This is a genomic window from Frankia sp. R82 (assembly GCF_023716925.1).
Taxonomy (GTDB): domain Bacteria; phylum Actinomycetota; class Actinomycetes; order Frankiales; family Frankiaceae; genus Frankia.
On the sequence record NZ_JAMQQG010000284.1, the window covers coordinates 1 to 54,061 of the forward strand.

At 71.5% G+C, this 54,061-nt stretch carries 41 protein-coding genes and 2 pseudogenes; 8 read left to right on the forward strand and 35 right to left on the reverse strand.

The features are described 5' to 3' along the window. The 16 genes and pseudogenes from ND747_RS21295 to trpC form a co-directional block, all read right to left on the reverse strand. A pseudogene (locus ND747_RS21295) lies at positions 1 to 383 on the reverse strand (hypothetical protein); the annotation flags it as partial. 435 nt (positions 384 to 818) lie between these two features. Then, a complete protein-coding gene (locus tag ND747_RS21300; protein ID WP_251735734.1) occupies positions 819 to 1,916 on the reverse strand; it encodes an ABC transporter substrate-binding protein in 1,098 nt (365 codons plus the stop codon). Between the two features lie 971 nt (positions 1,917 to 2,887). Continuing rightward, complete coding sequence (locus ND747_RS21305) at positions 2,888 to 4,012, reverse strand: glycoside hydrolase family 6 protein (protein WP_251735736.1); 1,125 nt, start codon at positions 4,010 to 4,012, stop codon at positions 2,888 to 2,890. Positions 4,013 to 4,098: 86 nt separating this feature from the next. Continuing rightward, positions 4,099 to 5,703 (reverse strand): galactose oxidase early set domain-containing protein, encoded by a 1,605-nt coding sequence (locus ND747_RS21310; RefSeq protein ID WP_251735737.1) that lies wholly within the window; start codon positions 5,701 to 5,703, stop codon positions 4,099 to 4,101. Between the two features lie 260 nt (positions 5,704 to 5,963). Further along, positions 5,964 to 8,579 carry a glycosyltransferase family 2 protein gene (locus ND747_RS21315; RefSeq protein ID WP_251735739.1) on the reverse strand — a complete coding sequence of 872 codons (2,616 nt, stop codon included), beginning with the start codon at positions 8,577 to 8,579 and terminating at the stop codon, positions 5,964 to 5,966. After that, a complete protein-coding gene (locus ND747_RS21320; protein WP_251735740.1) occupies positions 8,569 to 9,366 on the reverse strand; it encodes a hypothetical protein in 798 nt (265 codons plus the stop codon). Before ND747_RS21320 ends, ND747_RS21315 begins: the two co-directional genes overlap by 11 nt. A gap of 307 nt (positions 9,367 to 9,673) precedes the next feature. After that, positions 9,674 to 10,558 (reverse strand): sulfite exporter TauE/SafE family protein, encoded by an 885-nt coding sequence (locus ND747_RS21325; protein WP_251735741.1) that lies wholly within the window; start codon positions 10,556 to 10,558, stop codon positions 9,674 to 9,676. A 289-nt stretch (positions 10,559 to 10,847) separates the two neighbouring features. Then, positions 10,848 to 11,303, reverse strand: a complete 456-nt coding sequence (locus ND747_RS21330) for a TerB family tellurite resistance protein (protein WP_251735742.1) — start codon at positions 11,301 to 11,303, stop codon at positions 10,848 to 10,850. A 162-nt stretch (positions 11,304 to 11,465) separates the two neighbouring features. Beyond that, the gene (locus ND747_RS21335) at positions 11,466 to 13,757 is read right to left on the reverse strand and encodes a hypothetical protein (protein WP_374216287.1); all 2,292 of its coding nucleotides are present in this window, start codon (positions 13,755 to 13,757) and stop codon (positions 11,466 to 11,468) included. Between the two features lie 21 nt (positions 13,758 to 13,778). Next, positions 13,779 to 14,375 (reverse strand): adenylate kinase, encoded by a 597-nt coding sequence (locus ND747_RS21340; RefSeq protein WP_251735791.1) that lies wholly within the window; start codon positions 14,373 to 14,375, stop codon positions 13,779 to 13,781. A 261-nt stretch (positions 14,376 to 14,636) separates the two neighbouring features. Then, positions 14,637 to 16,079, reverse strand: a complete 1,443-nt coding sequence (locus ND747_RS21345) for a glutamate synthase subunit beta (protein ID WP_251735743.1) — start codon at positions 16,077 to 16,079, stop codon at positions 14,637 to 14,639. 56 nt (positions 16,080 to 16,135) lie between these two features. After that, positions 16,136 to 20,755 carry a glutamate synthase large subunit gene (gene gltB, locus ND747_RS21350; protein WP_251735744.1) on the reverse strand — a complete coding sequence of 1,540 codons (4,620 nt, stop codon included), beginning with the start codon at positions 20,753 to 20,755 and terminating at the stop codon, positions 16,136 to 16,138. Positions 20,756 to 21,029: 274 nt separating this feature from the next. Then, the gene (gene lgt, locus ND747_RS21355) at positions 21,030 to 22,115 is read right to left on the reverse strand and encodes a prolipoprotein diacylglyceryl transferase (RefSeq protein WP_251735745.1); all 1,086 of its coding nucleotides are present in this window, start codon (positions 22,113 to 22,115) and stop codon (positions 21,030 to 21,032) included. A 106-nt stretch (positions 22,116 to 22,221) separates the two neighbouring features. Further along, positions 22,222 to 23,058 (reverse strand): tryptophan synthase subunit alpha, encoded by an 837-nt coding sequence (gene trpA / locus ND747_RS21360; RefSeq protein WP_251735793.1) that lies wholly within the window; start codon positions 23,056 to 23,058, stop codon positions 22,222 to 22,224. Positions 23,059 to 23,132: 74 nt separating this feature from the next. Next, on the reverse strand, positions 23,133 to 24,470 hold the full coding sequence (trpB, locus tag ND747_RS21365) for a tryptophan synthase subunit beta (protein WP_374216288.1): 1,338 nt from the start codon (positions 24,468 to 24,470) through the stop codon (positions 23,133 to 23,135). Between the two features lie 141 nt (positions 24,471 to 24,611). Beyond that, positions 24,612 to 25,415, reverse strand: a complete 804-nt coding sequence (gene trpC, locus ND747_RS21370) for an indole-3-glycerol phosphate synthase TrpC (RefSeq protein ID WP_251735796.1) — start codon at positions 25,413 to 25,415, stop codon at positions 24,612 to 24,614. Between the two features lie 287 nt (positions 25,416 to 25,702). Here trpC and ND747_RS21375 point away from each other — a divergent pair, with 287 nt between their 5' ends. Next, complete coding sequence (locus ND747_RS21375) at positions 25,703 to 26,050, forward strand: hypothetical protein (protein WP_251735746.1); 348 nt, start codon at positions 25,703 to 25,705, stop codon at positions 26,048 to 26,050. On the opposite strand, the gene ND747_RS21380 is transcribed toward ND747_RS21375, so the two are convergent. The 11 genes from ND747_RS21380 to hisD form a co-directional block, all read right to left on the reverse strand. Next, positions 26,051 to 26,722, reverse strand: coding sequence for a Trp biosynthesis-associated membrane protein (locus ND747_RS21380; protein ID WP_251735748.1), 672 nt, complete (start codon positions 26,720 to 26,722; stop codon positions 26,051 to 26,053). Next, entirely contained in the window at positions 26,719 to 28,284 is a 1,566-nt protein-coding gene (locus ND747_RS21385) for an anthranilate synthase component I (protein ID WP_251735750.1), read from the reverse strand. Before ND747_RS21385 ends, ND747_RS21380 begins: the two co-directional genes overlap by 4 nt. Continuing rightward, complete coding sequence (gene hisI, locus ND747_RS21390) at positions 28,281 to 28,682, reverse strand: phosphoribosyl-AMP cyclohydrolase (protein ID WP_251735751.1); 402 nt, start codon at positions 28,680 to 28,682, stop codon at positions 28,281 to 28,283. Before hisI ends, ND747_RS21385 begins: the two co-directional genes overlap by 4 nt. 4 nt (positions 28,683 to 28,686) lie before the next feature. Further along, positions 28,687 to 30,708 (reverse strand): ABC transporter ATP-binding protein, encoded by a 2,022-nt coding sequence (locus ND747_RS21395; protein ID WP_251735753.1) that lies wholly within the window; start codon positions 30,706 to 30,708, stop codon positions 28,687 to 28,689. Next, on the reverse strand, positions 30,705 to 32,744 hold the full coding sequence (locus ND747_RS21400; RefSeq protein WP_251735755.1) for an ABC transporter ATP-binding protein: 2,040 nt from the start codon (positions 32,742 to 32,744) through the stop codon (positions 30,705 to 30,707). Before ND747_RS21400 ends, ND747_RS21395 begins: the two co-directional genes overlap by 4 nt. A 10-nt stretch (positions 32,745 to 32,754) precedes the next feature. Further along, complete coding sequence (hisF, locus tag ND747_RS21405; protein ID WP_251735757.1) at positions 32,755 to 33,519, reverse strand: imidazole glycerol phosphate synthase subunit HisF; 765 nt, start codon at positions 33,517 to 33,519, stop codon at positions 32,755 to 32,757. Continuing rightward, positions 33,516 to 34,316, reverse strand: a complete 801-nt coding sequence (gene priA / locus ND747_RS21410) for a bifunctional 1-(5-phosphoribosyl)-5-((5-phosphoribosylamino)methylideneamino)imidazole-4-carboxamide isomerase/phosphoribosylanthranilate isomerase PriA (protein ID WP_251735759.1) — start codon at positions 34,314 to 34,316, stop codon at positions 33,516 to 33,518. Before priA ends, hisF begins: the two co-directional genes overlap by 4 nt. A gap of 89 nt (positions 34,317 to 34,405) precedes the next feature. Continuing rightward, on the reverse strand, positions 34,406 to 35,005 hold the full coding sequence (gene hisH / locus ND747_RS21415) for an imidazole glycerol phosphate synthase subunit HisH (protein ID WP_251735798.1): 600 nt from the start codon (positions 35,003 to 35,005) through the stop codon (positions 34,406 to 34,408). Positions 35,006 to 35,010: 5 nt separating this feature from the next. After that, positions 35,011 to 35,598, reverse strand: coding sequence for an imidazoleglycerol-phosphate dehydratase HisB (hisB, locus tag ND747_RS21420; protein WP_251735760.1), 588 nt, complete (start codon positions 35,596 to 35,598; stop codon positions 35,011 to 35,013). 67 nt (positions 35,599 to 35,665) lie between these two features. Further along, a complete protein-coding gene (locus ND747_RS21425; RefSeq protein ID WP_251735762.1) occupies positions 35,666 to 36,871 on the reverse strand; it encodes a histidinol-phosphate transaminase in 1,206 nt (401 codons plus the stop codon). After that, positions 36,868 to 38,163 carry a histidinol dehydrogenase gene (hisD, locus tag ND747_RS21430; protein ID WP_251735764.1) on the reverse strand — a complete coding sequence of 432 codons (1,296 nt, stop codon included), beginning with the start codon at positions 38,161 to 38,163 and terminating at the stop codon, positions 36,868 to 36,870. Before hisD ends, ND747_RS21425 begins: the two co-directional genes overlap by 4 nt. Positions 38,164 to 38,353: 190 nt before the next feature. On the opposite strand from hisD, the gene ND747_RS21435 reads away from it, so the two are divergent. The 3 genes from ND747_RS21435 (at position 38,354) to ND747_RS21445 (ending at position 42,529) form a co-directional block, all read left to right on the forward strand. Then, the gene (locus ND747_RS21435) at positions 38,354 to 40,183 is read left to right on the forward strand and encodes a bis-aminopropyl spermidine synthase family protein (RefSeq protein ID WP_251735800.1); all 1,830 of its coding nucleotides are present in this window, start codon (positions 38,354 to 38,356) and stop codon (positions 40,181 to 40,183) included. Positions 40,184 to 40,416: 233 nt separating this feature from the next. After that, positions 40,417 to 40,890 (forward strand): carboxymuconolactone decarboxylase family protein, encoded by a 474-nt coding sequence (locus tag ND747_RS21440; RefSeq protein ID WP_251735766.1) that lies wholly within the window; start codon positions 40,417 to 40,419, stop codon positions 40,888 to 40,890. A 451-nt stretch (positions 40,891 to 41,341) separates the two neighbouring features. Beyond that, positions 41,342 to 42,529, forward strand: coding sequence for a globin domain-containing protein (locus ND747_RS21445; protein WP_251735767.1), 1,188 nt, complete (start codon positions 41,342 to 41,344; stop codon positions 42,527 to 42,529). 132 nt (positions 42,530 to 42,661) lie between these two features. On the opposite strand, the gene ND747_RS21450 is transcribed toward ND747_RS21445, so the two are convergent. After that, positions 42,662 to 43,144 carry a toll/interleukin-1 receptor domain-containing protein gene (locus tag ND747_RS21450; protein ID WP_285900882.1) on the reverse strand — a complete coding sequence of 161 codons (483 nt, stop codon included), beginning with the start codon at positions 43,142 to 43,144 and terminating at the stop codon, positions 42,662 to 42,664. A 147-nt stretch (positions 43,145 to 43,291) separates the two neighbouring features. Continuing rightward, positions 43,292 to 44,350 carry an aldo/keto reductase gene (locus ND747_RS21455; RefSeq protein WP_251735771.1) on the reverse strand — a complete coding sequence of 353 codons (1,059 nt, stop codon included), beginning with the start codon at positions 44,348 to 44,350 and terminating at the stop codon, positions 43,292 to 43,294. A gap of 277 nt (positions 44,351 to 44,627) precedes the next feature. Between ND747_RS21455 and ND747_RS21460 the strand changes: the two are divergent. Next, a pseudogene (locus tag ND747_RS21460) lies at positions 44,628 to 45,287 on the forward strand (TetR/AcrR family transcriptional regulator); the annotation flags it as partial. Between the two features lie 158 nt (positions 45,288 to 45,445). Then, positions 45,446 to 46,159, forward strand: coding sequence for a VIT family protein (locus ND747_RS21465; RefSeq protein ID WP_251735773.1), 714 nt, complete (start codon positions 45,446 to 45,448; stop codon positions 46,157 to 46,159). Positions 46,160 to 46,302: 143 nt separating this feature from the next. On the opposite strand, the gene ND747_RS21470 is transcribed toward ND747_RS21465, so the two are convergent. The 3 genes from ND747_RS21470 to ND747_RS21480 are packed head-to-tail and all read right to left on the reverse strand — an operon-like array spanning position 46,303 to position 49,690. Then, a complete protein-coding gene (locus ND747_RS21470; protein WP_251735774.1) occupies positions 46,303 to 48,033 on the reverse strand; it encodes an OB-fold domain-containing protein in 1,731 nt (576 codons plus the stop codon). Between the two features lies 1 nt (position 48,034). After that, on the reverse strand, positions 48,035 to 49,237 hold the full coding sequence (locus ND747_RS21475; RefSeq protein ID WP_251735776.1) for a thiolase family protein: 1,203 nt from the start codon (positions 49,235 to 49,237) through the stop codon (positions 48,035 to 48,037). 57 nt (positions 49,238 to 49,294) lie between these two features. After that, positions 49,295 to 49,690, reverse strand: a complete 396-nt coding sequence (locus ND747_RS21480; RefSeq protein WP_251735778.1) for an OB-fold domain-containing protein — start codon at positions 49,688 to 49,690, stop codon at positions 49,295 to 49,297. 458 nt (positions 49,691 to 50,148) lie between these two features. Between ND747_RS21480 and ND747_RS21485 the strand changes: the two genes are divergently transcribed. Then, positions 50,149 to 51,348, forward strand: coding sequence for a cytochrome P450 (locus ND747_RS21485; RefSeq protein WP_251735780.1), 1,200 nt, complete (start codon positions 50,149 to 50,151; stop codon positions 51,346 to 51,348). Positions 51,349 to 51,701: 353 nt separating this feature from the next. Further along, entirely contained in the window at positions 51,702 to 52,388 is a 687-nt protein-coding gene (locus ND747_RS21490; RefSeq protein ID WP_251735781.1) for a TetR/AcrR family transcriptional regulator, read from the forward strand. 39 nt (positions 52,389 to 52,427) lie between these two features. Here the strand turns inward: ND747_RS21490 and ND747_RS21495 are convergent, their stop codons facing one another. The 3 genes from ND747_RS21495 to ND747_RS21505 all read right to left on the reverse strand — a co-directional run bounded on the left by ND747_RS21495 (position 52,428) and on the right by ND747_RS21505 (position 53,969). Further along, complete coding sequence (locus ND747_RS21495) at positions 52,428 to 53,066, reverse strand: TetR/AcrR family transcriptional regulator (RefSeq protein WP_251735783.1); 639 nt, start codon at positions 53,064 to 53,066, stop codon at positions 52,428 to 52,430. Between the two features lie 5 nt (positions 53,067 to 53,071). Continuing rightward, positions 53,072 to 53,470 (reverse strand): nuclear transport factor 2 family protein, encoded by a 399-nt coding sequence (locus ND747_RS21500; RefSeq protein WP_374216289.1) that lies wholly within the window; start codon positions 53,468 to 53,470, stop codon positions 53,072 to 53,074. Between the two features lie 103 nt (positions 53,471 to 53,573). Then, a complete protein-coding gene (locus ND747_RS21505) occupies positions 53,574 to 53,969 on the reverse strand; it encodes a nuclear transport factor 2 family protein (protein ID WP_251735787.1) in 396 nt (131 codons plus the stop codon). Between the last annotated feature and the right edge of the window lie 92 nt (positions 53,970 to 54,061).

Consider the following 54,061-nt stretch of genomic DNA (forward strand, 5'->3'; position numbering starts at 1 on the left):
CCGGACCCTGCGGACCCGGACGTCGCACCCCCCTGCCCCGCGGACAACCGCCCGGCCGCGGCGAGACCGTTCGTGCCCGTCACCGTGGGACGGGCCACACCCGCCTTCCGATCAGCACCGGCCGCCCCGGCGGCGTCAGACGCAGCGGCGGACGGTGGCACGCCGGACGCGGTGGGGCGACGATCGAGGACGTCGGGCTGTGCGGCGACCGTGCTCGTCCCCTCCGCGGAACGGGCCGGAGTACCCATGCTCTGCTGCAGCGCGAAACCGACCACCATCAGCAGCACGGCGCTGACGCACAGACCCACCCGGAACTGCCGTTGCCCACGGACGACGACCTGCACGCTGGCACGACGGTGACGGCGGATCGGGGTGTTCGACACACGACCTCCGGCTACCGCGGACACGGGCGTGCCACGCAACGACCCTGAACGACAGTGCCGCGGACGATGGCCAGCGGCCAGCCGACCGATCCGGGGCGGCACCCGGGGCGGCGGCCGACCCAGGAACAGACAAAAGGGTACCGAGCGCCGCATCTACGGAGGTTGACGGCGTCGCTCGGACACCCCGCCCGACCCATCCTTGAGAGCCGAGAGTGACATCGTTGGCCGAAGGAAGTCCTGCAGCGCCGTGAAGTTGAGCCAACAGCAAACCAGGCTGCATCATGTTGCGTGAGTGTCGGGATTCACCATCGAGCTACCCCGCATACGCCATCCGACCCGGCCCACGACCTGTCTGGCCGGCCCGCCGGCCCGCCGGCCCGAACACAGGCCACGCCGACCTGTCTGGACGGATCCGGACCGGATGGCGGTCGGCAGCTATTTGACGGCGTTCGCCGGGGTGGCGATGCCGTCAGGCGCAGCGGTCTGCAGGATCTGGGTCAGCTCGTCGGCAGTGGGCCTGTGGCCGAAGTAGGTCTGATAGAAGCTGCTGGTGACCGAGCGAAGGTCGACGTCGGAAAACAGCGGCGGGTTGAGGACCTTGGCCACCCACTGCAGGTTGACCGCCTGCTCCGGGGTGTACTGACCCCACGGGTAGAGGCCACGCGGGTGGATGTACAGCTTGTTGTTCTTGACCGCGTTCAGGTCGTTCCAGCCCGACAGCTTCGACAGCGCGTCCACGACCGAGGTGCCGGTGTTGGCGGCCAGGCCCTGATCACCGCCGGGGGTGGCGACGATCAGGTAGTCCGGGTTCCACTGGAGCACCTGCTCCATGGTGACCTTGACCCGGTTGCCCTTGATGTCCTTGGCCGCGTCCGTGCCGCCGGCCTTCTCGATCCACTGGTCGATCAGGGAGGCACCGCCCTGGACCGTGATGTCGCTGCCGCCGGTGTAGGCCTCGATGAAGAGCACCTTCGGCTTCGCCGTTGCGCCCGAAAGCTTCGAGGACAGGGCGGCGGAGACCTTTTCGTAGTACGCGTTGTAGGCCTTCGCCTTCGCTACGGCTGGGCCACCGTAGGTCGCACCGGCGACCGTCATCGACTTCGTGATGTCGTCCAGCTTGGTGAAGAACATGCTGACGGCCGGGACCCCGGCGTTCTTGAAGGGGGTCGCCGTGTCGCCGCCGCTGATCAGGGACACCACATCGGGCTTGCGCTGGAGCAGCTGCTCCATGTTCACCATGCCACCGTTGCGGAACAGCTGCGGAACCTTGGCGATACCCGGCTGCACGGTCTGCATGAAAGGAATGGTGCTGACGTTCTGCGGAATCGCAACCAGCTTGTCGCCGACCCCAAGCATCACGTCGGTCACGGTATGCGCCGGGAACTGCTCGGCAATTTTGTTGATGGTTGTCGGCACTGTCACCTGCGCACCGGAAAGGTCCGTGACCACGTGGTTGGCCGGCGTGGGGCTGGCCGATGGGCTGGCCGAGGTGCTGTCGTCACCCGAGCTGGAACAGCCAGCCAGGGCGATCATGCCCGTGAGACCTATCGCAACTGCAATGCGCCGCGGACGGCGTATCGAACGCACTGGTCGTCCCCCCTGAACCGAGCGATTCCCATCGCTCACGTCGAACCGATTGGTCGGCGAAAATTAGCAGCGGCCGAATCAGGGCGTCAAGGCGGATTCTTCGCACTCGAAGAAAGATGACGAAACGGTGAACGCCCTGTTTCGACGACATCGGCCAGGCGCAGGACGGAAGGCCGTGGGTGTAGGGGCGGGAGCCGCCACCCCGACCCACGCCGCCATTCACTGACGGTCTCCGGATGCCATGAAGGCGTGCATTGGGATGCGAATAATTCGGGCAAAACTTCCACTCGGCACCCGGGTGGCCACGGATCCGAGGGCGACCCCGAAGCCGAGTGGGCCTCTCGGCCAGAACGATCAAGTCGAGCCGCTTTGTGTCAGACAGGTTACCAACAGAAGTTCGAGATATCCGCATATGCGGTCAGTTACGGACGCTGCATCCGCAGATGCGTCGCACATAAGGATGGATTCCCGCGGATGCCGGTACGCCACCGCCCGCCACCCAACCTGCAAGACGACCGCGGTCACCCTATTTGATCGCTAAAAGAAACATCAATACTACGCTGCGTCAGGAGTGACGGAGGTCTGGCCGCCCGTTTCGGACCATCGGAGCAGAGATGGAGACGGGTACCGGGGCCCAGGCAGGCGCCGGAACCGGAACGCAGGGATGCCCGCCGGCCGCTGCCGCGGTGGAGATCGGGACGTTCTCGGGCTCACCCGGGCAGCCGTACACCCGCCGCGCGGCGTCCAGAAGTCTGGTCCCAGGGACGGAAACAACAGCTGCGCGGTGGGCCCACCGGCCAGCCGCAAAGAATTTTTCGGGCTTTTCAGGGATTCTTTCCGAAGCCATTGGAGGCCGTCGGAGGTCGCCCCGGTCCACCGTTTCCTGCAGAGGGGACGCCGCAGCCGAAGGTCGCGATTCAGCCGACGGCGTTCTGGACGAGCTCCGCGGCGGCCTGCGGCCACCACTCCCCCGCCTTCGGATTACCGCGGTTACATTCCCCGTCGCTGGCCCCGGGAGTTTTGATCCACAGAAAGGCATCGGCATGCGGAAAACCGGTGCTGGTGGTGGGCTTGGTACCGAGCCCACGACCAGGCGGGTTGCACCACGGGTCCGAGATGCCGGTTGCCGGGCCCCGACCGTTGCGGGACGTGTCGATAACGTAGTGAGCGCCGCCGAGCAGACGGGAAAGAACCTCGCCGCGGGCCGCCTCATCCGCGGTGGCGTAGTAGTTCGACACGTTCACCGCGAATCCGCGGGCGTGCGCCACGCCGGCCTGCGCCAGGCGGTGGGCCATCTCCACGGGGTCGGTCCAGCCGCAGTTCGCGCCGTCGAGGTAGACGCTGGTCGCCGGCAGGGCGCCATAGGCGTCGACCGCGTCACGCAGCAGGGCGTAGCGTTCCGCTGCCTTGCCGGCGTCGAGTTCGTTGATCTGGCCGAGCGCGTCGGGTTCGAGCACGATGACGGCCCGTGCGCCGCCGATGCCGGCCGCGACCTTCGCGGTGAACTGGCGGTACTCCGCGGCGTTGGGCAGGCCGCCCGCGGAGTACTGGCCCACATCCCGGTAGGGGATGGCGTACACCATGAACACGGCGGTGGCGCCGGCGGCCTGCGCGGCGGCGGCCCGGGCGTGTACCTCCCCGATGACGTCGCCGATCCAGTCGCCGACCGGGAAGGCGGTCGACGTCTGGACCAGCGGTGCGATCGTGCTCGCCTCGCCGGGGTGGGACCCGGCGCGCTGCGCTGCCTGGCTGCTCGGGTCGACCAGGAACGGCTCCTGCGGCGCCCGGGAGGACGCGCCGTCCCCGTCCGGAGTAGCCACGGTCGGCTCGTTGACGGTGTCGGCTCCGCCCTGCGGGCACCGGGTGGGGTCCGGGGCGGGTACCGCCGCGGCGGCGGACGCGCTGCCGGAGCGACCCGGGTCGCCGCTGTGGTCCTTTCCACCACCGAGATCGCAGGCAGCCAACACGGCGACAAGGGCCAGGACGATGCCGATCCGGCCGGCACGCTCGGCGGCCACGGGCAGCAACCTGGATGTCGGCACGACGGCGTCCTCTCTGCGGTTACTCGCATGACGGGCAGCGCCGGACAGGCCACCCCACAGCCCCCGGGGCCGGCGGGCCGGCGACGCTACTGAGCCACGTGCACCCAGGTTGCGACCGACGGAACGTTCGCTCCGTTGTCGACAAAGAGCATGTACCAGTCGCCCGGCAGGACGTTCGCGTTGTCCGGCACGCTCACCGTGACCGTACCGTCCACCTGGGAGGTGATCGGAAGGGCCACCGAACGTTGCTCGGTATCCGTCACGTGAGTGTAGGCTCCCGGCCGGATCAAACGGACTTTTCCGACTTTCTGTGACACGGACAGCGAGATTGAGGTACCCCGCGCGAGGGCGTTCGGCGCGGTACGGATGACCGGCCGCGTCCCGGCGTAGAGGTACGGCGGCGAGTAGACCTCGACTCTGGTCTCAAAGGTGTTGTCGTCGGTGAGCGGGTTCGAGCCGAACACCGCCACCCGACCGTCGGGCAGCAGGAGGTACTCGGAGTGGTAGTCCCGGCCGACGTGCGGGGCGGCCACCTGGCGGAAGGTGTTGCTCGTCGGGTTGTAGAGCTCCGCGCTCAGCATGTCCTTGGCCCGGTAGCGTCGCGACCCGCCCGAGACCAGCACTGTGTCGTCGGGCAGCACGACCGCGCCGGGATAGCGCTTGGGTGAGCTGAGGTCGGGGCCGCGCACCCAGGCGGGCTGCGGCGAGGTCAGGTCCACGATGGCGGTCCGGTCGGTGGCCACCTGGGTGTCGCCGACGCCACCACCGCCGATGAACATGATCTTCTGGTCCTGGGCCGGGGCAAGCAGGACCGTGCCGGCGGTCTCGTTGACCTCGGGCAGCGGCAGCCCGGGAACGGCCTGGAAGTTGTTGTTGGTGAGGTTCCACAGCCCGGACTGACGGGCCTCCAACGATGCTGGGCCGTAGCCGGCGTTCGCGCCGGAGAAGAACAGCCGGCCATCCGCGGTCAGCAGCAGCGACGGGTAGGTCGGGAACTCCTTGCGCAGCTCGGGATGCTCGAGCCAGCTGGCACTGCCGGCGTCGTAGGACTCGGTGTTGCCCGGGTCGATGTCGCCCTTCTCGTTGAGTCCCGAGACGGCGACGACCGCGCCGTTGGCCAGCGTGACCAGCGTCGGGTACCACCGGGCGTGCTGCAGGAAGCCGGTCTTGACGTAACGCTCGCTGATCGGGTCGAACAGGTAGGAGTCCTTGAGGCCCTGGTACTCCTTCTTCTTGCCGTCCGGCGCGTCCGCGGCGAGCACCTCGTAGGCCTTGGTGCCGCCGGCGATCAGCAGGTCGCCGTTGGGCAGGAACGCGTGCCCGGCGCAGAAGACGTCCCATGGGGTGGCGATCTTCTGGAAGGTGTTCGCGACCGGATCCCACAGGACGGTCTCGAACCGCTTGGCGTCGAAGTTCTTCTTGTCGTTGCCGGAGCCCGACATCAGCAGAACCTTGCCGGTGCGCAGCATCGCGGCGTGGATCGACCGCGAACCGCTGTCGGCGACGATGTCCCAGCGACCGTTGTCACGCATGTAGCCCGGCTGGTGGGAACGCCAGTCGTTGTACTGGTCGGACGCCCACGAGTTGACGTAGGGGAAGTTTCCGGCCAGCACCACCAGCACGATGATCCCGGCCTGCAGGATCCGGCGGCGGCGTCGGGACCTCGTCGGCGTTGCCACCACCGGTGCCATCCGCGGGTCGTCCAGGCTGGGCCGGCCTCCCACCGGCGCCGGCCGACGACCTGGCTCGGATCGGCGGCCCGACTCCGAACGGCGGGTCCGCTCCGAAGGGCGCTCCGAGTCGGACCGGTGGCCCGACTCGGAGCGTCGCGGGGCGGCCGGACGATCATCCCGAGCCGACGCCGGCGCGGCGCCGCCGATGGTCGGCAGGTCGGTGACGGTCGGCTCGTCGGGTTCCGGGCGCCCCGCGGGGCGACGCGGGCGGTCGGGCATCAGCCAATCTCCTCGAGCAGGCCGTCGAGGGACACCCGACGTCGGCGTGGGGTCAGTCGCATCGTCACGTCCTCGACGTAGACAGGCCGGTCACCGGCGGTGGCACCCACTCCGGCGAGCACCTCGCGGCGGCCGGTGATCACCGTCTCGTGTTCGGTGTAGACCGGCGGCGTGGCCGGGTGGGAGCGATGGTCCGGGTCGTCCCCGCCGGCGGCAGGCGCCTCCTCCGCGGCCACGGGCGCCCGGGACGGCTGGTCGTTCGGGCCAGGCAGCGTCCGGGTGACGACCGTGTCATCACGCTCGCCGTCCGAGTGACCGTCCGAGTGACCGGACCCGCCGCCGGCGGCGGGTCCGGTGGTCGTCGCACGGGCGAGGGCAGCAGCCACGCCGGCGGCCGACAGAAGCATGGTCGGGCCGTCGATCCCGAGCGCGCCCTGGGCGTCGGCACCCCTGGCCGAGCCGGTCGCCTGCCCCGGGCCGGCGCCGTCCGTGGAGCCGGCCTGCGCGGTGGCGCCGGCCAGTTCCCGGTCCTTGCCCCTACGGCTGTCCCGGTCCCGGTCGTCCTCCCGGTCGTCCTCCCGGTTGTTCTCCCGGCCCTTGCCGCCCTTGTCCGTGGTGCCGCCACGCCCGCCTGCACGGGGCGGCGTGCTCGGTGGGCGGGCACCGACGATGGTGACCGTGTCGCCGGTAAGGCCGTCGGGACCATCCAGGAGCTGCACCTCCTCGGTGACCGGATCCGCGAACGTGGCGGCCACCACGGCCGGCACCTCCTCGGTCACCGGATCGTCCGCCCCTGCACCGCCGGACCGGCGCGACGCGGGCGTACCAGCCGTGCCGAGCTCGCGTTCGGCATGGGGTCCCGCCTGCGGGAGGGCTGGCCACGCAGCCTCCGCTGCCCGCCGCGGTGCCGGCACGTGCGCGGCCGGCAGCGGATTGGGAGCCTTGGCCCGGCGCGGCGCGAGGATGGGTTCCAACCGCCACAGACCAATCGGCAGCAGGCAGGTCACCAGCGACAGCGACACCCACACCATGTTCGCCGGATACAGATGCCCGAGCGCCGCCGCGGCCGCGATCGACCCGGCCGACCAGACCGCCCAGAAGAGATGCTTGCGGAAGGTCAACAGACGGTCCGGGCTGGCCTGATCGCCCTTGGGAGTGACGACGAAACCCAGCTTGCGCCGGAACACCGCGCCGACGAACGCCGTCGAATAGAACGGCGTGCACAGCACGGACACGAAGATGCCGGACATTCCTGCGGAACCGGGTTCCTCGTGCGGGCTGGTGTTGAACCGACGCAGCCAGAAGTACAGCAGCAGCCGTGAGGCGAACACGTCGACGTAGAGCGCGAACCAGGCCGAGACGTGCACGACGACGCCGGTGGAGCCGAGCGCCATGTAGGTCGTCGTGAGCATCATGCCGAGAATCCAGGTCAGCGCGACCGTCGGGTAGTGCAGCATCAGCGTCGCGTAGTGCAGCCGCGGCCCCCAGGACAGCTTGCGCATCCGACCGGCAGCCTCGGTGACCAGGACCTCGTTGGCCCCCCGGGCCCACCGCAGCTGCTGACTGAAGAAGTCGGTCCAGGTGGCCGGCCCCTCTCCGACGGCGACGACGTCCGGCGTGTACACCGAGGTCCAGCGGTGCTTCGTCACCGGGTTGCGGGCACCGTGGACGGCGAAGGAAGTCGCGAGATCCTCGGTGATCGAGTCCTGGAAGCCGCCGATCTGCCGCCAGGTCTCGACCCGGTAGGCGTGGTTCGTACCGACGAACATTCCGCAGGCGAACCGGTTGGCCGCCCGCTGGACGACCGAGTGGAACATGTAGTTCTGCGCCTCGGCGCCCCGGGTGAGGTAGTGCCGGAAGTTTCCGTACACCTGCGGGCCGACCACGAACGCGACGTTGGGATCGCGGAAGTAGCCGAGCATGCGTTCGGCGAAGTTCGGCAGGGGAATGTGATCCGGGTCCACCGAGAGCACCACGTCATAGCCGTCGCCGTGGGCGTCCAACCACGAGTTGTGATTTCCGTGCTTTGTCTTCGCGCGGAACCGGCCGCGGCTGGTGTTGTAACGCTCCACGTCTTTGCGGGAGAAGTGGTTGATACCGATCTCCGCGCACATCGCGCGGACCGCCGGGTCATTGCCCTCATCCAACAGCCAGACGTCGATGATCGAGTCGTGCCGAATGTTCAGGGCCGCGATCAGGGTGTCCCGGACGACGTCGAGGGGTTCCTTGGAAGGCACGATCGTCGTCGTGAAGGCAACCCGCAGACCAGTCGGCGGTCGCACGGGAACCGGGTTGCGCATGATGAACGCCGACCAGCACAACGTGATCGAGTTGATCAGTCGAATACCCTCAGTGACTACGATCAGCCAGAACATCACTGCGTTGCCGACCTGGACCGCCGTCGGCAGATAACGGCCCTGCGGGTAGTGCTCGGGCTGGATCAGCCACACGAAGAACAGCGACGACAGGCCGACCGTGGCGATCAGCTGCGGCAGCACCTGGTAGAGGTGCCGACCGACCATGATCTTGCGGTAGGCGACGTGGTACTGGCCGCGGGTCGGCGGCTCCTGCAGCGGTCCGGCCAGCGTCGAGAACGACGCGTAGTCATAGGCCACGATGGCTCCTACCCGACCGGCCGTCGACCACGGGGCGTCCGGCGGGACCCGGCCGCGGTCGCGACCGCCCGAGCGCCAGGCAGCCAGCCGCAGCCCCGACCATGACGACGCCGCAGACCACCGCGACCCACAACCACAATGCGGGACCACTTGCCGTGACCGGTTCGTCCGTCTGGAAGGTGCCGATCCGTAGCCGGCCGATCGTGTGCTCGAGCGGGTCGGCAGCGTTCAACCGGCCAAGTGCCAGCGCAACGATCGCCAGCCCGCAGGCCAGCGGCCCGACGATCAGCCTGCGTCGACCAGTCCAGCCCACCAGCAGGCAGAGCACGATCGAGAGCACCGCGGCGGTGCCCACCAGGGCGCCGGTGGGCGCCAGCTCCCAACCGGACCGGGTGGCGACCAGCAGGTGCGCGCCCCGGTCCGACAGCGTTGCGCGAGCCCAGGTCCGCGGCACGGTGAACAGCGCAACCAGACCAGCAATCACACACAGCGTGAGAAGCCGATCGCTCCAGCCGCCCCCCGTCCTCGCGGCACCCCGGCGGCGGCCAACGCCGGCCCCGGTGTCCCTGGCGGCGCGCTCGCGCCGATCGCCCCCGACGTCCAGGTCGTCCCGGTCGCCCAGGCCGTCCAGGCCGGGATCTGCATCCCCGGCGACACGGTCGCCCGGGCCGCCCCGGGCCTCCCCGGCGCCAAGATTGTCCCGGGCCTCCCCCACACCCACAACGACCTCGGAGTTCAAAGCATCCAGGGCCGATCGATCGCCGCTGTCCGGCTCCTCGTGGACCACGAAACCCCTCCCGGCGGAACGGCCACGCGGGTACGACCACCATGGCCGATCCACATTGCCGCGCCGCAATACCGCGTCAGCCCTGACGCGACAGAACCGATATCCGCCCATGGGCCCACACCGGGCAGCACCCTGCTGACAGACGCACGACGACGCGATAATGTTGCGCCGCCCCCACAGGACTACCGTTACGTCAGCGTTCCCCAAGAACACTGCGTGTACAGATTATGCGTAGTCACCGAATAGCCCTCGGCCGGGTGGTGCCGCCACGTCATCCTGACAGCGACGTGAGGGTTGACAGCGGCACTCAGCCACGGACGAGAAGAACGATCGCAACGACAATGCCGAGCGTGATGACCGCGACACGCAACAGCGCAGGGTGCATCCGACGAGCGATACGCGCACCCAGCAACCCGCCGAGTAGCGAGGCGACTACAAGAATGCCGGCGTAGCCCCAGGCCACCTGGGCTGTGATCAGGAACACGACGACGCCGACGGTGTTCACGCCGAAAGCGAGCAGCGTCTTGAGGGCATTGGTGCGCTGGAGGTCGTCGCTTAGTAGTATGCCCAGCACTCCGAGCAGCAGGACGCCGAGTCCGGCCCCGAAATACGAGCCGTACACCCCCGCAACCAGCACTCCGCACCGGGTCGGCCAGGTCACCGTCGGCGGCGCACCCGTACTCATGTGCACAGGTCCAGACGTTGCACTGACATGTACGGGCGCAGCACCACCGACCGGAGCGCCGCCGGAGACGGGCGGGGGGCTGGCGGCCGGCGGAGAGCCGGTGGTCGCGGTCGCCCCGGCCCGGCGGCGGGCCACGCTCGCAGCCAGCCGGGTCTGCGCCGCCAGCAACAGGCAGGAGGCCAGTACCAGGTAGGGGACCACGGCCCGAAAGCTGGCGGACGGAGTGGCCAGCAGGACTACCGCCCCGATGACGCCGCCGAGCAGCGCCGGTGGGCCCAGGGCGCGCAGCCGGTCGATCTGGTCGGCGAGTTCGCGCCGGTAGCCGAGCGCTCCGCCGGCATAGCCGGTGAGCAGACCGACCGAGCAGGTGATGTTGGCTGTCAGCGCAGGCAGCCCGGTGGCCAGCAGCGCCGGAAAGGCGATGAGGGTGCCACCGCCGGCGATGGCGTTGACGGCGCCCGCGAGCAGCCCCGCCCCCGCGGTGAGCAGGGCCTCACCTGGTCCCACCTGATCTGCCTCCCTGCCGACCCGTCCGCGCTCTGGCTCTGGCTCTGGCTCTGGCTCTGGCTCTGGCTCTGGCTCTGGCTCTGGCTCTGGCTCTGGCCGAGCATCCAACCGGAGAATGCGGCAGGAAAGCCGATGTGACGCGGTCGGCACGGGCGAGGCTCCGCGGAACGCGGCGAGATCCGTCGGGGACGGGATGGGGACAAGGACGCGGGGCAGGCGGACAGGAGTGGGGCGGTCCGCGGGCTGCGACCCGCGGACGCGCCGAACGATCGTCGTCGAGCTGGCCCGGTTACAGGTCGAACTCCTCGGGGTTGATGCCGACGGCGAAGCAGGCCTCCCGCACGACGGCCTGCTCACTCTTGTCGAACGAGCCGTCCGCACCGCCGATGACGATGCCGATCTGGATGACCGCCCGGGCCTCGGCCGGCTTCTTCTTGGTTTTGCCGATGTCCTGCAGTACCGACACCTTGCCGAACTCGAAGTCGGCCTGCAGCTTGGTGACGTAGTCGTTGAACCGGCGTTGCAGGTCGTCCGCCGGGAAGTTGTTCAGCACGTCGTTGGAGATGATCAGGGACGCGACGCGCTGACGCTCGGCCGGATCGATGGTGCCGTCGGCTGCGGCGACCAACGCGCAGATCGCCATGCTCGCGTCCCGGAAGGCGCCGCTTTTCAGGTCGTTCTTCTTCGCGGTCAGCTGGCCCTGCATCGTTTGGGCCGACTGGCGAAGCTGGTTCCAGATGGGCACCTCGGCTCCCTTGCACGAGTATTTCCGGACAGCGGGCGTCCGAAAGGCTGGGTCGTCGGCATCGGACCGGCGACAGACGGCTTCAGCAGGGTGAACGCACGATCGGCCGGCCACGATCCCACCGAGGTCCGACCACCCCGGGCCGGTCGCGGTGTGGCCGGTTCACCGGCCGGTGCCGAACCCGGCATGGGTGGACAGGCCGTTGAGGCGATCGACGGCGGCCTGGGCCGACCCGATCGTCGAGAAATCGACGGCAATGTAGGTCGGGGCCCGGTCCTGCTCGGTGCGGCAGCGCTGGGCCCGTTTCCACAGTGCGTCCGCGGCGTTGGCGGTCAGCGCCGCGTGCCGGCTCGGCGCCGCCGCAGTGATCCAGTTGTTCATCAGCAGCAGATCCGCCCCGGCGGTACCGCGATTGCGCGGGCAGCCGACCAGGTCGGCGGGCTGCTTCGCATCGAACGGAGTGTCGGTCGCGTACCGGTAGAAGCCGCGCAGGAACGTGCCGGGCAGGTCCTGTTGCTCGGTGAACACGACGAGTCGACGACCGGAGTCGACCATCGTGCCCAGCGTGGGCCAGCGACCGTGCGGATCCTCCGGTGGCGTGGCGACCATCGCGGTGAGCCCGGCCGTGGCCACCGCCCCCGCGATCTCGCTGGCCGGTACCTCGTCGTCCTGGATGATCAGCGTGACCACCTCGGTCGGGTTACGGGTCATCCAGCCGCGGACCTGGCCCAGCGCCGCGGCGAAGTCCAGCGCGCCGAGCTGACACACGTCGTGGCACAGCCACACACCGGGCCGCTGCGAGACCGCCCCGCGGGTCAGCGGTTCCAGGGCAGCCCGGGTCGTCGGTGGCAGGGTCGCCAGGTAGGTGGCGACCTGCTCGGCGGGCGTCCAGTGGTGCACGTCCACCAGCAGGGTGCGCACCCCGAGATCCAGCTGGTGAACCAGGGTCGGGTCCTGGGACGGGCCGAGGAAGCGGTCCTCACTGTTGGCCATCGCGTTGTGGGTGGCCAGGTAGGTGACCTGATCGTAGCGCCGGTCACACAGCGACGGGCTGGACTCGCACAGCCGGCGGGACTCCGCCGCGGCGCCCGGGAAGGCCGTCCAGGTCACGCTCACCATCACCGGCACGGCGAGGGCCAGTGCGGTGGCAAGGCGCCGACGTCGCCCGGTCGCGCTCCAGCGGGCCGACAGCGACACCAGCAGCGACAGACCGCCGACGACCAGGCCCGCCACCAGCGTCCAGCCGACGACCCGCAGGTAGTCGCTCTCCACGGTCCGGTAGGCCTGCCGGGAGAAGTCGACGAGGACGGCGCTGGCCCCCGCGGGCAGCGGCGAGTGTGGCCCGGCGAGCGGTCGCAGCGGATTGGGCAGCGCGAGACGCAGTGCGACGCCGGCCCCGAGCAGACCCACCCCGGCGGCGACCACCGCTCCGGCGCCGGCGCGCGCCCGGGAGACGCCCTGACGCCCGGCGAGCACGACGATGCCGACCAGGGCCGCGACCACCAGCAGCACCAGGCCGACCGACAGCCACACCAGCAGATGGGTGAGGTCGTGCAGCCGGTCGATCGCGGTGATCGCCGGCTGGTCGCGCAGGTCCGACAGGCGCACGCCGAGGTCGAGAGTCGACCCGTGCAGCGCCTGGCGCAGCCGCGCGGTGGCCTGCTCGTCCCCCTGGAACAGCTGCGGGCCGAGCAGGGCGAGCGCGCCGGCGACGTCGCCGGCGCGCAGCAGTGCCCGCAGCTGCGGTTCGAGGCGGATGCGGGTGTCGCGGTCGACCCGGTCGAGCACGAGCGGCAGGACCCGGTCGGTGTCCTGAGCGGTCAGCTCGATCGCGGGCAGCGAGGTCGGGGGGCGTCCGGCGGCGACGTCGTTGATCGCGGCGAGCACGTCCTGAGTGAAGGCGGCCACGGACGTGACCCGGTAGGTGGTGCCGGAGCCGAGCTCACCGGCGATGTACCGGTTGGCCAGACCCGAGACGTTGTCGAAGATCGGGGCCAGGTCGACGGCGAGTTCGATGTCGTCCGCGTTGCCGCGCAGGTAATCGACGACCCGGGTGATCTGCTCGTCGGTCATCGCCTCGACGGTGGCCGGCGGCAGCACCGTGCGCAGGTTCGCGGTGATCAGTGAGCTGTCGATCGGAAGACCGGCAAGCAGGGCGCCCACCGCCGGGTCGGGCAGCACCTCGGTGTAGAGCCGGTCGTAGGCATCCGCCCGGTTCAGCGACTGGGAGTAGAACGCCGGGTTGAGCACCGTACGGCTGGCGGTCAGGATGATCACGAGCGGCACGGAGCCCAGCATCACCACCAGGACCAGCGCCAGGTACGCGAGCCGACCCCGGCCCGTGCGCCACCGACGCGTCACCGGCGGCCGGCCGCCACCGGACCGGCCCGGATCAGCGACCGGGCCCGCCCCACGGCGCGCTACCGGCTCGTGCTCGTCCGTCTCGCCGCCCACCGCCTCGAAGATATCGCGCGATCAGCTGCCCAGGTGAAGCTGCGGATGGGCGATCGCGGCCAGGGTCTGTCCGATCCGGGCGGCCACCTCGTCGGGGTCGCCCGCGCCCTCGATGGTGTGCAGCAGGCCGGCCTGCTGGTAGTAGCGGCGCAGCGGGGCGGTCTCCGCGGCGAAGACCGCCATGCGACGCCGTGCGGTGTCCTCGGCGTCGTCCAGACGGTCCTCGGTGTGGGCCCGACGACGGATGCGGGCCAGCACCTCGTCCACGTCCACGTCGAGGTCGATGACGGCGTCCAGCGGGCCGCAGCTCGCCGCGAGCATCCGGTCCAGTGCCTCCGCCTGCGGGTAGGTGCGCGGGAAGCCGTCGAACAGAAACCCCTCGGCGCAGTCGACACCGGCGGCGAGCCGGTCGGCGACCATGTCCAGCACGATCTCGTCGGGGACGAGCTCACCGGCTCGCACGTACCGCTCGGCCCGCTGCCCCAGGGGGGTGCCCGCGGAGATCTGCCGATCGAACAGCTGACCGGTGGAGATCGTCGGAATGCCGTGTCGGGCGCTGATCCGCGCACCCTGCGTTCCCTTGCCGGAGCCGGGGGGACCGAGCAGCACGAGCCTCATGCCCATGGACGGTACCGCCACCAGCGCCGATGCCCAGCGCTGATACCGGCCAATCGCGACAGATGCGGCGGGGAGCAAGCCACATCACACCCGTTTGTCACGGGACGCGCGATCGTGGCTCACTCCCCGGCCAGGCTCTGACCGCCCGGCGCCGCATCCGCCGCACGCGGTCCGGTCCGGACCCGTCCTGCTCTGCCTGGCTCTGCGGCGAGTGCGGGTGATCAGCGGCGGGTGCGGGTGATCAGCGGCGGGTGGGGGTGATCAGCGGCGGGTGGGGGTGATCGGGTCGGGCAGGTCGGTGCCGCCCATGAGCCGCCGGTCGACCGCCGCGGCCGCGGAACGTCCCTCGGAGATCGCCCAGACGATCAGTGACTGGCCACGGCCCATGTCGCCGGCGACGAACACGCCGGGCACCGAGGTCTCCCAACCCGCGTTGCGGGCCACGTTGCCCCGGGCGTCGAGCTCGACGCCGAGCTCCGCCAGCAGGCCGGTGCGCTGCGGGCCGGTGAAGCCCATCGCCAGCAGCACCAGCTCGCACGGCAGCTCGACGTCGGTGCCCTCGACCTTCTCGAACCGTCCCGAGGTGAAGCGCACCTCGTGCATCCGCAGCGCCCGCACGTTGCCCGCGTCATCGCCGAGGAAGCGTTCGGTGGACACGGCGAACACCCGCTCGCCACCCTCCTCGTGCGCGCTGGACACCCGGTAGAGGATCGGGAAGGACGGCCACGGGTTCGCCGGTGCGCGCAGCTCCGGCGGTCGCGGCATGATCTCCAGCTGGTGGACGGAGGCCGCGCCCTGGCGGTGCGAGGTGCCCAGGCAGTCGGCGCCGGTGTCCCCGCCGCCGATGATGACCACCCGCTTGCCCGCCGCCGTGATCGGCGGTTCGGCCAGGTCACCGGAGACAACCCGGTTCGCCGGCTCCAGGAACTCCATCGCCAGGTGGATCCCACCGAGCTCCCGGCCGGGAACGGGCAGGTCCCGGCCGATCGTCGACCCACCGGCGAGGATCACCGCCTCGTAGGACGAGCGCAGTTCGGCAGCCGAGATGTCCACCCCGACATCACACGAGGTGACGAACGAGGTGCCCTCGGCCTCCATCTGGGCAAGGCGGCGGTCCAGGACCGCCTTCTCCATCTTGAACTCGGGGATGCCGTAACGCAGCAGGCCGCCGACGCGGTCGGCCCGCTCGTAGACGACGACGTCATGCCCCGCCCGGGTGAGCTGCTGGGCGGCGGCGAGCCCGGCGGGCCCGGAGCCGACGACGGCGACCCGGCGCCCGGTGCGCACCGACGGCGGCACCGGGACGACGGTCCCGTCCGCCCAGGCCCGGTCGATGATGCTGACCTCGACCTGCTTGATCGTCACCGGATCATCGCCGATGCCCAGCACACAGGCCGCCTCACAGGGCGCCGGGCAGAGCCGACCGGTGAACTCGGGGAAGTTGTTCGTCGCGTGCAGCCGCTCGATCGCGTCCGGCCAGTCGCCGCGGCGGGCCAGGTCGTTCCACTCGGGGATGATGTTCCCCAGGGGGCAGCCGTTGTGACAGAACGGGATACCGCAGTCCATACAGCGGCCCGCCTGCGCGCGCAGGTCCTCCTCCGGAAACGGCTGGTAGACCTCTCGCCAGTCCTGGATGCGCAGGTCGACCGGGCGACGGGTCGGCAGCTCCCGGTGGTGCTTGAGAAAGCCGGTCGGGTCGGCCATGTCACTCCTGTCCGGTCGTGCGGGAATGGGACGGGCAGAGCTGGCGGTGGTGGCGGTCAGCCACGGCCGGCCGCCATGATCTCCTCTTCGGCGACCAGGCCCTGCTCCTCGGCGCGGCGGATCGCGGTGAGCACCCGCTTGTAGTCCCGCGGCATCACCTTGCGGAACGATCCCCGGACGTTCTCCCAGTCGGCATGGAGTCGGGCGGCCACCGTCGACCCGGTCTCCCGGCGGTGACGCACCAGCAGATCACGCACTGTCGCCTCGTCGTCGGCGTCGAGCTCCTCGACGTCGACCATCTCCCGGTTGATCCGGGCGTCCACCGGGTCGTGGAGGTAGGCGACGCCGCCGCTCATCCCGGCGGCGAAGTTGCGTCCGATCTGCCCGAGGACGAGCACGGTGCCACCCGTCATGTACTCGCAGCCATGATCGCCGACACCTTCGACGACCGCGGTGGCGCCGGAGTTACGCACGCAGAAACGCTCACCGACGATGCCGCGGAAGAAGGCCTCACCGGCGGTGGCGCCGTAGAGCAGCACGTTGCCGGCAACGATGTTGTCCTCGGCACGCAGCGGCGACTCCTTCGGCGGGAAGACGAAGATCTTGCCGCCGGACAGGCCCTTGCCGGTGTAGTCGTTGGCGTCGCCCTCGAGGGTCAGGGTCATCCCGCGCGGTGCGAACGCGCCGAAGCTCTGGCCGGCGGAGCCGGTGAACCGCAGCTGGATGGTGTCGTCCGGCAGGCCGGCGCCGCCGTAACGCCTGGTCACCTCGTAGCCGAGCATCGTGCCAACGGTGCGGTTGACGTTGCGGATCGGCATCTCCAGCCACACCGGCCGACCGTCGTCGAGCGCACCCTCGCACAGCTGGATGAGCGAGTTGTCCAGTGCCTTGTCCAGCCCGTGGTCCTGGCTGGAGGTGCAGTGCAGCGAGCCGCCGAAGGGCCGCTCGGGGGTGTGCAGCAGCGGGGTGATGTCGAGTCCGGAGGCCTTCCAGTGCTCGATCGCCGCGCGGGCGTCGAGCAGGTCGACCCGGCCGACGGCCTCCTGCAGGGTGCGGAAGCCCAGCGCCGCAAGATGGGCGCGGACCTCCTCGGCGATGTAGGTGAAGAACGCCTCCACGAACTCGGGCCGGCCGGTGAACCGGGCCCGCAGCTGCGGGTTCTGGGTGGCCACGCCCACCGGACAGGTGTCGAGATGGCAGACGCGCATCATCACGCAGCCGGCGACGACCAGCGGAGCGGTGGCGAACCCGAACTCCTCGGCGCCGAGCAGCGCGCCGACGATGACGTCGCGGCCGGTCTTGAGCTGGCCGTCGACCTGCACGACGATCCGGTCACGCAGGCCGTTGAGCAGCAGCGTCTGCTGGGTCTCGGCCAGCCCCAGCTCCCACGGGGCACCGGCGTGCTTGAGCGAGGTCAGCGGCGAGGCACCGGTGCCGCCGTCATGGCCGGAGATGAGCACCACGTCGGCATGCGCCTTGGACACCCCGGCCGCGACCGTGCCGACCCCGACCTCCGCGACCAGTTTCACGTGCACCCGGGCCTTCGGGTTCGCGTTCTTCAGGTCGTGGATGAGCTGGGCGAGGTCCTCGATCGAGTAGATGTCATGGTGCGGCGGGGGGGAGATCAGGCCGACGCCCGGGGTGGAGTGGCGGGTCTTCGCGATCCACGGGTAGACCTTGTGGCCGGGCAGCTGGCCGCCCTCCCCGGGCTTGGCGCCCTGGGCCATCTTGATCTGGATGTCGTCGGCGTTGGCCAGGTACTCGCTGGTCACCCCGAACCGGCCGGACGCGACCTGCTTGACGGCGCTGCGGCGCAGGTCGCCGTTGGCGTCGGGGACGAACCGCTCGGCATCCTCCCCGCCCTCGCCGGTGTTCGACTTGCCACCGAGACGGTTCATCGCGATGGCCAGGGTCTCGTGCGCCTCGGCGCTGATCGAACCGTAGGACATCGCGCCGGTCGCGAACCGCTTGACGATCTCCGAGACCGGCTCGACCTCCTCGATCGGCACCGGCGGACGAACCCCGGTGCGCAGCTCGAACAGGCCGCGCAGCGTCGCGTTCTCCCGGGACAGCCCGTCGATCTTGCCGGTGTACTCCTGGAACACGTCGTACTGACGGGTGCGGGTGGCGTGCTGCAGCAGGAAGACGGTCTCCGGGTTGAACAGATGCAGCTCGCCCTCGCGGCGCCACTGGTACTCGCCGCCAACCTCCAGCCCGCGGTGCGCAAGCTCGGAGGCGACCCGCGGGTGGGCGCGGTGGTGACGGGCGGCGACCTCGGCGGCGATGATCTCCAGGTCGACCCCGTCCAGCCGGGACGGGGTGCCGACGAAGTAGGTGTCGACGAACTCCTGGGCAAGCCCGATCGCCTCGAAGACCTGCGCACCGGTGTAGCTGGCGACGGTGGAGATGCCCATCTTGGACATCACCTTCAGCACGCCCTTACCCAGCGCCTTGATCAGGTTTTTCTCGGCCTGCTCGCGGGTGACGCCGGTGACCTCACCCTCGTCGATCAGGGTGCCGACCGACTCGAATGCCAGGTACGGGTTGACCGCGGCCGCGCCGTACCCGGTGAGCAGGGCGATGTGGTGGACCTCGCGGGCGTCGCCGCACTCGACGATCAGCCCGACCTTCGTCCGGGTGCGCTCCCGGATCAGATGGTGATGCACGGCCGCGGTGAGCAGCAACGACGGGATCGGCGCCTTGCGCTCATCGGAGTCACGGTCGGAGAGCACGACGATGCGCGCCCCGTCGGCGATGGCCTCGCTGACCCCGGCGCAGATCTCGGCCAGGCGGGCGGCGAGCGCCTCGCCGCCACCGTCGACGTCGTACAGACCGCGGACGGTGACGGAGGCGAAGCCGGGCATGTCACCGTCGTCGTTGATGCCGATGATCTTGGCGAGCTGGCCACTGCTGATCACCGGATAGGGCAGGTGCACCATCCGACATGACGCCGGGGACGGATCGAGCAGGTTGCCCTCCGGGCCGAGGGTGCGCCCGAGGCTGGTGACGAGCTCCTCCCGGATCGCGTCCAGCGGCGGGTTGGTGACCTGCGCGAACAGCTGGGTGAAGTAGTCGAACAGCAGCCGAGGACGGGTGGAGAGCACGGCCACCGGCGTGTCGGTGCCCATCGACCCGATCGGCTCGGCACCGCCACGAGCCATCGGCGCCACCAGGATGCGCAGCTCCTCCTCGGTGTAACCGAAGACCTGCTGGCGGCGTAGGACGGACGAGTGCCCGTAGACGACGAGCTCACGCTCGGGCAGGTCGTCGAGGGAGATCAGCCCCGCGTGCAGCCACTCCGCGTAGGGCGCGGCGGTGGCGAGCTCAGACTTGATCTCCTCGTCGTCGACGATCCGGCCCTGGGCGGTGTCGACGAGGAACATCCGGCCCGGCTGCAGCCGTCCCTTGCGGACCACCCGATGCGGCGGAATGTCGAGCACGCCGACCTCGGAGGCCATCACGACCAGCCCGTCGTCGGTCTGCCAGTACCGCCCCGGGCGCAGCCCGTTGCGGTCGAGAACGGCACCGATGACCGTGCCGTCGGTGAACGCGATCGCCGCCGGGCCGTCCCAGGGTTCCATCAGCGTCGAGTGGAACTCATAGAACGCCCGGCGCGCCGGATCCATCTCGGCGTGGTTCTCCCACGCCTCGGGAATCATCATCAGCACCGCGTGCGGCAGGCTGCGCCCGCCCAGATGCAGCAGCTCCAGGACCTCGTCGAAGCTCGCCGAGTCGCTCGCGCCGTCCGCGCAGATCGGGAACAGCCGCGCCAGGTCGCCAGAAATGAGGTTGCTTTCCAGCAGGGCTTCTCGGGCCCGCATCCAGTTCCGGTTGCCGCGGACGGTGTTGATCTCGCCGTTGTGGGCGACGAACCGGTACGGATGGGCCAGCGGCCAGCTCGGGAACGTGTTCGTCGAGAACCGGCTGTGCACCAGCGCGATGGCGCTGGCGAACCGCGGGTCGTCCAGGTCCGGGAAGTACGCCGAGAGCTGGTGGGTGGTCAGCATCCCCTTGTAGACGATCGTGCGCGACGACAGGGACGCAACGTACACACCCGTCTCGCGACGGATCCGCTTGCGCGCACAGAACGCCCGTCGCTCCAGCTCACCGACGTCGAACCGGCTCGCCGCTGCGCCGTCTGTGCCCGCCGCACCCTCGGTGGTCACACCGGACGGGCCAGCCGCACCGGCCATGGCGGCCGTGGCAGTCGCACCGGGCACGGCATCGCCGGGCAGAGCGACGAACAGCTGGCGCATACGTGGCTCCACCTCGCGGGCGGCATGCCCGACGATGTGACTGATCGTGGGCACCTCCCGCCAGCCGAGCACGCGCAGGCCCTCCTGGCGCACGATGCGGCTGATCACCCGCACCGCGTCGTCACGTTCCCCCGCCACCTGGGGCAGGAAGGCGATCCCGACCGCGTACCGACCTGGCGCCGGCAGGGCGAAATCCACCACGTCACGCAGGAACCGATCAGGGACCTGGACGAGAATGCCGGCCCCGTCGCCGGTATCCGGGTCGCTACCCGACGCGCCACGGTGATCAAGGTTGCGCAGGACGGTCAGGCCCTGGTCAACCAGCTCATGGCTACGACGACCGTGCACGTCGACTACGAAGCCGACCCCACAGGCGTCGTGTTCGAAAGTGGGGTCGTAAAGACCTTGCGCGCTCGGCATCCGGCGAAGTCCCGTCCGTCTTCAGGGGCTGAAGGTGAGGCGGACGACGCTGTCCGAAGGTGAACCACGGCACGACGGCGCTGGCCCAGCGACCCGTGTGTCTGCTCTCGAGTGTGCCATGCGCCGAGCCGACACGCCTTGATCATATATGTCCGGCAGGTCACAGCCGTATAACGTCACACAACCTGACACGGGCCGCGTATCTGGCGGTAGTGGATGGCCATCTTTCGGACATCTGGCACGATCCAGCTCCGGCCGAGCGGGGTCCGCAGGTTCAGTGCGGCGGCGCCTCAGCCGGGGCCTGCCCCGCCGATTCTCCCCTGCCCGGCGCCGGGCGGCCAGCCTGCGACCCGACGTCGACGCCGTCGCCGTACCCGGCGACGAGTCCCGGCTCGAGTCTGCGCCCCGGCTCGTTCCCAGGCGCGGCACTCTCGGCCTCGGTCTTCGCCTCGGCTGTGCCCTCGGGCTCGGCCCCGGCCTCGCTCGTGGCGTCGGCGTAGGCATCGGCGCCGCGGCGGGCTCGGTCGCGTACCAGGCCCAGCTCGCGCTGCTCCTCAGGTGACACGTCCAGGTCAACAGGTCGACGGGTGACCGCGAACGCGATGATGGCCCCGAGGCAGACCAGGGCGGACGTCCAGATGTTCACCCGAAGCCCGAGAATCTTGTCGGCGGTGTCGATACGCAGCATCTCGATCCACAGCCGGCCGAACGTGTACAGCGCCACGTACAGGGCGAACAGCCGGCCGCGGCCGAGGCGGTGCCGTCGGTCGACGACCAGCAGGATGCCGGCGACGACCAGGTTCCACAGGAACTCGTACAGAAACGTCGGCTGATAGGTGGCGACTGCCGGGTCGATCCGGTGCGCGGGATCGATGCGCACGGCCCAGGGCAGATCGGTGGCACGCCCGTACAGTTCCTGGTTGAACCAGTTACCCCAACGGCCGATGGCCTGCGCCAGGATGATCCCGGGCGCGGCGGCATCGGCGAACAGGGCGAGACTGACCCCCAGCCGACGCGCCGCGATCCACGCACCGAGCGCGCCGCCGGCGATCGCCCCCCAGATGCCGAGCCCGCCGTTCCAGATCTTCACCACGTCGCCGAGGTTGCCGTCGTGCCCGAAGTACGGATCAGGCGTACTGAGCACATGGTAGATCCGGGCGCCGACAATCCCGAAGGGCACCGCCCAGAAGGCGATCTCCCCCGCGATCTCGGGATCGACCCCGCGGGCACGCAACCGCCGGCCGGTGACGACCACGGCGACCACGATTCCAATGATGATCATCAGGGCATAGGCGCGCAACGGCACCGGCCCCAGATGCACCACACCACGGGACGGACTGGGAATAGCGGCGAACACCACGATGGTCAGGCTATCTCGACACCCTTACCGACCCGGCGCCAGCCACGCCCGTCGCACCACCCGCCCGTTTCGTCCGCCCCGCGCGTGGATACAGGGCCCATTCGGGTCAGGCGGTGACGGGGACGGCGCCCTGGCCGCCGCGCACGCCCAGGGCGAGGTCGGCGGCGAGGGCTTTGATGCCGCTGAGGGCGGACTCGGGGTCGTCGCCGCGGCGCTGTGCGTCGACGAGCACGCGGACCAGCGCCGATCCGACGATGACGCCGTCGGCGAAGGTGGCGACCTGGGCCGCCTGCGCGGCGGTGCCCACGCCGAGGCCGACGGCCACCGGCAGCGAGGTGACCTCCCGGACCCGCGCGACAAGCCCCTCAGCCTGAGCGCCCACCTGAGCCCGGGCGCCGGTGACACCCATCAGTGAGGCCGCGTAGACGAAGCCGCCGCTGATGTCGGCCACCCGGCGTAGACGCTCGGGCGACGAGCTGGGCGCGACCAGGAACACCGAATCCAGGCCATGCTCGGCGGTGGCGGCGAGCCACGGACCAGCTTCCTCCGGCGGCAGGTCCGGAGTGATCGCCCCGGCGCCGCCGGCGGCTGCGAGGTCGGCGGCGAAGGCAGCCACACCATGGCGCTCGATCGGATTCCAGTAGGTCATCACCAGCGTCGGGGCGCCGGTGTCGGCAACCGCTTCGACGGTGCGCAGCACGTCCTGGGTAGTGATCCCGCCGCGCAGGGCGGCATCGGCGGCCTCCTGGATCACCGGGCCGTCCATCGTCGGATCGGAGTAGGGCAGACCGACCTCGACAATGTCCACACCGGCAGCGACCATCGCGCGCATGGCAGCGATCGCACCGTCCACCGTGGGATAGCCGGCGGGCAGGTATCCCACCAGGGCCGCGCGCCCCTCGGCTCGAGCGGCCGTGAAACACGCGTCCAACCGGCTGTGCATGGTGCGTCCGTTCGCTTCGGGCCCGCGGGCCGGCTGTGGATGATTCGGCCCGACCCGGCCGGGGACCGCGGACATCAGCGCTGCTCGCCGACGTCAGTGGTGGTACCGGCAGTCCCTGCGGTGGCAGGCTCGTCGAGCAGGCCGAACCAGCGGGCCGCGGTGTCGACGTCCTTGTCTCCCCGACCGGAGCAGTTGACCAGCAGGGTTGCCTCCGGGCCCAGCTCGCGGGCCACCTCGATCGCGGCGGCGAAGGCGTGGGCGCTCTCGATCGCGACCAGGATGCCTTCCGTGCGGGCGACCAGAGCGAGGGCCTCCATGGCCGCGGTGTCATCGACCACCCGGTAGGTTGCCCGGCCGGTCTCGTGCAGCAGCGCGTGCTCGGGGCCGATGCCGGGGTAGTCCAGGCCGGCGGAGATGGAGTGGGAGACCTGGGTCTGGCCCCACTCGTCCTGCAGCAGGTACGTGCGCATGCCGTGCAGCACACCTGGCGCGCCGCCGGCGATCGCTGCCGCGTGGCGGCCGGTGGCCACGCCGTCGCCGCCGGCCTCGCAGCCGATCAGCGCGACGTCGGTGTCCGGAATGAACGGATGGAAGATGCCCATCGCGTTGGAACCGCCGCCGACACAGGCGACCACCGCGTCCGGCAACCGACCGGTGCGCTCGAGAACCTGCGCCCGGGCCTCCACGCCGATCACGCGCTGGAAGTCACGTACCAGCATCGGGAACGGATGCGGGCCCATCACCGAGCCGATGCAGTAATGGGTGTCCTCGACGGTGGCAACCCAGTCCCGCAGGGCCTCGTTGATGGCGTCCTTGAGGGTGCGGCTACCGGAGGCCACCGAGACGACCTCGGCGCCGAGCATGCGCATCCGGGCGACGTTGAGGGCCTGGCGACGGGTGTCCTCCTCGCCCATGTAGACGACGCAGTCCAGCCCGAGCAACGCACAGGCTGTGGCGGTGGCGACCCCGTGCTGGCCGGCGCCTGTCTCGGCGATGACTCTCGACTTGCCCATCCGCTTTGTCAGCAGGGCCTGGCCGAGCACGTTGTTGATTTTGTGGGAGCCGGTGTGGGCCAGGTCCTCCCGCTTGAGCAGGATGCGGGCACCACCGACATGGTCGGTGAGCCGGCGCGCGTCGGTGAGCGGGGTGGGCCGCCCGGCATAGGTGGCGAGCAGATCGTCGAGCTCGGCAGTGAACGCCTCGTCGATCCGGGCCTGCGCGTAGGCCTCGGTCAGCGCGTCGAGCGCGGCCATGAGCGCCTCGGGCACGAAGCGCCCGCCGAACCGGCCGAAGTGGCCCGACGCATCCGGAAACGCCTGCCAGTCGGCCGCGGCCTGCACACCCGTGGGACGCAGCGGCGCCGCTCCCGCGGCATCGGCGGAGGGGGCTGGGGCAGCGGTTCGAATGGCCACGGTGCGACTGTATCGGGCCCCGCCGACAGAACGCGTCCGGCCGCCGCGGCGGCCGGGTCCGACCCGACACGACGGTGTCCACCGGCGGCCGGGCGCAACATCAGTGGCCGACGCGGGAGCCGCCGCGACCGGCAGGAGACCTCAGCGCCCGACGCGGCCGGCCGGGTGGGCGCCGGCGGCGACCAGGTCGGCGACCGTCTGTCGGGGGTCGCCGGTGACGGCGGCCTCGCCGACCAGCACCGCGTCGGCCCCGGAGGCCGCATATGTGCGCAGGTCGTGGGGCCCGCGCACGCCGGACTCGGCCACCTTCAGCACCCCGGACGGGATCATCGGCGCCAACCGGGCGAAGGTGCTTCGGTCGATCTCGAGGGTGCGCAGGTCCCGGGCGTTCACGCCGACCAGGCGGGCGTCGGCGTCCAGCGCGCGGACGAGTTCGGCCTCGTCGTGCACCTCGACCAGCGCGGTCATCCCGAGGGACTCGATGCGCTCGCGCAGGCCGACCAGGCGAGGCTGGTCAAGCGCCGCGACGATCAACAGGACGATGTCCGCGCCGTGCGCGCGGGCCTCGAAGACCTGGTACGGCGAGACGACGAAGTCCTTGCGCAGCAGCGGGACGTCGACCGCACGGCGCACCGCGTCGAGATCCGCGAGCGAGCCGCCGAACCGGCGCTGCTCGGTGAGCACGCTGATGGCGGCGGCACCGCCCGCCTCGTAGTCCACCGCGAGAGCGGCTGGATCCGTGATCGCCGCCAGGCTGCCCTTGGACGGCGAACGACGCTTGACCTCGGCGATCACCGACACCGGTGAGTCATGGAAGACGGCCAGCGCGTCCCGGGGGTCCGGGACGCGCTCGACGCGCCGTTTGAGGTCGTCGAGGGAGGTCTGCTGTTCACGCACGGCAAGGTCTGACCGGACCCCGTCGAGGATGTCGTCGAGGACGCTCATCGACCCGTGCTCGCGGCTTTCGCGCTCATGCCGCCGATGGTAGGCCAGGTCACCGACGTGGGCCCCACGCACCCACACCTTGCTACGTGCCGCGACCATCCACCCCCACCTCCGAGGGCCGCCCTCGACCGCGGACGTCATCCACCCGGCCCGCTTCGGCGACCTGTCCAGCACGGCACGCCACGCCACCGGCGCGCCATGCTGGCCGACCACCCCGGCAATCCCGTATAGTCGAACACACGTTCGGAAACGAGGGAGAATGCATGAACGGATGCATGAACGGATGCATGAACGAATGTTTGGACGGATGCCTGGACGGATGTATAGACGGATGCCTGAACGCCCGCCAGGTCCTGGTCCCGCCACTGTCGGGTTGGTCGTCCGTCGGCGCACGGGTGCCTGAACGGCCCACGGTTGCGCCGGTCGGGCTGCCAGCCAGCGGCCGGGAGCAAGAGCCGCTCGAGCGGCTGCTCCGCTGCCTGGACCGGATGGATGCGCTGGTCACTCTGCTGGAGGCCGATCTACGTCGTCAGCAGGACCTGCTCGCCTCGCTCACGACTCCGGAGCGGGTGTCCGGGCCGCTGGGAGGCGGCGGGTGGGCAGGGCCGCCGGGTGGTCACGGCGGATCCCGGTGATCAGGTGGGGTCGTGGCCCCGCTCGATCGCGTCCCAGGCGTCGACCGGCCGGGCGTCGCGAGCCTGGTAGCGGCCCGACATCGCCGGCCATCGGCGTCCGCGCGCGGCGGCGAGCGCGCCGGCGGCGGTGAGCAGCAGGCCGCCGAACGCCGCCAGCCACGGTGCCGCTGTGCGGTGTACGGCGGTGATGTCCGCCGGGCCGCCGACGGACAGCTGGCGCACGCTGTCGGTGCGGCGCAGCGCGGGCGTCGGGTCGAGGCCGATCCGCAGCACCACATAGACGATGCCGATCCCGGCCACGATGGCCAGCAGACCCACAGCGGCGCGCCCGATACCGCGGGCGGCCACGATCGCCACGGTGGCAGCCAACCCGACCAGGGCGAGAGCGGTCGCTGCCGGGGCAAGTGTGGAGCCGGTCCAGTGGGTGGCCAGCGGCGCGGCCACGGCTGCACCGTCACTGGCGGTGTGCGGCGCGCCGACCCTGGCGGAGACCCAGGTCGCCGCCCCACACACGAGTACCAGTCCCGCGCCGAGCAGACAGCCGAGCACGGCCAGACCGCGTTCCCGCCGCCCGGCGCGGGCGGCGTCGCCCGCGCCCGGCGCAGAACCGGGCGACCCGGGGAGCCCGGGCGTCGCGTCGGGGGACGCGGGGCCCGAAGAGGAGGAGGTCATGCCGGCGGTCGGAGGGATTCGGCGACCTCGATAGCCCGCAGTACGGCGGCGGCCTTGGTGCGGCTCTCGAGATCTTCGGCATCGGGATCGGAGTCGGCGACGATTCCGGCACCGGCCTGGACGTAGGCGACGCCGTCGCGGATCACCGCGGTCCGGATCGCGATGGCGGTGTCCAGGTCGCCGCCGAAGTCCAGATAACCGACCACCCCGCCGTAGACGCCGCGGCGGGTCGGTTCCAGCTCGTCGATGACCTCCATCGCACGCACCTTCGGCGCCCCGGACAGCGTCCCGGCGGGGAACGTCGCGGCCAGCACGTCCACGGCACTGCGCTGTCCGGCCACCTCACCGATCACCGTGGAGACGATATGCATGATGTGGGAGAAGCGCTCGACCTCCGCGAACTCGACGACTCGCACCGAACCGGGCACACACACCCGGCCGAGGTCGTTGCGGACGAGGTCGACCAGCATCACGTGCTCGGCGCGTTCCTTCGGGTCGGCCAGCATCTCGGTGGCAAGCTCGGCGTCCTGTTCCGGCGTCGCGCCACGGGGGCGGGAGCCGGCGATCGGGTGCAGCAGGGCGCGGCGTCCGGTGACCTTCACATGCGCCTCCGGCGACGATCCGACGACGTCGTGGTCGCCGAAGCGCAGCAGGTACATGTACGGGCTTGGGTTGGTGGTGCGCAGCACCCGGTAGACGTCCAGCGGATCGGCGGTCGTGGCGCGCTCGAAGCGCTGCGAGACGACGATCTGGAAGCACTCCCCGGCGCGGATCTCCTCGATCGCGCGCTCGACCGCGCTCTGGTAGGCACCGGGCGGCGTGGCGGAGACGAAGTCCTTGACACCGGTGAGCGCACCGGTGGTCGTGGCCACCGTCGGCTCGCTCCACTTGGCCAGGTCGCTGGTCATCGTGTCCAGGCGCGCCACCGCCTCGTCGTAGAGGGCGTCGAGTTCGGCCGGGTCACGGGGGCTGACGGCAGCACGGCGGTCGGTTGCGGGGCGGCCTGGTCCGTCCGCGGCGGACGCGGTGAAGGCGTTGGCCACGAGCAGGCAGGACCCATCCCGGTGGTCCAGGACGGCGAGGTCGGTGACCAGCAGCATGCGCAGCTCGGGCAGGTGCAGGTCGTCCACGGCGTGCGACGGCAGCCGTTCGATCCGCCGGACGATGTCATAGCTGAGGTAGCCGACAAGCCCGCCCATCAGGGGTGGTGCGCCGTCGTCATGAGCGGCGCGCAGGCTGCTTTCCACCGCGCGCAGGATGTCCAGCGGGTCACCACCGGTCGGCACCCCCGGCGGTGGTGTGCCGTCCACCCACAGGGCCTTGCCGTCGCGCTCGGTGAGCGTCGCCGCCGCCCGTACGCCCACGAACGAATAGCGCGACCACTCGCCGCCGTGCTCGGCCGACTCCAGCAGAAACGTGCCCGGGCCGCCGGCGAGCTTGCGGTAGATGCCGACCGGGGTTTCGCCGTCGGCGAGCAGCCGACGGGTGACAGCGACGACCGGATGGCGGGCCGCGGCGGCGTGGAAGCCGGCCCGGTCGGGAACGATGCGGCCGGTGGTCATCGGCCGGCCTCGGAGTCCGGCCCGGAATCCGGGTTACCCACGCGGGCGGGCAGCGGGCCGCCGGCCTCAAAACAGGTGTGGGTGCCGGTGTGGCACGCCGGGCCGATCTGGTCGACCCGCACCAGCAGGGCGTCGCCATCGCAGTCGAGCGCGACCGAGCGGACCCACTGCTGGTGGCCCGACGTATCGCCCTTGACCCAGTACTCACCGCGGCTACGGCTCCAGTACGTGGCCCGCCCGGTGGTCAACGTCCGGTGCAGCGCCTCGTCGTCCATCCACCCGAGCATCAGCACCTCCCCGGTGTCGTACTGCTGGGCGATGGCCGGGAACAGGCCGGCACCGTCGCGGCGCAGGCGCCCGGCGATGTCAGGGTCGAGAGCGGAGGGACGTTCGGTCACAGCTTCATTCTGCTCCCCCACCGGCCGGGCGCGGGGCCGGCGTCCGGGGTGCCGCGGGCACGCGGCGCTGATCGGCGAGGGCCGCCGAGGCCGGGACCGCCAGCCTCGGTCGCGCGCCCGCAGGCCCGGTCGCCCCGATCCCCGCAGCCCAGGACTGGTGCAGCCGCTGGTAGATCCCGGGCACGCGGACCAGATCCCCGTGCCGCCCACGCTGGGCGATCCGGCCAGCGTCGACGACCAGTACCTCGTCCGCCGTCTCGGCCGTGGACAGCCGGTGGGCGATTGTCACCGACGTGCGGTGGCGCATCAGTTCGGCCAGGGCCTGGGCCAGACGCACCTCGGTCTCCGGGTCGACCGCGGAGGTGGCCTCGTCGAGGACGAGCAGGTCGGGGTCGGCCAGCCGGGCCCTGGCCAGCGCTACCAGCTGGCGTTCGCCGGCCGACAGCCGCGATCCGCTCTCCCCCACCCGGGTGGCGAGCCCGCCGGGCTGGGCGGCGAGCCAGTCGCCAAGGCCGAGCGCCTCGAACGCGGCGTGTACCGCGGTGTCATCGGCCTCCGGGCGGCCGTAGCGGACGTTGTCGGCGATCGTCAGATCGAACAGGAACCCCTCCTGCGGCACCAGCAGGACCCGGCGGCGCAGAGAGGCGAACCGCACCTGGTCGAGCGGTACCCCGCCGACCAGGACCTGCCCCACGCTTGGGTCCATCAGTCGGGTCAGCAGCTTGACCAGGGTTGTTTTGCCGGAGCCGGTCTCGCCGACCACGGCGATCCGGCTACCCGCGACGATCTCCAGATCAATGTCCCGCAGTACCTGCGGCCCGTCCGGGTAGGCGAACCCGACCCCGGTGAAGCGCACGCCCAGCGGTCCCGCCGGCAGATCACGCCCGGACGGTTCCGGGTATCCGCCGGCGGGGCCGGCGGGGCCGGCCAGGGCCGGATCGCGGACGTCGGTGGGCAGGTCGAGGACATCGAGCACGCGGCGCAGGCCCGCCAGCGCGTTCGCCGCGTCGTTGAGGATCTCGGTCATCGACTGGATCGGCATGATGAACAGGGTCATCAGGAACAGGAAGGCGACCAGTCGGCCGGTGCTGATCGACCCGTCGACGCCGAGCAGAACGCCGACGATGACGGCCGACGCGGTGGCTACGGCGGCCACCAGCTCGCTCAGCGAGAACACACCGGCGATCATTCGCTGGGCCGAGGTCTGGGCGGCGCGATGGCGATCGATCGAGGTGTCGATACGCCGGGCGGTCCGCTCCTGGACGCCGTAGGCCCGCACGACCGAGGCGCCGACGACAGCCTCGGCGACGGCGCCGAGCAGATCGCCGATGCGTTCCCGGACCTGGGCATACCGTCCGGCGAGGCGGCGCTGAGTGTGCCGGGTGAACAGAAACAGGGGGACGTAGAAGCCGTAGACCACCAGGGTGAGCGGCCAGGAGTAGATGACCATCAGCACGGTCGCGATCAGCATCTGTCCGGTCGAGACCAACAACATCACGCCGCCGAACTGCAGGAACTGCGACATCTGGTCGATGTCGCTGGTGACCCGGGAGGTCAACGAGCCACGGCGCTGCGCGGACTGGCTGAGCATCGACAGATCGTGGATGTGGCGGAACGCCCGGATCCGCAGGGCGGCAAGGGCCGTCTCGGACAGCCGGTACAGCCGCCGGTTCATCCGGTAGTTGGCCAGCGCGGTCAACATGATCACTATCGCGGCCACCCCGACGGCCGCGCCGACCAGAGCCAGGTCGACCTGGTCATCCGCAAGACCCCGGTCGAGGATCTGCTGGACTGTCACCGGAATGGCGACCTTGCCTGCGGTGGCGACCGCGGCGAGTGCCAGGGTACCCACCAGACCGCGGGTCAGGTCGGGGGCGAGTGCACGCAGTCGCCGCAGCGTCGTCGTCAGCAGATCCACGCGAGTTGGCTCGGCGCCGCCGAGTCCTGCACCGGACGGGTCGGGCGGTGCGGAACCGGGCGGTGCGGAACCGGGGGGTGCGGGGCTCGTCTGGATGGGCGTGGTCATCGCGCCGTCTCCGGCTCCTGGGTGGGCTCCGTTTTCCGGGTGGGCTCTGGAGCTCGTTCTGGCTCGGGGTCGGCGGTGTCGAGGGCGGCTGCCTGCGCGGCCAGTTCGTAGGCGGTGAGCAGGGCCGCATAGCGGGGCGAGGTGGCCAGCAGGTCCTCGTGGCGGCCATGGCCGATCACCTGTCCGCCCTCGAGGTGCACCACCTCGTCCGCCAGGGCGATCGTGGAGCGGCGCTGGGCGACGACTACCACCGTGGCGGCACCGGCGCGGGCCCGCAGATCCGCGAGGATCGCGGCCTCGACCCGTGGGTCGACGCTGGCGGTCGCGTCGTCGAGGACCAGCAGCCGGGGCTCGCGCAGCAGGGCCCGGGCCAGGCAGATCCGTTGGCGCTGGCCGCCGGACAGGCTGGTGCCCCGTTCGCCGACCATGGTGTCGAGTCCGTCCGGGAGCTTGGCGACAAACCGGTCGGCCTGGGCCCGGCGCAGTGCTGTCCACACCGCGTCGTCGGTGGCGGTCAGACCCAGCGTGATGTTGGCGCGCACGCTGTCGTCGAACAGGAACGCCTGCTGGGCCACGACGGCCACCGCCCGGCTCACCTCTCCGACGGCAAGGTCACGCAGATCGATCCCATCGAGCAGGACCTCACCGTGGTCTGGATCAACGAGCCGGGCGAGCAGGCCCACCAGGGTCGACTTGCCCGCGCCGGTCCGTCCGGTGATCGCGACGACGCTGCCCGGAGCCACCTCGACGCTCACCTGGTCCACCGTCGGTCGCTGATCCCGGGCCGACTGCGTCACCGCCGTGCCCCCGGTCACCGGTCCGTCGGGTGCGAGGACCGCGGGGTCGGGAGCGGAGGCCGTGCGCTCGGGGTCGCTGCCGGGGTAGGTGTAGGTGACGTCGCGCAGACCCAGCGCCGCGGGGCCGGTGCCGGTCAGGGTGCGGGGGCCATGGCGCTCGTCCGAGCGGGCCTGGGTCACCGCGTCCACCCGCTGACGGCCGACGACGGCGCGCGGCAGCTCGCCGAACACCCAGCCGAACGCGCGCAGCGGGAAGGCCAGCAGGGTGAACAGGTAGGCGACCCGGACGAGCTGACCGACGTCGATCGCCCCGGCCTGGATCCGCATGGCACCGACGAACAGCACGGCCAGGATGCCGAGGTTCGGCAGCGCCTCCATCAGCGGGTCGAACATGCCGCGCAGCCGCCCGGCGTTGATCATCGCGTCACGCAGCCGTTCGGCGCGGTCGGCGAAGCGGGCGGTCTCCTCCTCCTCGCGGCCGAGGGCCTTCACCACGAGCGCGCCGTCGAACGACTCGTGCGCCACCGCACTCACCTCGCCGCGCAGGGCCTGGGCGGCCGAGTACAACGGCGACGCCCGCCGGGCATACCAGATGTTGATCAGGCCGAAGGTGGGGAAGACCGCGAGCCCGATCAGGGCCAGCACGGGATCGGTGACGACGAGCAGCGCCAGTGCGGCCACCAGCATCGCCAGCGCCCCGACGGCGAACGGCAGCGGCATCAGCGGCGAGACCAGTGCTTCGACGTCCGCGTTGGCGTTGGACAGCAGGCTGCCGGTGGAATGGCTCTGATGCCAGGACAGCGGCAGCCGCAGGTACTGGCGGGTGACCTCGTGGCGGTAGCGGGCCTGCAGGCGGAACACCACCGCGCCGCCGGCGAGCCGGCGCAGGTACATGCCGAAGGCCCGCACGATGCCGACGGCGACGAACGCGACGCCGACCACCGCGAGCGCGGACCAGTCGGCGTGGCCCCGATCGATGGCCGGGAGCACGACCCGGTCCGTCGCCTCGCCGAGTACGAGCGAGCTCGCCACCCCACTCAGGGTGAACAGGCAGCCGCCGAACGTCGCCAGCGCGAACTGCCGGGGTTCCCGGACCGCGGCCCGCCACATCGTGGCCAGGCCCCGCGAGATGATCCCCGGACGTCTCCCGCCGCCGACATGGTCTCCGCCGCCGATATGGTCTCCGGTGTCGGTACGGTCTCCGGTGTCGGTACGGTCTCCGGTGTCGGACTCCGTCATCGGAATCCCGTCAGCGCACCGGGACGTCGGCGTCCCGCAGCGCGGTCTTCACCTGGCCGATGCGCAGCTGCCCGAAGTGGAACACGCTCGCGGCGAGCACGGCGTCCGCGCCCGCGGCCACCGCCGGGGCGAAATGCGCGAGGTCCCCGGCGCCGCCGCTGGCGATCACCGGGACGTCGACCTCGGCCCGCACGGCGGTGAGCAGCTCCAGGTCGTAGCCGTCGCGGGTGCCGTCAGCGTCCATCGAGTTGAGCAGGATCTCCCCCGAGCCGAGCTCCGTGACCTGCGCCGCCCACGCGACCGCGTCGATGCCGGTGCCGCGCCGTCCCCCGTGGGTGGTGACCTCGAAGCGGGGGCCGTCCGGGTCGGGGCAGCGGCGGGCGTCGATGGAGATCACGATGCACTGGTTGCCGAACCGGTGGGCGCATTCGCGGACGAGTTCCGGGCGGGCGACGGCCGCGGTGTTGATGCCGACCTTGTCCGCGCCGGCCCGCAGCAGCCGGTCGACGTCCTCGGCGGAGCGTACGCCGCCGCCGACGGTCAGCGGGATGAACACCTGCTCGGCGGTGCGCCGCACGATGTCGTAGGTGGTCGCCCGGTCCCCGGAGGAGGCGGTGATGTCGAGGAAGGTCAGCTCGTCGGCACCCTCGGCGTCGTAGAGGCGGGCCATCTCGACCGGGTCGCCGGCGTCGCGCAGATCGGTGAAGTTGACGCCCTTGACGACCCGCCCGCCGTCGACGTCCAGACAGGGAATGACCCGGACGGCGACACTCACCGGCCCGCCCCGCCGCCGCCGACCGAGCCGGCCGCGTCCTGGCCCAGGCTGCCCGTGGACCGGGTGGGACTGCCGGCGGCGAGGCTCGCGGTGAGGGCCAGCGCCTGCGGCAGGGTGAACGCGCCGGCGTACAGGGCCTTGCCGATGATGGCGCCCTCGACCCCGGGGATGGCGGCGATCTCGGTCAGGTCCTCCAGCTTCGACACGCCCCCGCTGGCCACCACGGGACGGTCCGTCGCAGCGGTCACCGAGCGCAGCAGTTCGACGTTCGGGCCGGTCAGCGTCCCGTCCCGGCGGACGTCGGTGAGGACGTAGCGGGCGCAGCCGTCGGCGTCGAGACGGGTGAGGACGTCGTAGAGCTCCCCGCCCTCGCGGGTCCAGCCACGGGCGGCGAGCGTGGTGCCGCGCACGTCCAGGCCGACGGCGATGCGGTCGCCGACCCGGGCGATCGCCCGGCGCACCCAGTCGGGGTTCTCCAGCGCCGCGGTGCCGATGTTCACCCGGGCCGCGCCGGTCGCCAGCGCCGCGTCGAGCGAGTCGTCGTCGCGGATGCCGCCGGAGACCTCCACGGCGACGTCGACGGAGCGCACGACCTTGGCGATCAGCTCCCGGTTGGACCCGCGGCCGAACGCAGCATCAAGATCGACAAGATGGATCCACTCGGCGCCGTCCCGCTGCCAGGTGAGCGCCGCCTCCAGCGGGTCGCCATAGGACGTCTCGGAGCCGGCCTCGCCCTGGACGAGACGCACGGCAAGACCGTCGGCCACATCGACGGCGGGCAGCAGAGTCAGAGCCATGCCGACACCCTACGGGCTGTCCGACCTGGACGGATCCGGCAGCGGGCCGCAGCTGTCCGGGCGGTGGGAAGCGCAACTCCGACCGGACGTCAGGACAGGGTGGCGAGCCAGTTGGTGAGCAGGTGGGCGCCGGCGTCCCCGGACTTCTCCGGGTGGAACTGGGTGGCGGCGAGTGACCCGCGTTCGACGGCGGCGGCGAACGGTTCGCCGTGCTCGCCGATGGTGTCGCCGGCGGACAGGTCGGCCTTGGCCGCATACGAGTGGACGAAGTAGAACCGCGTGTCGGACGCAAGCCCCGCGAACAGCATCGAGCCGGCCGGCGGACGCACCGTGTTCCAGCCCATGTGCGGCAGGATCGGCGCGGCCAGCCGGCGCACCTCGCCGGCCAGCACGCCGATCCCCTCAGTGCGCACCCCGTGCTCGTCGCCGAGCTCGTAGAGCACCTGCATGCCGACGCAGATCCCGAGTACCGGCCGCCCGGCGGCGACCCGGGCACGCACGACCGCACCCGCACCCAGGGCGTCGATCCCGGCCATGCACGCCGCGTAGGCGCCGACCCCGGGCACGACCAGCCCGTCGGCCTCCCGCGCCGCGGCCAGGTCGTCGGTGACGGTCACGTCCGCCCCGACCCGAGCCAGCGCCCGCTCGGCCGAACGCAGGTTCCCCGACCCGTAGTCGAGCACGACCACCCGACTCACAGCGTGCCCTTGGTGGACGGGATGCCGGTGACCCGGGCGTCCAGGGCGACCGCGTCGCGCAGGGCCCGGGCGACCGCCTTGAACTGGGCTTCGACGACATGGTGGGCGTTGCGGCCGGAAAGCACCCGCACGTGCAGGGCAATCCGGGCCGAGCTGGTGATCGACTCGAAGATGTGGCGGGTGAGGGTGGTGTCGTAGGTGCCGATCAGGCCGACGAGGTCCGGTTCGACGTGCACGCAGTACGGGCGGCCGGACAGGTCGACGACGGCCAGGGCGAGCGCCTCGTCCAGGGGAACGGTGGCGTCCCCGAAACGGCGGATGCCGACCTTGTCGCCGAGCGCCTCGCGCAGCGCCGTGCCGAACGCGATCGAGGTGTCCTCGACCGTGTGGTGGGCGTCGATGTGCAGGTCGCCGCGGGTGCGCACGGTCAGGTCGAAACCACCGTGCTTGCCGAGCTGGGACAGCATGTGGTCGTAGAACGGCACGCCGGTGTCGACGGTGGCCACGCCCGTGCCGTCGAGGTCGAGCTCGACGAGGACGTCCGACTCCAGGGTCTTGCGGGCGATACGCGCGGTGCGGGCCATCGGGGCTGTCCTCGGTGCCTTTCTCGAACGTCAGCGAAACGGTGACGGCAGCGGACGTGGTTCGGCGTCAGCGGGAGGCGAGGGTGACCAGGCCGGACTCGTCGGTCCGGGCACCGGCGAGGACCTGGGACAGGGCGGCGAGGAACGCGTCGATCTCGCCGGGCAGACCCGCGGTGACCCGCAGCCAGCCGTCGGGGCCGACGTCGCGCACGAGCACGCCGCGGTCCAGCAGACGACGCCAGACGTCCTGCTCGTCGGCGAACCGGCCGAAGTACACGAAGTTGGCGTCGCTGGGCGTGAGCGCCAGGCCGAGGCCGGGCAGTTCCCGCACGATCCGGTCGCGCTGGGCCTTGACCGCCTCGACCGTGCCGAGCAGCTCGTCGGCGTGGGCCAGCGCGGTACGCGCGACCGCCTGGGTGAAGCTCGACAGGTGGTAGGGCAGCCGGACCAGCTGCAACGCGTCGACGACCGCGGGATGCGCGGCGAGGTAGCCGACCCGCGCGCCGGCGAGCGCGAACGCCTTGCTCATCGTGCGGGTGACGACCAGGCGTGGGTTCGCCGGCAGCAGGGTCAGGGCGCTGGGCACCCCGGCCCGGCGGAACTCGGCGTACGCCTCGTCGACGACGACGATGCCGCTGCCGACGGCCGCCATCGCCGTGCAGGCGGCGGTGACGACCTCGGGGGGCAGGGCGGTGCCGGTCGGGTTGTTCGGGGAGCACAGGAACACCAGCGCCGGGCGGTGCGTCTCGATCGCGGCCGTGACCTGCTCGGGCGTGAGGGTGAAGTCGTCGGCGCGCTGCTCGCCGGCCCAGTCGGTGGCCGTGGCCAGCGCGATCAGCCGGTGCATCGAGTAGGACGGCTCGAACCCGACCGCGACCCGGCCCGGGCCGCCGAACGCCTGGCACAGCTGCTGGAGGATCTCGTTGGACCCGTTGGCCGCCCACACCTGGGCGGCGTGGACGCCGAAGCCGGCATCCGGCGTCAGGTAGTAGGCGAGGTCGGCGCGCAGCGCCTCGGCGTCGCGGTCCGGGTACCGGTTGGCCTCGGTGGCGGCGAGGGTGGCGGCCTTGCCGAGCGCGTCCACGAGGCCGATCGACGGCGGATGCGGGTTCTCGTTGGTGTTCAGGCGAACCGCAACGTCGAGCTGCGGGGCGCCGTAGGGCGACATCCCCCGCAGGCTGTCGCGCAACGGCAGCTCATCCAGGCCCAGGGGCTGCCAGGGCCGGTCGTCCCCGACCATGCCGGCGTCGGTGCCGGCGAGCTGGACGGTCATCGGAATCGAACCTCCACGGCGTCACGGTGTGCGGTGAGGTCCTCGGCTCCGGCGAGTGCGCCGAGGCGCCCGGAGACGGCGTGCAGCGCGTCCCGGGTGCTCTCGACGACGTGGACCTGCCGCTGGAAGGCGGCGACGGACAGACCGCCGGAGTGGCGCGCGGTCGCGCCGGTGGGCAGGACGTGGTTGGAGCCGGCGAGGTAGTCGCCGAGTGGCACCGGTGCGTACGGCCCGACGAACACCGCCCCGGCGTGGCGAACCCGGGCGGCGACGGCGGCGGCGTCCGCGGTCTGGATCTCCAGGTGCTCGGCGGCCCAGCCGTCGGCGACGGCAAGCCCGGCGGCCAGGTCGGCGACGATCGCGACGGCGCCCTGGCCGGCGAGGGCCTGCTCGACCCGCTCGCGGTGACGGGTGGCGGGTACCCGCTTGCCGAGTTCGACGTCGACGGCGTCGGCGAGCTCCGCCGACGTGGTGACGAGCAGGCAGGCGGCCATCGGGTCGTGCTCGGCCTGGGCGATCAGGTCGGCGGCGACGTGCGCCGGGTCGGCCGTGTCGTCGGCGAGGATCGCGACCTCGGTCGGGCCGGCCTCGGCATCCACCCCGACGACGCCGCGCACCAGACGCTTGGCCGCCGTCACGTAGACGTTGCCGGGCCCGGTGATCACGTCGACCGGCGCGCAGGAAACGGTGCCGTAGGCGGCCATCGCGATCGCCTGGGCGCCACCGGCCGCGTACACCTCGTCGATGCCGAGCATCGCGCACGCACCGAGGACGACCGGATGCGGCAACCCGCCGTTGTCCTTCTGCGGCGGGGAGAACACCGCCAGCGACGTCACCCCGGCCTCCTGGGCCGGGACGACGTTCATCACCACGCTGCTCGGGTAGGCGACCCGCCCCCCCGGCACATACAGCCCGACCCGCTCGACCGGCACCCAGCGCTCGGTGACGGCGAGCCCCGGGGCGACCTCGACGGTCACCGGCGCGCGCAGCTGGGCGGCGTGCACCAGCCGGCAGCGGCGGATCGCCTCGGCCAGCGCGTCGCGCACGTCCGGGTCGAGCCGTTCGGCGGCCGCGGCCAGCTCCGCGGCGGGCACCCGAAGATGCGGGGGGCGGACCCCGTCGAACCGCACGGCGGCGTCGAGCACGGCCTCGTCGCCACGGTCGCGGACGTCCTCGCATACCGGGCGCACGGCCTCGACGGCGACGTCCACATCGATCGCGGCGCGGGGCAGCAGACGCCGCACCTGCGCCCCGGTGGGGGTCGAGCCACGCAGATCCAGCCTTCTGAGCACCTCCCGAGGGTAGCCGCCGAAGCCGCGACCGGTGAAATCACGTCGCGTCGTGGGGTGACACGCTGGGATGGTGACCGATTCCCACCCGCCTGCCACGTCCGGCATCTCCGCACCGGCCACCGCACCCCCGGCACTACCGGCACCCCCAGCACCCCCAGCAGCCCCGGCACCCCCAGCAGCCGCTGTGCCCATGTCGGGCGAGTCGCTGGCGACGATGCTGCACGGCTACGGGGTGCACGCGCGGGCGCCGCGCCGGGTCGTGGCGGCGCTGACCGAACGGCCCCACACCCTGCGCGACCTGGTGCAGGACTCCGGACTACCACGCCGCTCGGTCGAGATCATCCTGCAGGCTCTCGGTGACGACCTGCACACCGCAGCCGGCGGCCGGCTGGTGCTGCGCGCCCCGACGATCGACCACTACCGGTCCATGATCCGCTATGACGAGCTGCGCTCGACCACCCCGGTGGACCCGCTGGCCACCGAGATCCACCGGCACGGTGACCTGATCACCACGATGCACGGCCTCATCGCGGCCGCCCCGAGACCGCAGGCCGACCTCGACCATGTCCCGGCCACCGCGGCGACGGCGGTACGCCGGGCGGTCTGGCTGTCCACGCACTACGACCTGCGTGAGGCGCGCCTGCTTCTCGTCGGCGACCACGACCTGACGTCGCTGGCCCTGCTGTTGCTGCTCGCCGGCCGTCCCGGCGGGCCACAGGTCACCGTCGTCGACATCGACGAGGAACTGCTGGCCTTCCTGCACCGCTGCGCCCACACGCGTCAGGTGACGCTGCACTGCGTGTACGCGGATCTGCGCCTCGGCCTGCCACCGTCGGTCGCCGGCCAGGCCGACCTGGTGTTCACCGACCCGCCGTACACCCCGGCCGGCGTGTCCCTGTTCGCCGCGCGGGGCGCGCAGGGGCTGGCCGACCGGGACCGCGGCCGGGTTCTCGTCGCCTACGGCTACAGCGAACGGGCACCGGCGCTCGGCGCCCGGGTCCAGAAGGCCCTGCTGGACCAGGGATTCGTCTTTGAGGCCATCTGGCCGGGGTTCCACGTCTACGACGGCGCGGAGGCGGTGGGCGCCCGCGCCGACATGTACAGCTGCCAACCGACCGCCGCCACGTGGAAACGGCTGGACCGCCTGGACCAGCCGGGTGAGCGTGACACCGGTGGCCCCGGCGGCTACCCGCGCTCCATCTACACCCGCGGCCGGCAGGCCGAGGAGAGCCAGGCCGAGGAGCTTGCCGCCCCGGCCGTCGCGGCAGCCCGGCGGTTCCTCGCGGCGGTGCCCGGGCGGGGCGTGTTCGTGGGCGAGCGTCCGTTGCCGGAGGTCCCGTCACACACCCGGCTACCCACCGTCCTCGGCCGCGGCCTGCCGCCGTCCACGACCGGCGCGGCCGGCACGGGTCGCAGCGTCGTCGCCGACCTGACCGATGATCCCGGCCCGTGGCTGCTGCGCCTGTTGCTGGCCGCCAACGCCGACCGGCTCGCGGTGCTGGTGGATGCCGGCCATCCCGACCTGCGCTCCCCCGGCCGTCCGGACGCCGCCGGCGGCCCGGGTGCCGGCGCTCCGTTCGACCTGGTGCGGGCGAAATGGGCGCGCACGCCCGAGTGTGACGAGACACCGCTCGGCGCCGGACAGACCCGGCTGCTGGCCTTCGCCGCGGTCGACCCGACGACGTTGGCCGGACCCGAGCGCCTCACTCGCTGGCTGTTGGAGCGGGTGCACGGCCGGCTCGGCAACGTCTGGCGCGACGGCCTGATCCGGATCGCGCGTGACCAGGGCGGCGAGCCGCTCCCCCAACGGGCCGCCCTGAGCACCGTCCACGCTGCTCTCACCGCCAGCCAGGTGAACGGCGAAGCACGCGGCCAGGAGCCCGGCAACAGTCGGGGAATCAGCCTCGGTACCACCGACCTGCTGTCCGCCCGGCTGATCGACCTGCCCCGGCACACTCTCGCGGCCGTGTTCGACGCCGCGGCCACCAGCGTCGAGCGCCTGCCCGCCTCCGCCACCTGACCGTCCCGCACCGGATCGCCGGCCCACCAGGGCCGCCGTCCCGCCAGATCAGCGGCCCGCCGGCGGAATGTGCGGGGACCGCGGGTCGGCCTGTCACAGATCGGGTGGCAGGGCCGTCCAGATGGGGGGAGGGTCGCCGCGAAGGGCGGCTCGTGGGACGTCACAGGAGGCGCTCCCCCGGCCGGGCAGCCGCCCCGGCCGGCCCGGAGTCGTTCGGCAGAAGGAGGCTGACCATGACGCAGCGGGCAGGGACGCAGCTGGCAGGGACGCAGCGGATGAACATCGCCGAGGTGGCGCCGGACGGGTACAAGGCGGTGCTGGGGCTGGAGGGCTATGTGCGCAGGCACGTGGACGCCACCGTGCTGGAGCTGGTGAAGCTGCGCGCGTCGGTGCTCAACGGCTGCGCGTTCTGCGTGGACATGCACAGCCGGGACGCGCTGGCGGCCGGCGAGTCGTCGCGACGGCTGTTCGCGGTCGCCGCCTGGCACGACGCACCGTTCTTCGACGAGCGGGAGCGGGCCGCACTGGCGCTGACCGACGAGGTCACCCGGCTCGGCCCGGACGGCGTCAGCGACGACACCTGGGCGAGCGTCACCAAGCACTGGTCCGAGGCGGAGACCGCGAACCTGATCCTCGCCATCGTGACGATCAATGCCTGGAACCGGATCGCCATCCCGACCCGGTCCCAGCCACCCCTCGACGTCTGACCCGGACCGGGTCCGATCCGGACGCTTCAGGGGCACGGTGGGGGGGGGGGGGGGGCCCCCCCCGCCCCCCCCCCCGCCCCCCCCCCCCCCCCCCCCCCCCCCCCCCCCCCCCCCGGGCCGCGCCGGCCGCGGCCCCCGGCGCGCCACCGCCCCCCCGGCAGTGCCCCCGGGGGCGCGCGCGGGCGCGGGGGGGGGGGGGGGCGGGCGCGCCCCCCCCCCCCCCCCCCCCCCCCCCACCCGGCGACCGGCCTCTCCGTGCCCCGCCGGGACCACCGACGGGTGGGCATCCGGCCGGGCGACTCGGTGGGCGAACCGGCGAACCTGCAGGTGAAGGGATCGGGCGTCCGTCGTGGACGAGAACAGGGGCGGGCGGCGGGGACATGGCCCGTCCGGCGTCACTACGGTGAAACAGTTTTGCTACTACAACGCGTAGAAGCGGAGCTGGTGCTGGATGAGCGCCGTCCCGACGCAGCAGTCCGCTGCGGTCCTGCGAGCGACCGCGGGTGTTGTCGCCGAGCACGCGGAGGAGATCAGCGCCGTGTTCTACCGCCGGCTGCTGGCGGCGCACCCGCAGCTCGCACCGATGTTCTCCCGCAGCGGTCAGGTCACCGGCGCCCAGTCCCGGGCGCTGGCCGCCTCGCTGGTCGCCTTCACCGGACATCTGCTCGGCGAGTCCGAGCGCCCGTTCGACCCGGTGCTGCGTCGGATCGCGCACCGGCATGCCTCGCTGGGTGTCGGGCCGGGGCACTATCCGCTGGTCGGGCGGCAGCTGCTGGCCGCCGTCGCCGAGGTGCTCGGGGACGCGGTCACGCCGCAGGTGCACGATGCCTGGGACGAGGCGTACTGGCTGTTCGCCACGGCGCTCATCGCCGAGGAGGCGCGCGCCTACCAGCGGATGGGCACCGATCCGACGCGGCCGTGGCGGCCGTGGCGGGTCACCGCACGCACGGTGGCGACCCCCGAGGTGATCTCCTTCGATCTGGTGCCGACCGGGCCCGACCCGCTGCCCGCCTTTCTGCCCGGGCAGTATGTGACGGTCGCCGTGGACCTGCCCGACGGCGGCCGGCAGATCCGCCCGTACAGCCTGTCGCGGGCGCCGGGAGCGGGCAGCCTGCGGATCACCGTGCGCCGCGTGCCCGCGGTCGGCGCCGGCCCGGAGGGGGTCGTCTCCGCCCATCTACACGAGCAGGTGAAGGTCGGGGACGTACTGGATGTCAGCCCGCCGACCGGCGCTGTGACCCTCACCCCCGGCGCCGACCCGCTGGTGCTGATCAGTGCCGGTATCGGCATCACCCCCATGATCGCGATGCTGGGCCACACCGCCCGGCTGCGCCCGCAGCGCACGGTGGTGGCGGCGCACGCCGACCGCTCCCCCGAGCACCATCCGCTGCGCGCGGAGATGCTGGAGATCGGCGCCCTGCTGCGCAACTTCCAGCTGCACACCCGTTACGAACCACACAGCCCCGTCCAGATCGACGTCGATGCCCTGCCGCTGCCCGACGGCGCCCGGGTGTACCTGTGCGGACCACTGCCGTTCATGCGGGACGTCCGTGCCGGCCTGCTGCGCCGCGGGCTGTCCCCCGACCACATCCGCTACGAGATCTTCGGCCCCGACCCGTGGGCCGGCAACCCGACCTGAGCGCTCATCCGGCCGGGACGCAATCCGTTCTCGCGGCGCCGCCACCGAGGCGGCGCAGGTCGGCTGCCAGGGCGTCGCGGCGGTCCGATGGGACGGGATCAGGGCCGCGAAACGACGGTGCGCCACCGCAACTCACACGACGGCTCGGCGGCGACGAGCTCGCAGACCCGACCCCACCGGAAGATCCCGGCGCGGTTGGCCCCCCGGAACCGGGCCCCGGGAACGGCGACCTGCGCGCCACGGGTCGATGGACACGACCTGGCCGAGCAGGCCGGGGCGGTCGCAGGGTTCGATCCGCAGCGGGACAAGGCGACGGATGACACCGCTCGGTTCGGAGGCGAAGGCCACCTGCCATTCCTGCTCACCGACCACCGACTCCAGGTAGGCGCCGAAGCAGACGGCGATCGTACGGGTGCTGTAACGGATGCCATCCTGCATGGCCGCGGTCCAGTCGGACCCGACGACCATGTCCCACGCCTGCACCAGGACCCGGAACCCGTCGGCTTCCAGTTGCCAGGCCATCCACTCCGCCCAGATGCGATCCCTGGCTGTGTACGAGACGAAGAAATCCCACCGCCCGTCGGCCGGCGGCCGGCCCAATCCCCCGCTGTTCATCAGATCATCAGACGAAAGTCTGACACCGGGCAGCAGGTTGGTCGCCGGCGGCGAAAGACCATCGACGAGCGACATTCGACGCTGGTGGACGGTTGAGAACGCGTGGCTGCGGACCATCGGTTTGACCGGATCCCCGGGGAGGGGACCTCAGGCGACGGGCAGATAGGTGCGGAAGGCCGACGCGGACGCGGTGCCGCCGAGGGTGACCGGGTACTGGGCGGCGGCAACGGTGTGCGGCTGGCCGAGGTCGATCCGGCTGACCTCTTCCAGCCGCTGGTACTGCTTCTCCTCCAGGTTCACCTCGAGCGCGGCGAGATAGTCGTCGAGCTGGGCGACGCTTCGCGGGCCGATGATCGGGACGAGCCCGGTCGACGACCGGTCGGCCCGTGCACGCACCCAGGCCGTGGCGACCTGGGCCGGGGAAACGGCGAGCTCGGCGGCGATGTCGAGCACCGCGTCGACGACCGCGGTCTTGCGCGGCTCGTCCTCGGTGTGGATCACTCGGCCGAGGTCGGTGAGCCGCCCGGCGCTGCTGGTGCGGTACTTGCCGGTCAGCAGCCCGCCACCGAGCGGCGACCACAGCGCAGCGCCAAGGCCGAGGGCCTCGGCCATCGGCAGGACCTCACGATCAGCGGTCCGCTCCACCAGGCTGTACTCGAACTGCACGGCGGTGACGGGGGCCAGACCGCGCAGCTCGGCCAGGGTGGCCGCGCGGGCCGTACGCCAGGCGGGGAAGTTCGACAGCCCCACATAGAGGATCTTGCCGGAGCGCACCAGATCGTCGAGACCCCGCATGATCTCCTCGATGGGCGTCACCGGGTCGGGGAAGTGCACCCAGAGCAGGTCGAGATAGTCGGTGTCGAGCCGGGTGAGGCTGCCCTCGACCGCGCCGACCAGCGCGCGTCGGCCGTTGCCGGTCGCGAGAACGCCGCTGTCGGGCGTGCGGCCCACGCCGAACTTGGTGGCGAGAGTGAAATGTGCGCGCTGACCCGTGAGCAGGCGCCCGAGTATCTCCTCGGACTCGCCGAACTGGTAGCTCTCGGCCGTGTCAAGGAAGGTGCCGCCCGCCTCGGCGAAGCGCTCGAGGATGCGCCGCGCCTCGTCCGGCTCGGCCCCGGCACCCCACCCGGTGCCGAAGTTGGCGGCACCGAGCGCCAGCTCGCTCACGCGCAGGCCCGTGGTGCGGCCGAACGTCGTCTGCCTCATCGAAACCTCCCGACAGTGGGCAAGGGCCCCGTGGCCGCCCACCCAGGTAAAACGACCGGTTTACTTCGGTGGCAGGGCAACCCTAGCACCACCTGGACACAGGTACAACGATCGGTCTACATTGGCGACCATGCAAGACGATCAGATCGCTCCCCTGTCGGTCCCCGCCGCCGATCGCACCGTGGCGGCGGGGACCGACACGCGGCTCGACGCCCGGGGTACGGACGGACCCGACCAGGAGATGCGCGCCGTGGAGGTGACACCGCCATCTGAGGTCGTGGGAGCCCCTGGCCCACGAGGCGGCGTACGGCGGGGCGGGCGGGGCGGGCGTGGCGCGCGGGAGCGCATTCTCCGGGCGGCGGAACAGCTCTTCTACGCCGAGGGCGTCAACACCACCGGCATGGAGCGGCTCACCGAGGTCGCCCAGGTGTCGAAACGGACCTTCTATCAGCACTTCCCCAGCAAGAACGCCCTGGTGGCGGAGTACCTGCGGCGGCTGGACGCCCATCCGGTCGCCCGGGAGCGTGTCCTGCGCCGGGACGATCTGCCGGCCCGCGCCCGCCTGATCGCGCTGTTCGCCGACGATCTGTCCGGTGGCACGGCGGGCGGCGGAAGTACCGGCGCGACCACGGCCACCGCGGGCGTCGGGGGGGTGTACCGGATGCGAGGCTGCCCGTTCCACAACGCGGCGGTGGAGACGGCCGGCACCGTGCCCGACATCGAACAGGCGGTCGTCGAGCACAAGGCGGGATTCACCCGACTGCTCATCGATACCGCCCGCGAGGCCGGTGCCGCCGATCCCGTCAGGCTCGGGCGCCAGCTCGCCGTGCTGTTCGAGGGCGCGGCCGCCCTGTCCACGTCCCTGAACGATCCCGCGCCCCTCGCCGACGCCCGTTCCGCGGCCCTCGTCCTGCTCGGTTCGGCGCTCGACGAGCCTGCCAGCCGCCCGGCCGACGGCCACGTCCGGGGCCGCGAGGGTCACCGCCGCGACCAGCCGGATCCCGGCCAGCCAGGGATGAAGTGTGACAAGGAAGGTCCTGCACAGGGGCGCCAATCAGACGATCGCGCCGCCCGCGGCATGCTGTAATCGCGAGCGTGGCGGCGCCGAGAACCAGGACGCGACATCGGGAACGGCACGGCGCGGAGCGGGCCGGATGGCTGCGGGCCGCCGTGCTTGGCGCGAACGACGGGCTGGTGTCGACGTCGAGTCTGGTGATCGGAGTCGCCGCGAGCGGCGCGTCCGGCAGTGCGATCCTCACCGCGGGTCTGGCCGGGCTCACCGCCGGGGCGCTGTCGATGGCGGCCGGCGAATACGTGTCGGTCAGCGCCCAGGCCGACGTCGAGCATGCCGACCGGGCGCAGGAAAAGGCGGAACTGGCCAGTACCCCCGCGGCGGAGTTGGACGAGCTGACCGGGATCTACGAACGGCGGGGCCTGCCCCCGGCGCTCGCCCGGCAGGTCGCCGAGGCGCTGACCGAGCGGGACGCGCTCGCCGCGCACCTGCGCGACGAACTCGGCCACAACGAGCAGAACCGGGCCCGGCCCCTGCAGGCCTCGGCCGCGTCGGCGAGCAGTTTCGCCGTCGGCGCGCTGGTGCCGTTCCTCGGCATGGCCGCGCCGCCCGGTTCGACGCGGCTCACCCTGATCGTCGTGGTCACCGTGATCGGTCTGGCGGTCGCCGGGGCGCTCGGCGCGCGCACCGCCGGGACGCCCCTCGCCCGTCCGACCCTACGGGTCGTGGTCGGTGGCTGCGCGGCGATGGCGGTGACGGCACTCGTCGGCGCGCTCGTCCACACGGCGGGTGTCTGACCCGCGTGACGGCGCGCCCGGAACGCACCCTCCGGTCCGCCACGGGCCGGCCGGTCAGGTTCCGGGCATCGCACACAGACAGCTACGCCGAACCGTCCGCTCGATCGATGAGGATGGCGGGCGGACGGACCGGCAGGCCGGACTCAGGTGTCGCGGGTGAGCAGGAAGGTGCCACCGGGGGCGCCGCCGCCGGTGGAGACGACGGCGACCTGGGCATCGGCGACCTGGCGCTCCCCGGCCACACCGCGCAGCTGGGTGATCGCCTCGTGCAGGAAGCCGAAACCGTGCAGGCGCCCGGCGGAGAGCTGGCCACCGTGCGGGTTGAGCGGCAGAGAGCCGCCCAGGCCGATGGTCGTGCCGTCGCCGATGAAGTCGCTGGCCTCACCGAAGCCGCAGAAGCCGAGCGCCTCGATCCACGACAGGCAGTTGAACGAGAAACCGTCGTAGAGCAGGGCCACGTCGACGTCGGCCGGGGTCAGATCGGTGCGGGTCCACAGGTGCGTGGCGGGGCCGAGCACCATCGGTTCGTGGGTGAGGGTGCCCTGGTCCCAGGACGGGCGCTCGGTGATCTGAGTGCCGACGGCGTTGATCCGCACCACGCCGTTCGGCGCGTCACCGGCGGTCTCCGCGGCGGAGACGATGACGGCGACCGAGCCGTCGCAGGGCACGTCGCAGTCGTACAGGCCGAACGGGGTCGAGATCATCCGGGCGGCGAAGTAGTCGTCCAACGTCAACGGGTCGCGGTAGACCGCGTTGGGGTTGCGGGCCGCGCCGGCGCGGGCGTTCACCGCGATCCGGCCGAGGACCTCCCGGTCCGCCTTGTACCGGTGCAGGTACTGGGAGGCGGCCAGGCCGATCCAGGTCCCGGCGGAGGCGGCGCCGTAGGGCAGCCGCCACTGGATGTCTCCCTCGAGCCGGCCACCCCCGCCGCCGACCAGGCCGCGGCGCTGGTAGTCGGTGTAGGTCGCCTCCCAGACGGTGCGCACGCACAGGACGTGGCGGCACAGCCCGGACGCGACGGCGAGCATCGCGGCGACGATCGCCCCCGACTGGCCGGGCTGGTCGAGCCCGCCGTGGAACCAGGTCGGACGCACGCCGAGGGCTTCCTCCAACGGCGCGATGCCACCCTCGGACATCCCGCCGCCGAGCCCGCCCGGGTAGGTGGAAATGCCGTCGATGTCGTCGCGGGTGAGCCCGGCGTCGGCGATCGCGGCAAGGCTCGCCTCGACCGCGAGGCTCACCGGCGGGCGCCCGAGCCGCCGGCCGACCGCGGAGATTCCCACGCCGGAGAGCACGCTGCGCCGCTCGAACCGCTCGTCGCTCACCGGCGGACGCGCAGCGGGACGGGCCTCGTGGACCAGACCGGCACGATCCGGCTCGCCGGACGGGCGGAACACCGGCACCCACACGTCACCCGGTCCGTCCAGACGCTGCGGGTCGAACCGCTGCTCGTCGAACGCGACGGTGACGGCGAGCCCCACCCGGGCGAGCTGCGCGATCTCGCTCGGATCGTCCACCAGCAGGTTCGAGGTGAGCCGCACCCCGGGGGCGTCGTCGAGCTCCACCACGATCACGACATACGGCGGGGTGATCCCCGGCAGCCACATCTGGTGGTTGACGCTCACGCCGACGACGACACCCGTCGGGCCGACGGCGGCGTAGGCGAGCTCGGCGCCCGGGCAGTCCGGGCAGACCGACTCGCCGGGGTGCCGAAACCGCGCGCAGGTGGTGCACCGCGGCAGCCGCAGTTCGCCGTCCGCGCCGCCGGTCCAGAACGGCGCGACCTGCGGAACCAGCGCGGGCAGCGGCCGTTGCCACCCGGTGGTCACGATCGGGGCGGCCTCGACCGCGGCGGTCCGGTCGGAGCTGGGCATGTCAGGCTGCCGCCTTCTCGAGGATGTGGACGCCGCAGGCGCTGCCGAGGCCGATGACGTGGGCCAGCCCGACGCGGGCGCCCTCGATCTGGCGGTCGCCGGCCTCGCCGCGCAGGTGGGTCGCGATCTCCCAGATGTTCGCGATACCGGTGGCGGACACCGGGTGCCCCTTGGACTCCAGCCCACCGGAGACGTTCACCGGGGTGGTGCCGTCGCGCCAGGTGGCCCCGGAGTTGAAGAAGTCGACCGCGCCACCGGGCGGGCACAGCCGCAGGTTGTCGTAGTGGACGAGCTCGGCGGTGGCGAAGCAGTCGTGCAGTTCGACGAGATCGAGGTCATCGGGCCCGACGCCGGCCTGCTCGTAGGCCTGGTTGGCGGCGGCCCGGGTAAGGGTGTTGACATCGGGCAGGACCTGGCAGGCCTCCTGCCACGGGTCACTGGTCAGCACCGAGGCGCTGATCTTCACGGCCCGGCGCTGCTGCTCGAGCGAGAGGGTACGCAGCTTCGACTCGCTGACGACGACCGCCGCGGCGCCGCCGTCGCAGTTGGCCGAGCACATCGGCCGGGTGTTCGGGTAGGCGACCATGACGTCGTTCATGATCTGCTCGAGGGTGAACCGCTTCTGGTAGGACGCCAGCGGGTTCAAGGTCGAGTGGGCATGGTTCTTCTCGGAGATCCGCGCGAACAGCTCGAAGTCGGCGCCGCCGTACTTGTGGCCGTATTCCATGCCGATCTGCGCGAACACGCCGGGCATCGTCTCGGTGCCGATCCGCCCGTCGAGTGGGGCGACCGCGCCGAACCGGCCCTGCGGCGACCAGGTGTCGCCCTGCTCCTTGGTGGTTCCGCCGGCGAGCAGCCCCGCTCCGGACAGCTTCTCGACGCCGACCGCAAGGCCCACGTCGGCCTCGCCGGCCCGGATCGCCATGATGGCGACGCGCAGCGCGGTCGCCCCGGTGGCGCAGGCGTTGGCCACGTTGAACACCGGAATGCCGGTCTGTCCGATCTGCTTCTGCAGCTGCTGACCGAAGCTCGCCGCGGCCCGCATCAGGTTGCCCGCCGCCAGCACGCCCACGTCCCGCATGTGCAGGCCCGCGTCGCCGAGCGCGCCGCGGGCCGCCTGCGCCCCCAGGTCCACCGTGTCAAGATCCGGGTGCTTGCCGAACTTCGTCATGTGGATGCCGAGGATCCACACGTTCTCCGCCATCGCCCTACTCCTGTCCCACGCCGTCCGATGCCGTCCGATGCCGTCAGCCCGGCACCGTCAGCCAGCTGGTTCGAAGCCGAACCCGACCGCTTCGGTGCCGGCCGCGTCCGCACCCAGCGGAACCGTCGTCAGCCGCAGCTTCATCCCGACCCGGACGTGCTCCGGGTCCGCCGGCACGTTCACCACGTTGGCCCGCACGGACGTCCCGCCGCAGTCGACCACGCCGGCCACGAACGGCACCGGGATCCCCGGCGCCGCGTACGACACGATCGTGAACGCCCGAAGCTCACCCTCCGTCGGCACATCGACGACGCGGAACACGTCCGCCTCGCAGGCCGCGCAGGCGTTGCGACGGTCGAAGTACCGGGCGCCGCACGCGGTGCACTCGTGTGCCGTGAGATGCGGAGTTCCGGTCAGGACGAGATAGTCGACGAGCGGGACGCGTTCGCTCACGGGCCCTCCCTGCAGAGGCGACGGAATCGGGACGTGGCCGGCGGCCGACGAGGGGGAAACGAGGGGATCGGTCAGGCCATCGGGGGCCCTGACCGGCCAGGAAGTCGGGCCAACCACGCATCCCAGGCAGCTGCACAGTAGCGCACCAGCGGCGCCGGCGCCGGTGTTGCGGCACTTCATGATCCACGGTCCGAGCCCGTCGGAAGACACCAGAAGCTGGACGGAGTATAGTTTTCGTGATGATCAGATTAGCCGGTTTGCAACCGCGGTCTCCACTGTCTGGCCAGGCCTTATGGCGGCAGTGGGGGCGGGAGCCGGCGGCCGTGATCTCTCCGCACGCAGATGGGCACGTCAGGTATTCGTGAGGATGCCTGCCCGTGTCGCCGGACCCGGTCCAGCGCGATCCGGGCCACGCCGTGCACAGGCGCCACGCCGGAATTCCCCAAAGGAGCTCGCGCATGTCGGTGACCAGCCCCAGCGACGTCTATTACGACCCGTACGATCCTGAGATCGACACCGATCCGTACCCGGTGTGGAAGCGGATGCGGGATGAGGCGCCGCTCTACTACAACGAGAAGCACGACTTCTGGGCGCTCACCCGGTACGAGGACGTGGAGCCCGCGCTCGGCGACTGGAACACCTATCGGTCCGGCGAAGGAACGGTGCTGGAGTTCGTCAAGGCGGGTATCACCTTTCCCCCCGGGGCGATCCTCTTCGAGGACCCGCCGATTCACGACCTGCACCGCAAGCTCCTCATCCGGGTCTTCTCCCCACGGGCGATGAACGCGCTTGAGGACAAGGTCCGCGGGTACTGTGCGCACACGCTCGATCCCCTCGTGGGCGCCGACCGCTTCGACTTCATCGAGGATCTCGGCGCCCAGATGCCGATGCGGACCATCGGCTACCTGCTCGGTATCCCCGAGGAGGACCAAGTGGCGCTGCGCGACCAGATCGACGATGGCCTTCGGCTCAACGCCGACGGCAGCCTCAGCGACTATCAGCGTTCCGGGGACTTCAGCCCCGAGTCGTTCGGTGACTATGTCGACTGGCGTGCCAAGCACCCCTCGGACGACCTGATGACCCAGCTGCTCAACGCCGAGTTCGAGGACGAGAACGGCACGGTGCGCAAGCTGACCCGGGAGCAGGTCGTCACCGTCGCCTTCCTGCTGGCCGGCGCCGGCAACGAGACCACCACCCGGCTGATCGGCTGGACCGGCAAGGTCCTCGGCGAGAACCCCGACCAGCTGCGGGAGCTTGCCGCGGACCGGTCGCTCATCCCGAACGCCATCGAGGAGCTGCTGCGCTACGAGGCGCCGAGCCCCGTGCAGGCCCGCAAGCTGTCCCGCGACGTGACCCACCACGGTCAGACCGTGGAAGCCGGCCAGATCATGCTGCTGCTCAACGCCTCGGCGAACCGCGACGAGCGGCGCTTCCCCGACCCCGACCGGTTCGACATCCACCGCAGCGCACGCCACCTCAGCTTCGGCTACGGCATCCACCACTGCCTGGGTGCCGCGCTTGCCCGGCTCGAGGGGCGGGTCGCCCTCGACGAGGTCCTCAAGCGCTTCCCGAGCTGGGAGGTCGACTGGGACAACGCCGTTCAGGCCCGCACCTCGACCGTGCGCGGCTGGGAGAAGCTGCCGGTCTTCATCCGGTAGGTAGCGCATACCGGTCGGCACCGGCACACCGGCACACCGGCACACCGGCACCGACAGGTTGCCCACCCCGCCACGACGGCCCGCTCCCCTCCGGAGCGGGCCGTTTGTCGTTCGTACGACGACATGCTGGCGACTCTGTCTCATTCACCTGGTAAAAGGCCGGGAAGATGACCGACAATGAGCCGGACGACCAGGCAGCCGGCAGGCCGTGGCCGACCATCACGTGTCGGGTGTCACAGCGGCGACGTCGGTCAGCGGCCCGACGCCCGTACAGCATGTCGACCGGAGAACCTGCGCCGGAGAACGCGGCGTGCGCCGGCCGAGTCGGTGACACAGCGCCCGAGAGGACCAAGGTGCCCGAACGTACTGATCGCGGAGCCGCCCTGCCCAACGCGTCCCGTGCCCGGCGCGACGTCGGCGAGCTGAACAAGCGCCGCGGCACCGGACGCACCCGGCGCGGACGGCAGACTCGCGGCCAGCTGGTCGACGCGGCCCGCACCGTCTTCGAACGCGACGGCTTCCTCCATGCCCGGGTTGCCGACATCTGTGATCTGGCGGGGCTGTCGCACGGCTCCTTCTACACGTACTTCCACTCGAAGGAGGAGGTCTTCCGGGAGGTCGTCGACTCGGTCGAACTCGACCTGCTCACCCCGGAACCGGTACCGGCGGGCACCGACGCGATCGCCCGGATCCGCGCGGCGAACCGCCACTACCTCGAGACCTACGCCGCCAACGCCAAGATCATGCGTGTGATCCAGCAGGTGTCCACCTTCGACGCGGACGTACGGCGAATCCGGACCGAACGCCACGACGAGTTCGCCCTGGCCATCGAGCGGCGGACCCGGTCCCTGCAGGCCGCCGAGCTCGCCGATCGCCAGGTCGACGCCGCCTACGCCGCGCAGGCCCTCGGTGGCATGGTCGCCTACTTCGCCGAGCTGCTGTTCAACTCCGAGAACGCCGTCGGTTTCGACCTGGACGCCTCCGTCGACCAGCTCACCCTGCTGTGGCGCAACGCCCTGGGTATCAGTGCCGACGAGTAGCCGCCCGGACCTCGGTTGACCCGCAGCCGCCGTCGGCTGTCAACGCACGGCATCGGGAACGTGCCGGGCGCCGACGAGCACCAGCGCGGCACGTTGTCGAAGGACGACCGGCAGCTGGTCCGAGCCATCCGCCGACCACTGCCAGATGGCGTCGATGGTGATGGCCTTCAACATGGTCGCCAGCGCCGTGACACTGACCCGCTCGGGTAGCTGACCCGCTTCAAGCGCCGGTTGCAGAAGTGCGAGAAAAGCCTGCTCCAGCCCGAACGACTCGCCTTCGATCGCGGATCCCCGCGGCATGCTCATCTGAGCATCCAGAATCCGGCGCAACGCCGCCCGCGGCACCCGTTGCACCCGCCGGCCGAGCCGGTTCATCATCCGGTCGACCGCGGCGTCCAGCTCCCGCCCGGCGGCGACCTCCGCGAGGGCGTCCTCGTACACCACCCCGGCCGTGATCCAGCCGGTGTGCAGGAGGATGTCCTCCTTACGCGCGAAATGCAGATAGAAGGTCGCCTTGGAGACGCCGGCCCGGGTCGCGATCTCCTCGGCCGTCGTTCGCTCGAAGCCGTCTTCATAGCCGCGCTGCGCCCACAGCTCCAACGCGGCCCGCAGAATCGCGCGCCGGGTGTCTCGGGAACGTTCCTGGGCAAGCTGTGAACGCTTGGGAACCGCCCCCATCCGCGTCAGCGCGCGGGTCGGTCGGACAGCCCGTCCGCCGTGATGAACTGGCACCGGCACGAGCGGATACGCCAGCCGTCCGGGGTGCGCACAAGATCGTCGGTGTAGACCGCGTTCCGGGGAACGCCATCGGTGCGGTCGATGAACAACAGGTTGCGGGTGGTCCGGGCGGTGTCCGCGCCGAGCATCTCGATCACCGGCGGGCCGCCGAGGTGCAGACCGCCGGGGGCGGCCGTCGCCATCCGGCGCAGGCCCGCATGGCCGTCGAAGGTCCGCCCGTACACGTGGTAGACGGCGTCGGGGGTGAACAGGGCGACCCAGCCTTCGGCGTCGTCCAGGTCGAGGGCCAGGCAGTAGCGGGCCAGCAGCTGGCTGATCGCCACCTGGTCGACCGGGCCGGGCAGCCGGGCCTCCGCGCCGGACAGCGGTGACGTGGAACCGTCAGGGCTGGGTTCCGACGGGGTGGAGGCCGGTGGAACGGAGGATGCAACGGTCACGGCGAACTCCTCAGGACCTGCTGGCGAGCACGGCGTCGCGGCGGGCGATCCGCCAGCGGTCTCCGTCCCGGGCCAGGGTGTCGGTGTACCGGCCGATCAGACGCGGCTCGGGTGCGGGGCTACCGAGGCCGAAGTACAGAAAGTCCGAGACGGCCACGGCGCTGTCGCCGTCGATCTCCACGACGGTGTTGACCGTGACGTGCCGGCCCCGCTGCTCCGCCGTACCCTGCGACTTCTCGAAGAACGCGGTGAGCTCGGCCGCGCCCCGGTGCTCCGCGCCGAAGGCGAACACGGCGTCGGGGGTGAACAGCGCGACCACGTCGGCCAGCTTCCCGTCATCGAGCAGATGGCAGTAGCGGGACAGGGTGTCGCGGATGGCGAGCTCGTCGGCCACGGCATCGGACATGTCTTCTCCTCACGATCCCCCGCGGGAGAGGTGCCCCGCGGCTGCGGATGCGCCCGGCGCCAGCCGGCCCCGGCACGAGGCCGGCCCGGGCC

Bases quoted from the DNA above. Each gene is read 5' to 3' on its own strand.
- ND747_RS21300 (WP_251735734.1), bottom strand. From the start codon at position 1,916: ATGATCGCCCTGGCTGGCTGTTCCAGCTCGGGTGACGACAGCACCTCG.
- ND747_RS21310 (WP_251735737.1), bottom strand. From the start codon at position 5,703: ATGGCACCGGTGGTGGCAACGCCGACGAGGTCCCGACGCCGCCGCCGG.
- ND747_RS21340 (WP_251735791.1), bottom strand. From the start codon at position 14,375: ATGAGGCTCGTGCTGCTCGGTCCCCCCGGCTCCGGCAAGGGAACGCAG.
- ND747_RS21345 (WP_251735743.1), bottom strand. From the start codon at position 16,079: ATGGCCGACCCGACCGGCTTTCTCAAGCACCACCGGGAGCTGCCGACC.
- gltB (WP_251735744.1), bottom strand. From the start codon at position 20,755: ATGCCGAGCGCGCAAGGTCTTTACGACCCCACTTTCGAACACGACGCC.
- trpA (WP_251735793.1), bottom strand. From the start codon at position 23,058: ATGCACAGCCGGTTGGACGCGTGTTTCACGGCCGCTCGAGCCGAGGGG.
- trpC (WP_251735796.1), bottom strand. From the start codon at position 25,415: ATGAGCGTCCTCGACGACATCCTCGACGGGGTCCGGTCAGACCTTGCC.
- ND747_RS21375 (WP_251735746.1), top strand. From the start codon at position 25,703: ATGAACGAATGTTTGGACGGATGCCTGGACGGATGTATAGACGGATGC.
- ND747_RS21380 (WP_251735748.1), bottom strand. From the start codon at position 26,722: ATGACCTCCTCCTCTTCGGGCCCCGCGTCCCCCGACGCGACGCCCGGG.
- ND747_RS21385 (WP_251735750.1), bottom strand. From the start codon at position 28,284: ATGACCACCGGCCGCATCGTTCCCGACCGGGCCGGCTTCCACGCCGCC.
- ND747_RS21395 (WP_251735753.1), bottom strand. From the start codon at position 30,708: ATGACCACGCCCATCCAGACGAGCCCCGCACCCCCCGGTTCCGCACCG.
- ND747_RS21400 (WP_251735755.1), bottom strand. From the start codon at position 32,744: ATGACGGAGTCCGACACCGGAGACCGTACCGACACCGGAGACCGTACC.
- priA (WP_251735759.1), bottom strand. From the start codon at position 34,316: ATGGCTCTGACTCTGCTGCCCGCCGTCGATGTGGCCGACGGTCTTGCC.
- hisB (WP_251735760.1), bottom strand. From the start codon at position 35,598: ATGGCCCGCACCGCGCGTATCGCCCGCAAGACCCTGGAGTCGGACGTC.
- ND747_RS21425 (WP_251735762.1), bottom strand. From the start codon at position 36,871: ATGACCGTCCAGCTCGCCGGCACCGACGCCGGCATGGTCGGGGACGAC.
- ND747_RS21435 (WP_251735800.1), top strand. From the start codon at position 38,354: ATGTCGGGCGAGTCGCTGGCGACGATGCTGCACGGCTACGGGGTGCAC.
- ND747_RS21440 (WP_251735766.1), top strand. From the start codon at position 40,417: ATGACGCAGCGGGCAGGGACGCAGCTGGCAGGGACGCAGCGGATGAAC.
- ND747_RS21445 (WP_251735767.1), top strand. From the start codon at position 41,342: ATGAGCGCCGTCCCGACGCAGCAGTCCGCTGCGGTCCTGCGAGCGACC.
- ND747_RS21450 (WP_285900882.1), bottom strand. From the start codon at position 43,144: ATGAACAGCGGGGGATTGGGCCGGCCGCCGGCCGACGGGCGGTGGGAT.
- ND747_RS21455 (WP_251735771.1), bottom strand. From the start codon at position 44,350: ATGAGGCAGACGACGTTCGGCCGCACCACGGGCCTGCGCGTGAGCGAG.
- ND747_RS21470 (WP_251735774.1), bottom strand. From the start codon at position 48,033: ATGCCCAGCTCCGACCGGACCGCCGCGGTCGAGGCCGCCCCGATCGTG.
- ND747_RS21475 (WP_251735776.1), bottom strand. From the start codon at position 49,237: ATGGCGGAGAACGTGTGGATCCTCGGCATCCACATGACGAAGTTCGGC.
- ND747_RS21485 (WP_251735780.1), top strand. From the start codon at position 50,149: ATGTCGGTGACCAGCCCCAGCGACGTCTATTACGACCCGTACGATCCT.
- ND747_RS21495 (WP_251735783.1), bottom strand. From the start codon at position 53,066: ATGGGGGCGGTTCCCAAGCGTTCACAGCTTGCCCAGGAACGTTCCCGA.
- ND747_RS21505 (WP_251735787.1), bottom strand. From the start codon at position 53,969: ATGTCCGATGCCGTGGCCGACGAGCTCGCCATCCGCGACACCCTGTCC.